The organism is Sphingomonas sp. S-NIH.Pt15_0812 (assembly GCF_003951315.1).
Lineage (GTDB): Bacteria > Pseudomonadota > Alphaproteobacteria > Sphingomonadales > Sphingomonadaceae > Sphingomonas.
Genome location: NZ_QLJH01000018.1, coordinates 1 through 57671, shown reverse-complemented (window position 1 = coordinate 57671; position 57671 = coordinate 1). Strand labels below are relative to the sequence as shown.

Sequence of the window (57671 nt, the reverse complement as noted above, 5' to 3'; positions counted from 1 at the left end):
AAGGCGCACGGCGGCTGCTCGCGGCTATAGCCGATGGGCGATTGCCGTTTCGACTCGCGAACTACGTCGCAGATTGTATCATCATGAGCGACGACTTTGACTTCGCGGACGATGCCGTTCGGGACGCAGTTCACTTCGTAGAAGATGACAGCAGACCACCCACGCACGATGAAACGATCGAGGCGTTGACGAAGCTCGGCTAAAAGTCGGCTTTCGAAGCTTTGTGCCGGAAAGCCGACCTTCCGCTCCCCTCCCAATCTCAGACATTCGCGGCGGAGAGATCGTCCGCCGCGTATGACATTTCCCCTCCTATGGAGGGGCCGTCGCGATCAGATGTACCCCAGCCGTACCCCAGTCCGGTTACGGTCAAACCGCAACCAAGCTCCGCTCGACGATGATCTCGTCCTGATGCTCGCGCGCCTGCCGGATGTCCCACGACAACTGCATACGCAGCGTCGTCTCGGCATCTATGCCAAACACCTTCTCGAAACGGATCGCCATGGTCGGCGACAAGTCCGCCTTGCCGTTCAGCAGGGCGCTGAGGGCCTGTCGTGTGACATGCAGTCGCGAAGCCGCATCACTGACCGAAAGGCCATGAGCCTCGACGATCTCGGTGGCGAGCCAGCGACCCGGATGGATGCGGTGGCTGGCATGGAGACGGATAGCCATCAGTGATAATCCTCCAGATCGAGATCAACGATCGCGCCATCGGCATTTACCTGGAATGTCATGCGCCAATTGCGAGTGACGGTAAGCGACCAGGTGCCAGCGCGATCTCCGGTCAACTGGTGAGCGCCATAATTGGGTGGTGCTCGGAGAGCCTCGACAGACGACGCGCTGTCCAGAAAGAGGAGCATGCGGCTGAGGCGATCGACCGATTTGCTGTCGAGACCGCGAGCGTTGCCCGTTTCAGCGAAGCGCCGCCGCGCCGCGTGTCAATGCTCTCGATTTCCATGGTCAGCCAAATAGCTTCTGACCCGTCGCCTGTCAAGTGACGGGCGACAGAACTGCACGATGTCAAGCTTAACGATTGAACGGTGGCCACATCCTCCGCAGCGTCCTCCATTTCCCTTCCAATGGAGGTGCGGTCACGGTCGGATGTACCCCAACCACCCGCTTCACGGCTTAGATCAAGGGCCCGAAGGATCGCGGAGCCACTGTAAAGGTCGCTACCCGTATTGTGCGAGGGTTGCGCCCCGCAGGGTGGTGTAGCTGAGGGGTGGCCATCGGCGATCTTCGGATAGGTTTGGGTTACGACACTCAACCCACGGAGACCCCGATGACCGACGATAGGATGAACCTGCAGGCGCTGGTGGGAAAGAGCGCGGATGCGGATTTCCTGCGCGAGATGATCGGCTTTGCCGCGCAGCGGCTGATGGACCTGGAGGTGGGTAACCTGACCGGCGCCGGCTACGGCGAGAAGAGCAGCGACCGGCTCGCCCAACGCAACGGCTATCGCGAGCGGGATTGGGAGACGCGGGCCGGAACGGTGGAACTGCGCATCCCGCGTTTGCGGACCGGCAGCTATTTTCCGGCCTTCCTCGAACCGCGCCGCCTCGCCGAGAAGGCGCTGACTGCCGTTGTGCAGGAGGCGTATATCCAGGGCATCTCGACCCGCTCGGTCGACGATCTGGTCAAGGCGATGGGGATGAGCGGTATCTCGAAGAGCCAGGTGAGCCGGTTGTGCGAGGAGATCGACGTGCGCGTGAAGGCATTCCTCGACCGGCCCATCGAAGGCGACTGGCCCTGTGTCTGGGTCGACGCGACGTACCTGAAGGTGCGCCAGGCCGGCCGCATCGTCTCGGTCGCGGTGACCATCGCGGTCGGCGTGAACGGCGACGGCCGGCGCGAGGTCCTGGGGATGGCGATCGGCGCGTCGGAGGCCGAGACGTTCTGGACGGACTTCCTGCGGAGCCTCGCGCGGCGCGGCTTGCGCGGCGTGAAGCTCGTCATCTCGGACGCGCACGAGGGCATCAAGGCGGCCGTCTCGCGCGTGTTCAGCGCCACATGGCAGCGGTGCCGCGTTCATTTCGCGCGCAACGCCATGGCCCATGCCGGCAAGAGCGGGCGCCGCGTCGTCTCGGCCTATATGTCGTTCCCGCCGCAGCATCGCACCAAGCTGCATTCGACCAATCCGCTCGAACGCCTGAACGGCGAGATCAAGCGCCGCACCGGCGTCGTCGGCATCTTTCCCAACGAGGACGCCATCACCCGCCTCGTCGGTGCGCTGCTGCTCGAGCAGAACGGTGAATGGGCCGTCCAGCGAGGACGCTACATGACGCTGGAAAGCGTCGCGCAATTGAGCGATGATCCCGCCGTCGCGCTGCCAGCCATGGCAGCCTGACCAGCCCGGCCTGACCGGAGATCGGCGCGGCTACGCCGCCTCAGCTACACCACCCTGCGGGGCGCAACCGCGGCCAGCGCGGCACCGTCGCGCGCGGCCGCGTACCGGGTGGCCTCGCCTATGGCTATCAGGTCGTCCACCAGCTCGACGCGCGAGGAGAGCCGGAGCGGGGCCTTCGGCGAATTGATCCGGATCAGGCGGCCGTCGTCCGACGAATCTATGCCGAGTACATCGCCGGCATATCACCCAAGAAAATCGCGCATGGGCTGAATGCCGACAAGATCCCCTCCCCCCCGCGGCGGGGAATGGCGCGCCTCGACGATCACGGGATCGCCAGCCCGTGGCCTCGGCGTCCTGCGCAATCCGATCTACGTCGGACGCTACCTCTACAATCGCGTGACCATGAAGCGCGATCCCGAGACGCGCCGTCGCATATCCCGCCCCAGTGCGGACGGCGAGCGTGTCTGGATGGAGGTGCCGGACCTGCGAATCGTCGACGAAGAGTCCTGGCGGAGGGCGTGGGAGATAGCCGAGTCGCACGCCATGGTGCCGCTGAACGCGCGCCCCCGCCCGCGCTACCTCCTGACCGGCCTCATCACCTGCCGGCGAATGCGGCGGATCGATGATCGTCACCACCAACAGCCGAATTGGCTGTTCGCGCGCCCGTGAGGCCGGGACCTGCACGCTTCGCCGCACGATCCCCCGCGCGGAGCTGGAGAAGCGCGTGGTGGCTGGCCTCGCTGACCGCCTTTTGGCACCAGAGGCGGTGTCGCGTCTGGTCAAGAGCTATCATAACGCGATGGCGGAACACTCGCGCGATCTGAAGCGCAATGCCGCCGCCCTGGACCGGCAGATCGCCAAGCTGGACAAGGTCATCGAACGCTTGGTGGCGGCGATCGCCAGCGGCGCGACGGAATTTGTGGAGATTCGGGAAGCGCTCCTCGCCAGAAAGGCAGAGCGGGAGGCGCTGAAGCGTCAGCGCGAGGAGGAGGCTGCGGACGGCGTCATCGCGCTCAATCCGGAGATCGTCGAGACTTATCGGAAGCGCATTCGCACGCTTGCCAGCCACCTCGGCAGCGACACCGCCGAATCAGCCAAGGTCGTCGCCAGTATCCGCGACATCATCGCGGGTGTGACCCTGCGCCCGCTCAATGCGGACGAATGGTCGATTGAAGTCATATCGTCGCTGGGATCTGTCGTCGCCTTGGCGACTGGAGGTTCCAGCTCGGCCCCCCGGAGGGGACCGAGCAAGTCGGTGGAGATGGTAGCGAAGGAGGGACTTGAACCCCCGACCCCAGGATTATGATTCCCGTGCTCTAACCAGCTGAGCTACTTCGCCATAAGGCGTTGGCTCCACCGTGGAGGCGCGCGTTTAGCAGGCTTGTCGGTGACGTCAAGCGAACAAATGACGCGACAGCAATTCCCAAGGGCCGCCGCGATACCACCAGGCCGCCAGCCCCGCGACCTCGACCCGGCGCGGCTGGAACTCCGCCTGCAACCGGCCGAGCAGCAGCTTCGCGACCTTGGGGTCGACCTTGTTCTGGATGGTGACGTGCGGTCGCCAGCCGCCGGCATCCTGCGGCGTCAGCATCCCGGCAAAGGCATCGACCAGATCGGCGCGGATGCCGGTCAGCATCGGGCAGTCGATCCGATAGGCGACCCCCCGGCCCAGCGACATCAGGCCGCCGACCTTCGCATCGGGCGCCCGCACACCCCGCGTCGCCTGGATCAGGCGATGCTTCAGCTCGGCGGCGCTGGACGGCGGCAAATGGTGGAAGAGCGTGCAATGCGCCGCCAGCACATTGCGTTCGGGCGGGAAATAGGCGGCGCGCTGCGCGTCGAACCAGCCCTGGTCGGCACGGCCGAACAGCGCGGTGACGATGATGGGGGCTGGGACGAACGCCCCCTCCCCGCTCAAATCTCCACCTGGCTGCCGAGCTCGACCACCCGGTTGGTCGGCAGGCGGAAGAATTCCATCGCGCCTTCCGCGTTGCGCAGCATCCAGGCGAACAGCTTCTCGCGCCACAGCGCCATGCCCGGCCGGTCGGAAGGCAGCAGCGTCTGCCGCGACAGGAAGAAGCTGGTGTCCATCATCCGGAACGCCTTTTCCGAGCCCGCCGCCTGTTTCAGCGCGGCCGGCACGTCCGGCTCCTCCATGAAGCCGAAGCGCAGCACGATCCGGTGGAAGCCCTCGCCCAGCGTCTCCTTCTTCACCCGGTCGGCATCGGGCCAATAGGGCTGGTCGGCGATCTTCACGGTCAACAGCACGATCCGCTCGTGCAGCACCTTGTTGTGCTTCAGATTGTGGAGCAGCGCGTGCGGCACGCCGTCGGGCGTCGAGGTCATGAACACGGCGGTGCCCGGCACGCGGGTGGCGGAGGCGGCAGCCGAATCGATGAAGACCTTCATCGGCATCGCATCCTCGCGCAGCCGCTCCATCATCAGCTTGCGTCCCTTGGACCAGGTGGTCAGCACGGTGAAGACGATCACGCCGATCAGCAGCGGGAACCAGCCGCCGTCCGGCACCTTGGTCAGGTTGGACGCGAAATACAGGCCGTCGATCGCCAGGAAGATCGTGGTGCCGACGATCACCAGCCAGGTCGGCCATTGCCACACGCGCTTGATCAGCACGGCGACCATGCAGGTGCTGATGAACATCGTGCCGGTGACGGCGATGCCATAGGCCGCCGCGAGGTTGGACGATTCGCGGAAGCCGAAGATCAGCAGCACGACCATGATCATCAGCGTCCAGTTGGCGACCGGGATGTAGATCTGCCCCGCCTCCGACGCGCTGGTATGTTCGATGCGCAGGCGCGGCATCAGGCCGAGCTGCACCGCCTGCTGCACCACCGAGAAGGCGCCGGTGATGACCGCCTGGCTGGCGATGACGGTCGCCATGGTCGCCAGGATCACCAACGGCAGCCGCCAGCTTTCCGGGGCCATCAGGAAGAAGGGATTCTCCGCCGCGCTGGGCGAGGCGAGCAGCAGCGCGCCCTGACCCAGATAGTTGATCATCAGCGCCGGGAAGACGAGATAGAGCCACGCCACCTCGATCGGGCGGCGGCCGAAATGACCCATATCGGCATAGAGCGCCTCCGCCCCCGTCACCGCCAGCACCACCGAGCCGAGCGCGAGGAAGGCGAGGCCGCCATCCTCGGCGGCGAAGCGGAACGCCCAGCGCGGGTCGAGCGCCAGCAGCACCTCGGGCCGGGCGAAGATCTGCATCAGGCCGAGCAGCGTCAGCACGACGAAATAGACCAGCATCACCGGGCCGAACAGCTTGCCGACCCGCGCCGTACCGCTCGACTGGATGTAGAACAGGCCGACCAGGATCGCGACCGAGACCGGGATGACGAAGGCGTCGAAGCCCTGCTCGACCGTCGCCAGCCCCTCCACCGCCGACATGACCGAGATGGCGGGCGTGATCATGCAGTCGCCGAAGAACAAGGCGGTCGCCAGCACGCCCAGGATCACCAGGCTGGTGCCCCATTTCCGCCCCGCGCCGCTGCGCCGCTGAATCAGCGCGAGCAGCGCCAGGCTGCCGCCCTCGCCATTATTGTCGGCACGCAGGATGGTCAGGACATATTTGACCGTGACGATCAGGAACAGCGACCAGAAGATCAGGCTGACCACGCCGAAGATATGGAGCTGGTCGACCGTCAGCGGATGATGGCCGACGAACACCTCCTTCATCGCGTAGAGCGGGCTGGTGCCGATATCGCCATAGACGACACCGATCGCGCCCAGCGCCAGCTTGGCGAGGCCCTGTTTGGGATGATGATGGTGGCCGTGGGTCGGCGACACGACGGCGGCGGGGTCGGACGCGATCGCGCTCGGGGTGGCGGTGCTCACCGGCGGTACGATCGATCCGGGAAACGTATCAGGAATTTCATGGCGAAAAACGCACTTTCCAGCGCTGACATCAGACGGCGCGATTAGCATGGCTCCTCCGCACCCGCAACGGGACATGCCCGGCCCGGGCCCGTCCCTCCCTGCGACGGCAATCCATGTCACCATTCAGCACGGAAGATTTTATGACGCTGCCACCATGACTTGCGACCGGAACATCGCACGAACGCAGAGGTTGATGCCGGCGAAAGGACCCAGCATGACCGACACCGCCAATCCCAAGAGCGAACCCTTCTCCAACGCCGAGAAGGACCCCAATGACTGGACCACCGGCGACGAGCCGATGACCGGCGCGCAGGCCAGCTATCTGAAGACGCTGAGCGAGGAAGCCGGCGAGGAATTCGACGACTCGCTGACCAAGGCAGATGCCTCCAAGCGGATCGATGCGCTGCAGGAGAAGACCGGACGCGGCAAGTAAGCCGCGGACGCTCCTATCGTCCGCCGGTCGCGGCGATGAGCTGGCGCACCATCGCCAGCCGTTCCGCGACCGCCGGGCGATAATTCGCCTGGGGGTGCGTCCGCTCCAGCGCCCGCGTCCAGCAGCGCTCCGCGCCGGCAAGGTCGCCGCTCCGCACCAGCGCGATGCCCAGGAAGAAATAGGGACCGGGATGGCGCGGATCGAGCCGGTTTGCCTGGTCGAAGGCCAAGCGCGCGGCGGGTGACACCCGACCCCCATCATGGCGGACCAGCGCATCGCCCAGGGCCGTCCAGAGCTGCACGCTCTTCGGCGCGCCGCGCAGGGCCCCCAGGATCGTCTCCACCTCGTATCGCGACGATCCCACGCGCGCCATCGCATCGGCGGCGGTCAGATACGCCCCCTCCGCCCCGTAGCGGCCGAACATGTCGGTGCGCAGGTCGATGATCGCGGCATCGCTGACCAGCGCCTCGCGATCGGCCTGTACCGGATGGCCGGGCAGCGTCGGCGCGCCTTGCCACGCATAGCCCGCCGCGCCCAGCATCAGCGCGGCGCCGACCAGCGACCAGAGCCGCCGCGGCACATGGAGCAGCGCCAGCGCCACCGCGCTCGCCACCATCAGTATCAGGAGCATGACCCAGCCCATCAGCGCCCCCGGCTGCGGCGGAAGCTGCCGCGCGCGATCCAGCTGCCCAGCGCCAGCAACAGGATCGGCGCGAGCCACAGGGGCCAGGTCGCGGCCTCCAGCGGCGGGTCATAGCTGATATAGCTGCCGTAGCGGTCGATCAGCCACTGCCGGATCGCCGCCGGCCGTTCCCCGGCGCGGATGCGGGTGCGGACCAGCGCGCGCATGTCGCCCGCCATGGTCGCGTCGCTATCGGCGATCGACTGGCCCTGACAGACGACGCAGCGCAGCGTCTCCATCAGCGCCTTGGCCCGGGCCTCCTGCGAAGGATCGGGCAGTTGCGTGTCGGCGAGCGGCGCGGGCGTCGCGGTCTGCGCCTGGACCGGGGCAGCGAGCAGCAGCGACAGCGTGATGGTCAAAGACCGGGTCATCGCGCGGCCTCCGCCGCCGCGACGATCTCGGCAACCTGGTCGGCCCGGATGTCACCGATATATTGGCGGCGGATCACGCCTTTGGCATCGACCAGGAACGTCTCCGGCACGCCCGAGGACCCCAAAGCGAGCTGCGTGGCGCTGGCCGGATCGTCGCCGATCCGCTCATAGGGATCGCCATGGCGGCGCAGAAAGGCTTGCACCTCCGCGCCCGTGTCGCGGATCGCGATCGCCTCGATCGGCACGCCCGCGCGCTTCAACGCCAGCAACTGCGGTGCCTCGGCGATGCAAGGAATGCACCAGCTGGCGAAGACGTTGAGCAGGCGCGGTCGCCCCGTGAAATCGGCTTTGGCCAGGCCCGGCTTGCCCGGCACGATCGGGCGGACCGCGAATTCGGGCAGGGGCCGGTCGATCAGCGTCGAATGGACGGCCCGGTCGGCCGGCCGGAACAGCCCGATCGCAACGATCAGCAGCAGCAGCAGGAAGCCGGCGAACGGCACCCAAAGCAGCGGCCGCCTCACCAGCCCGGCTCCGCCACGGCGCGACGGCGCGGCAGCACGCGGCCGACCAGAGACACGAGCCCGCCCAGCGCCACCAGCACGCCGCCGAACCAGATCAGCGTCACGAACGGCTTCCACCACAGCCGGACCTGCCAGCGGCCGGTGCCATCGGGCTGGCCGAGCACCGTATAGAGCTGGCCATCAGCCATGGTCGCGATGGCGCTCTCGCTGGTCGTGGTCGGCGGCGTGGTGAAGGTCCGCGACTGGGGGAAGAGTTCGCGCCGCGCATCGTCGCGGGTGGCGGTCAGTCGCGCCTGCACCGCCGACCAGTTGTCCGCCACCACCGGCGACAGGCCGTCGAGCGTCACCCGCCACGGGCCGACCCGCGTCGAGTCGCCCGGCCGCAGCGCGATCAATCGCTCGGCGGTGAAGGCCGCGTCGCAGGCCATGCCGGCCATGCTCACCGCGATGCCGAGATGCGCGATCACCATGCCCCAGGTGAACAGCGGCGTGCGGCGCAGGTTGCGGCCCCAGAGCGGCGCGACGCTCGCCACCGCCAGCCCCGCGGCGAGACTGAGGCCCAGCAGCGGGAACATACCGATCGGCATGGCGAAGACGATCAGGCCGGCAAAGGCGAAGACGGTGGCGGCGATCGGCCAGGTGGCGCGCACCAACAACGCCTGCACTGAGTCGCGCCGCCAGCGGAGCAGCGGCCCCAACCCCATCAGCGCGACCAGCAGCAGCGCCACCGGCCCCGCCGCCTTGTTGAAGAAGGGCGGCCCGACCGACAGCTGCACGCCGAACCCGGCCGCGACCAGGGGATAGAGCGTGCCGATCAGCACGATCCCCAGGATCACCGACAACAGCAGGTTGTTGGCGACCAGCCCGCCCTCGCGACTGACCGGTTCGAACAGCCGCCCCTGCCGCACCGTCCCGACCCGCAGGCCGAACAACAGCAGCGCGCCGCCGATATAAAGCGCCAGCAGCACCAGGATGAAGGCGCCGCGCGTCGGATCGACCGCAAAGGCATGGACGCTGGTGAGGATGCCGGAGCGGACCAGGAAGGTGCCGATCATCGACATGGAGAAGGCGACCACCGCCAGCATCACCGTCCAGGCGCGCAGGCCGTCGCGCGTCGCCAGCACCGTCACCGAATGGAGCAGCGCGGTCGCCGCCAGCCACGGCATCAGCGAGGCATTCTCCACCGGGTCCCAGAACCACCAGCCGCCCCAGCCCAGCTCATAATAGGCCCAGTAGCTGCCGGCGGTGATGCCGAGCGTCAGGAAGATCCACGCGCCCAGCACCCAGGGCCGCATCGCGCGGGCGAAGTCGCGCCCGACCTGCCCGGTCAGCAGCGCGCCCACCGCGAAGGAGAAGGCGACCGACAGGCCGACATAACCGGCATAGAGGGTCGGCGGATGGAAGGCGAGGCCGGGATCCTGGAGCAGCGGGTTGAGCCCCGCCCCGTCCGCCGGCGCCGGCTCGGCCCGCGCGAAGGGATTGGAGGCGAAGAGCAGGAAGGCATAGAAGCCGAGCGCGATCACCGCCTGCGCGCCCAGCGTCGCGGTCAGCGTGCGCATGTCGAGCCGGCGCTCGACCAGCGCCACCGCACCGCCCGCCAGCCCCAGGATCGTGACCCAGAGCAGCATCGATCCTTCGTGATTGCCCCAGGCCCCGGCGAATTTATACAGCCACGGCTTGGCCGAATGGCTGTTCTCCACGACCAGCTTCACCGACATGTCGGATTGCAGGAAGAGCAGGATCAGCAGCAGCATCGCGACCAGGGCCAAGGCGCCCTGCACGATCGCGACCGGCCGCACCGCCGCCATCAGTTCCTCCGCATCGTCCCGCGGACGCAGACCGAGCGCCGCCAGCGCCAGTTGCAGGGCGGCGAGCGCGGCGGCGAGCCACAGGGCGGCGAAACCGGCTTCCGCGATCACTGCGCCAGCGTCCTCGTCTCGTGCATCGCGCCGGCGACCTGGGGCGGCATATAGCGTTCGTCATGCTTGGCGAGCAGGTTGGTCGCGACGAAGCCGCCCCCCGGCAGGAACCGTCCCTCCGCCACCACGCCCGATTTCTCGCGGAACAGGTCGGGGACGATGCCGGCATAGGTGACCGGCGTGGTCGCGCGGCCATCGGTGACGGTGAAATGCACGGTCACGCCATCGGCGGCGCGGCGCACCGATCCGGCCGCGACCATGCCGCCCAGCCGCACCGCCCGGTCGAGCGGCGGGGCCCGCCGCGCCACGTCGGACGGCGCGTAGAAGAACGCGGCCTGATCCTTCAGCGCCGACAGGGCGAGCAGCGCCGCGAGCGCCACCGCCCCCAGCGCCAGCGCGACCAGCAGCATCCGTTGGTTCTTGGCGGTCATCGCTTCTCCGCGTCGCGCATCGCGCGCCAGGCGGCGAAGGCGATGGCGGCCGTGCCACCCAGGGTCACCGCATAGGCGGCGACGACGAAGGGCCAGGGGTTCATGCGCGCGCCATCCGGCGCATCCGCGCCTCCGCCTTGGCGCGGGCGAGCAGCGTCCGCATCCGCATCAGCACGATGGCGGCGAAGATCGCGGTGAAGCCGATCAGCATGAAGGGTAGCGGCCACAGGATCGCGCCGTCGATGCTGGAGCCAGTCAGGCCGATGCTCGGCCCCTGGTGCAGGGTGTTCCACCACACCACCGAATAGCGGATGATCGGCAGCAGCACGGTGCCGGCGATCCCGAACAGCGCCGGGATGCGTCCGTCGCCCCCCCGCTCCGCATCGGCCCGAGCGAGCGCGACATAGCCGCAATAGACGAAGAACAGCAGCAGCATCGAGGTCAGCCGCCCGTCCCATTGCCACCAGGTGCCCCAGGTCGGTCGGCCCCAGATCGATCCGGTGACCAGGCACAGGGCGGCAAAGGCCGCGCCCACCGGTGCGATGGCGCGCGCGGCGATGCCAGCCAGCGGGTGCCGCCACACCAGCAGCGCGATCGACGACAGCGCGATGCCGCTCCACCCGCCCATGCCCAGCCAGGCGGCGGGGACATGGATGTAGAGGATCCGCACCGTCTCGCCCTGAAGATAGTCGGGCGGCGTCCGCGTCAGCCCCGCCCAGCAGCCGATCGCGACCAGCAGCACGCCGGCCCAGAACAGGATCGGCGTCAACGGCCTCGCCACCTTCAGGAAGCGCGCGGGGTTGGCGAAGGCGTGGAGCGTGGTCACGACAAAGCCTTCCCTACGCGAGCTTTACCGGTCCGTCACGCCCCGGCATCACCGCTTCCGATAGCGGTCGAACCACGCCAGGATCGCGGCGTTCTTCGCGACCAGTTGCGATGGCCGGTCGGCCAGGCCGCCATGGCTGGCGCTCGGCACGCGGATCAGCACGGTCGGCACCGAGCGGATCTGGAGCGCGGCGTAATATTGCTCCGATTCGCCCGGCGGGGTGCGATGGTCCTCCTCGCCCACCACCACGGCGGTCGGCGTCTTGACGTTGCCGACCAGGCTGAGCGGCGAGCGTCGCCAATATTGCTCCGGGTCCTCCCAGGGCATCTTGCCGAACCAATAGCGCGCCATGCTGGTATAGCCGTCGGTGGTCAGCACCTCGCTGGTCCAGTTGATGACCGGCTTCTGCGTGACGGCGGCGTTGAACCGGTCGGTCTTGCCGACGATCCAGGCGGTCAGCAGGCCGCCGCCCGACCCGCCGGTGACGAACAGGTTCTTCGCATCGACCGGCCCCGTGGCGATCGCTGCGTCGACGACGCTCATCAGGTCGTCGTAGTCGCTGCTCGGATAATTGTGATGGATCAGATTGGCGAAGCCCTCGCCATAGGAAGTCGAGCCGCGCGGATTGGCATAGACGACGACATAGCCCGCCGCCGCATAGAGCTGGTCGTCGGTCGACCAGACCGGCGCATAGCTGGCGAAGGGGCCGCCATGAATTTCCAGGATCAGCGGATATCGCCGGGCCGGGTCGTAATCGGGCGGCGTCATCATCCAGGCGTCGATCGGCAGGCCGCCCGCCGAGGAGGTGACCGCCAGGGGTCGCACCTGCGCCAAGGCCTTGCCCGCGAACAACTCGCGATTGAGATCGGTCAGCCGCTTCGCCGAGCCGCCGCCGCGCGTCACCGCGACATCGGCCGGATGCGTCGTGTCGCCCTGGGTGAAGGCGATGGCGCCGTCCCGCGCGACGCTGAAGTCGCCGCCCGAATAGGGCCGGTCCAGCTCGCCCCCGGCCAGGCCGTCCGCCACCGTCGTCACCCGGCCGTCCAGCCCGACCCGCGCCACTTTGGTGACGCCGTGATCGGCATATTGGACATAGATGGAGCGGCCGTCCGCCGCCCATTGCGGGTTGTCGACGCTGCGGTCGAGCCCGGCGGTCAGCACCCGCGCGCCCGATCCGTCCGCGTTCATCACCGACAGCTGGCGGTTCTGATAGCCGAGCAGCTTGTCCGCGAAGCCGACATAGGCGATCAGCCGGCCATCGGGCGACGCGACCGGCGCCTCGTCCGGCCCCTGCCGGTCGGTCAGCCGACGCAGGGCGCCGGTCGCGGCATCGACCGCGAAGACGTCGCTGTTCATCGGATCGCGATCCGGGTCCTTGCCGTGATTCCCCGCGATCAGCAGGCTGCGTCCGTCCGCCGTCCAGGCGACGCTGCCGCCGTCATCCTCCGGCCCGAAGGTCAGCTGGCGTGCCGCGCCGCCGTCCGCCGAGACGACGAAGACATGGTTGTAGCCGGGGCGCAGATAGCCGCCGCCGTCCTCGCGGTAATGGACTTGGTCGATGATCTTGATCGGCTCGGCCCAATGCGCCCCCTCTGGCTTGGCGAGCGGGGTGCCGAGTTGGCTTCCGTCCCCCGGCACGAACATGGTGAAGCCGATCATCCGCCCGTCCGGCGACCAGGCGATGTCGGACGGCGATTCGGGCAGTGCGGTGATCGCCGCGCCGGTGCCGCTCGCCAGCCAGCGGACGAAGATCTGCGGCCGGTCGCCCTCCCCCCTGGCGGCATAGGCCAGCCGCTGCCCATCCGGCGACCAACGCGGTCGCGCGCTGCCCGGCACGCCCAGCGGCGTCTGCCGCCCGGTGGCGACATCGACCAGCCAGACCTGGCGGCGGTCGCCATCGGTCATGATGTCGCCGGTCGCGCGGGTATAGGCGATGCGCTTGCCGTCCGGGCTGATCCGCACATCGCTCGCCTGCGACAGGGCGAAGGCGTCGCGCGGTCCGAAATGTCGGTCGGGCCGGGTCGCCTCGGGCGTGGCGGTCTGGGTCTGTTGCGGGGCCGCCAGCACCCCGCTCGACAAGAGGGTGGCGGACAGGAGCAGCAGGAGCGATCGCGGCATCGGGGGCTTTCGGCAGGAATGTACCGCCGCAGCTTACAAACAATCGCCGGCCGCTCAATGGGGGGGGGTGGCGTCCCCTTCCCGTTCGATGGCGGAGGCCAGGGCACGGGGGGTGGAAAGCGAGCGGCTACCCGCTCAGTCCGCCTTGGGCGCATCCTTCTGCGCGACCTGCGCGGTGGTGATCGGCGGGCCCTTGGCGATCTCGGCGGCGAGCGCCTGCACCTCGGGACAGCCGCCCTTGCACAACGTCTTCAGCTTGGCGAGGTTGACCCGCGCCTGCGCGATCGCGCCCTTGGCGACCAGCGCGTCGCCCTGCCCCTTCAGCGCCTGGCGGTCGCCCGGCTCCAGCAACAGCGCCTCGCGGTACAGGCGGATCGCCTTGCCGGGCAGGCCGCGCGCCTGCGCCACCTGCGCCAGCACGACGAACGCCTGGCGGTTGCGTGGATCGACCGCCACCGCCGTCTCCAGCGTGTCGGTCGCGGCGTCATATTTACCGGCGGCGCGTTCCGCCTTGCCCTGTTCGAGCAGTTGCAGCGAGCGCGCGTCGATCCGGTCGTCGGGCCGCTGCGCGCCGAGCGACGCGGAGAGGCTGACGGTCGCCAGCGCAGCGGCCAGAGCGACGGACGAGAAGCGCATGATCGTCTCCAGGCGGAACATCAGCCTCGCCCTAGCATGGGGCCACCAGCCGCGCGACGAAAAAGCCGTCGGTGCCGTCGCGCGCGGGATCGAGCCGCACGCCCTGCCCCTGCGGGCGGCCGGCAGGCAGGTCGAGCGGTTCGACACGCCAGCCGGGATGGTCGGCCAGGAAGGATTCCACCTGCCCCGCCCCCTCGGCATCGAGCAGCGAACAGACGATATAGACCAGCGACCCGCCCGGCCGGACCAGGGCCGCGCCGGTCGCCAGCACCTGCGCCTGGGTGGCGACGAAACGGGCCAGTCGGGTCGGATCGAGCCGCCAGCGCGCCTCCGGATTGCGCCGCCAGGTGCCCGTGCCCGAACAGGGCGCGTCGACCAGCACCCCGTCGGCCGCGCCGATCGCATCGGCCAGCATCTCGCGCTCGCGCCCCGGATTGAGCAGCCGCGCCTCGACGATCGTCACGCCGGCCCGCTCGGCCCGCGGCGGCAATTGCTGGAGCCGGGCACGATCGGTGTCGCAGGCGAGCAGCAATCCCTGGTTCGCCATGCGTGCGCCCAGCGCCAGCGTTTTGCCGCCCGCGCCCGCGCACAGGTCGATGATCCGATCGCCCGGTGCGACCGGCAGCGCGAGGCCGACGATCTGGCTGCCGGCATCCTGCACCTCGATCGCACCGTCGCGATAGGCGTCCAGCGTCTCGACGCGGGTTCCGCTCGGCAGGCGCAGGCCGTGGAGACCGTGCGGCAGCGGCTCGCCCTCGGGCAGTGCCTCGGTCATGCGGAGCGGATTGATCCGCACGTCGAGCGGCGCGCGGTCGACCAGCGCCGGCAGGGCGTCCTGCGGCAGGCCGGACTCGATCAGCGCCGCCTCCAGCCAGGTCGGGGCCAGGCCCGGCGTGGCACGTGGCTCGTCCGCGCCGATCGGAGCGGGACCATGGGTCGAACCGTCGAAAGCGGCGGCGACCCCGGCATCCCGGTCGGCGAGCAGCAGCATCGCGGCGCGCCCGCTCGGCGGCACCGGCCCACAGAGCCGGATCGCCGCATAGACATGCTCGCGCACCGCCCGCCGGTCCTTGGACCCGGCATAGCGACGGGTCGCGAAGTAACGCTGGACCAGGGTATCGGCGGCCGCGCCGCCGGTGGTGGCGGCGTCGATCACCTGGTCGACGATCTCGATCGCGGCTTGAACGCGGGCGGCGGGCGTCACCTCAGCGGGTCGGGTAGTTGGGCGCTTCGCGGGTGATCGTCACGTCATGGACGTGGCTTTCCTGCAACCCGGCGCCGGTGATCTGGATGAAGCGCGCCCGCTCGCGCAGGGCGGCGAGCGTCGCCGAGCCGGTATAGCCCATCGACGCCTTGATGCCGCCGACCAGCTGGTGGATCACGTCGCGCGCCGGCCCCTTATAGGCGACCTGCCCTTCGATCCCCTCGGGCACCAGCTTCATCTGGTCCTTGATATCGCCCTGGAAATAGCGGTCCGCCGAGCCGCGCCCCATCGCGCCGACCGACCCCATGCCGCGATACGACTTATAGGCGCGGCCCTGATAGAGGAACGTCTCGCCCGGCGCCTCTTCGGTGCCCGCCAGCAGCGAGCCGACCATGCAGGTCGACGCGCCCGCCGCCAGCGCCTTGGCCAGGTCGCCCGAGGTGCGCAGGCCGCCATCGGCGATCACCGGCACGCCCGCCTTGTGGCCCGCCTCGGCGCAATCCATCACCGCCGTGAGCTGCGGCACGCCGACGCCCGCGACGACGCGGGTGGTGCAGATCGAGCCCGGGCCGATGCCGACCTTGATCCCGTCCGCGCCCGCATCGATCAGCGCGCGCGTTGCCTCGGCGGTGGCGACGTTGCCGGCGACGACCTGGACCGAGTTGGACAGCTTCTTCACCCGCTCGACCGCGGCCGCGACGTCGCGGTTATGGCCGTGCGCGGTATCGATGATGATGCAGTCGCACTCGGCATCGACCAACGCCTCGGTCCGCGCGAAGCCCTTGTCGCCCACCGTGGTCGCGGCGGCGACGCGCAGGCGGCCGGCGGCATCCTTGGTCGCGTCCGGATAGGTCACCGCCTTCTCGATGTCCTTGACGGTGATCAGGCCGACGCAGCGATAGGCGTCGTCGACCACCAGCAGCTTCTCGATCCGGCGGTGGTGGAGCAGGCGGCGCGCCTCCTCCTGCCCGACATCGGTCGAGACGGTGGCGAGATTCTCGTGCGTCATCAGCTCGGAGACGGGCTGGTGTGGATTGCCGGCGAAGCGCACGTCGCGGTTGGTCAGGATGCCGACCAGCCGGCCGTTCGCCTCGACCACGGGGATGCCGCTGATCCGGTGGCGCGCCATCAGCGCCTGCGCCTCGGCCAGCGTCGCGGTCGGCGCGATGGTGATCGGATTGACGACCATGCCGCTCTCGAACCGTTTGACCTGGCGGACGGCGGCGACTTGCTCCTCGACGGTCAGGTTGCGATGGAGCACGCCCATGCCGCCCAGCTGCGCCATGACGATCGCCATGTCCGCCTCCGTCACCGTGTCCATCGCCGCGGACAGGACCGGGATGTTGAGCGCGATGCCGCGCGTCACCTGGGTGCGGGTGTCGGCCATGCTGGGCAGGACGCTCGATTCCCCCGGCACCAGCAGCACGTCGTCGAAGGTGAGGCCGAGGCGGATGTCCATGGTAGCTGCCGATCCTAGCGGTGGGTGTCAGGTGGCGCGCCATGTAACCTCATGACGCGCGAACCGCTAGGCCCCCTGACGCGCCCCATGCTATGTGGAGCCGAACGAGGGGAAGAACCATGGGTTTGACGATCGCCGCGCTCGCACTGCTGCTGGTGCTGTTCTACCTGTTTTCCAGTATCAAGATCGTCCGCCAGGGCTATCAATACACGATCGAGCATTTCGGCCGCTACACCACCACGGCCGCGCCGGGTTTCAACTTCTATCCCGCCTTCTTCTACCGGGTCGGCCGGCGGGTGAACATGATGGAGCAGGTGATCGACATTCCCGGGCAGGAGATCATCACCAAGGACAATGCGATCGTCTCGACCGACGGCGTCGTCTTCTTCCAGGTGCTGGACGCCGCCAAGGCCGCCTATGAGGTGTCGGACCTCTATGTCGCGCTGCTCCAGCTCGCCACCACCAACCTGCGTACGGTGATGGGCGCGATGGACCTGGACGAGACCTTGTCGAAGCGCGACGAGATCAACGCGCGGCTGCTGTCGGTCGTCGACCACGCCACCGTGCCCTGGGGCGTCAAGATCACCCGCGTCGAGATCAAGGACATCCGCCCGCCCGCCGACATCGTCACCGCCATGGGCCGGCAGATGAAGGCGGAACGCGAGAAGCGCGCCAACATCCTGGAGGCCGAGGGCACCCGCGCCTCCGAGATCCTGCGCGCCGAGGGGCAGAAGCAGGCGCGCATCCTGGAGGCGGAGGGCCGGCGCGAATCGGCGTTCCGCGATTCCGAGGCCCGCGAGCGCGCGGCGGAGGCCGAGGCGAAGGCGACGCGCGTCGTGTCCGAGGCGATCGAGGCGGGCGGCGTCCAGGCGATCAACTATTTCGTCGCGCAGAAATATGTCGAGGCGGTCGGCAAGTTCGCGACCAGCCCCAATGCCAAGACCATCCTGTTCCCGGTCGAGGCGACTCAGCTGATCGGCACGCTGGGCGGCATCGGCGCGCTCGCCAAGGAGGCGCTGGCCGATACGCCGAAGGGCAATGTCACCACCCCCGCTCCCACCGCCCCACGGGCCGAGCCGCGCCGGGGACCGTTCGAGCTGCCGCAGGGCTGAGCGCGATGCGGCGCCCTGATGACCCGGGCCGGGACGCGGCATGACCGGGGGCGACTGGCTGGGCGGGCCGGCCTGGCTGGCGGCGGCGCTGGTGCTGGGGATCGCGGAGCTGCTGGTCCCCGGTGTCTTCCTGATCTTCCTGGCGATCGCGGCGGCGATCACCGGGTTGGCCAGCTATGTGCTGCCGGACCTGCCGCCGGTCGCGCAGGTCGTGGCCTTCGCGCTGTGGAGCGTGGTGACCGTGTTAATCGGCCGACGCTGGTATCGCGATTATCCGGTCGAGGGCGATGCGCGCCTCAACGACCCGGCGGGCCGGATGATCGGCGCGATCGTGGTCGTGGACACCGAATTGCGCCAGGGTCGTGGCCGGGTGCGGATCGGCGACGGCAGCTGGCCGGCGACCGGTCCGGACCTGCCACAGGGCGCGACGGCGCGTATCGTCGCGGTCGAGGGCGGCCTGGTGACGGTGGAGTCGATCGCGGACCCGGCCGCCGCCCGCCCCTGACAGCGCGACCCTACCGGCGAACGGTCGCGAAAACGCGATGCCGCCGAGCACGCGGTCCCCCGCCATCGTCAGCCATACGGGTCGCTCGAACAGCCAGGCCAGCTTCGCCTGCCTTGCGGCTCGGTGCAGCAGCAGCGATCCCGCGATCAGCACGACCGTGCAGGCGACGGGCGTGAGCGGCCCGGCCATGCGCGCGACGGGATCGCGCACGATCATCATCAGCGGCAGATGCAGGCCATAGACGGGCAGCGTGTTCCGCCCCAGCCAGGCCAGCCTCGCCAGACCGGGCAGGCGATCGACCATGACCCGAATGGCGTAGAGCGCCGCAAGGCAGATGGCGAGGCGTTGCGCCCCGCCCAGCCCGTCATGGCCGGATGCCAGCCGCAGCATCTGCGCCGCCACAGTGGCGACCACCGCCGCCGCCGCCAGCTTGGCGAGCAACGACCAGGACAGATCCGCCGTCAGCGCCCGCTCGATCTCCGGCCGCCAGGACAGTCCCGCATAGAACATCAGCGCATAGATGGCGGCGTTCTGGAAGCTGTAGGTATTGAGCGGCAACAGGCCGACAAAGCTGACGACCCCCAGGCTGGCGGCCGCAGCCAGCACGATCCAGCGGGGGACCAGGGCGGTGAACGGCACCGACAGGGTGAACAGGCCCAGCACCCAGAGGAACCACAGGCTGGTCATCGGCCGCGACAGATTATCTACATAATTGGGCAGCGACAGGTCGTTGCCGAAGGGCGACACTAGCAGGAGCGGCACCAGCCAGATCATGTAGATCCAGGCGAAATGGACGCAGCGGTCCAGCGTCCTCGCCATGGATCGGGACAGCAGCGCATGCGCCAGATAACCGCTGACCAGCATCAGCACCGGCATCCGGAAGAAATTGAACAGCCGCGACACCGCATCGAACGCGCCATGATGACCGTTCGCATGGCCCCAGAGCAGCACATGGTCGAAGACCATCGCGACCACCGCCAGTCCCCGCGTCGCATCCAGGGCGGTCAGTCGCTGCTTCATCTCTTCGTTCCCGGAACTGTCGCCTCTATCATTTTGATTATAGGCGACGCCCGGGATGCTGGTCGGCGCGAGACCAGATCCTTGCGCGCGTCTCGTGCCGGGCACGATCCATGCCGGGACCGGCCTCAGCGTGATTTACCGCGTGAAAACGGTCGGACGATCGGTATAGACGGTCGCAGGAGAGGATGTCCGTACCCCGACGGAGTTCCAGCCTTGCCCCCTGCCCCCGACCTGCCCCTCGGCCGCCCGCACAGCGTCGCGGAGGACGGCTATGCGCTGGCGATCGGCTGCATCCTGATCGGACTGGGCCTGGTGCTGCTCAAGGGCGCCGGGCTGGTGACCGGCGGCATCGCGGGGGTCGCGCTGCTCCTGTCCTATATCCTGCCGCTGCCGGCGGGACTGTTGTTCACCTTGGTCAACCTGCCCTTCTTCGCGCTGGCGCAGCGGGTGCTGGGGACGCGGTTCGCGATCAAGACGGTGCTCGCCAATCTGGGGATCAGTGCGGTGACGATGCTGGCGCGCGGTTCGGTGACGATCAGCCATGTCCATCCCGCCTTCGCCGCGCTGGTCGGCGGCACGGTGATCGGCATGGGCATCCTCTGCCTGGCCCGTCACCAGGCCGGGGTCGGCGGCACCGGGGTGGTGACGCTGTGGCTGCAACGCAGCCGGGGCTGGAATGCGGGGCGGACGCAGATGGCGCTGGACGTGGTGATCCTGGCCGCCGCCATCCCCGTGGTGCGCGTCCCCCAACTGGCCTGGTCGGCGCTGAGCGCGGTGGCGATCAGCCTGATGCTGATCGCCTGGCACCGGCCCGGCCGCTATATCGGCCACTGAGCCGAGCCGACCCGGAAGCGATCAGACGGCGGGCGTGTCCGCCACCACCTGCCAATGCCCTGCTTCCTTGGCGAGCCACAGCTTGCGATCGCCACCGTCGCGGCTGACGCGCAGCATCGCCCGGTCGCCCAGGATCAACGGTCCGCGCACCGGCCGGCAATGGCTGCGCGCGGCGATGCGGATGCCGGCGGGCGCGGTCTTGATGCCGCCGCCGCCGCGGAACACGCCCGGCCGGAACAGCCGCTCGAACCCCGGCGGCGCATCCGATTCGTGTCGGCGCAGCGAACGGCTGGGCGTCCAGGGCGCGATCACCCGCTCGATGCAGGTCGGGCCGGACCGCGCGACATAGGTCAATGCCGCGCCGACCACCGCCGGCATTTCGCGTCGGGGATTGGGCTCGCATCCGCCAAGCGCCATCGCCGCCAGGGCGAGCGCGGCGACGGAAGCTCCGCGCCGCGCGCGCATCGTCACGCCCCCTTCTGCAGGTGCCGGCGGCCGAGCAGCTCGGCGATCTGCACCGCGTTGAGCGCCGCGCCCTTGCGGAGATTGTCGCTGACGCACCACAGGTTCAGCCCATTCTCGATCGTGGGGTCCTCGCGCACCCGGCTGACATAGGTGGCGTCGTCGCCCGCCGCCTCGATCGGCGTGACGTAGCCGCCATCTTCCTGCTTATCGATCAGCATGATGCCCGGGGACTCGCGCAGGATGGTGCGCGCCTCCTCGGCCGAAATCTCGCGCGCGAACTCGATGTTCAGCGCTTCGGAATGGCCGACGAACACCGGCACGCGGACGCAGGTGGCGGTCACCTTGATCTTGGGGTCCAGGATCTTCTTGGTCTCGACCACCATCTTCCACTCTTCCTTGGTCGATCCGTCGTCCAGGAAGCTGTCGATATGCGGGATGACGTTGAAGGCGATCTGCTTGGTGAACTTCTTCGGCTCGGCGGGATCGCCGACGAAGATGTTGCGGCTCTGCTCGAACAGCTCGTCCATCCCGACCTTGCCCGCGCCCGACACCGATTGATAGGTCGAGACCACGACGCGCGTGATCGTCGCGGCGTCGTGCAGCGGCTTCAGCGCCACGACCATCTGCGCGGTCGAGCAATTGGGATTGGCGATGATGTTCTTGGCGCGATAGCCGTCGATCGCCTCCGGATTCACCTCGGGCACGATCAGCGGCACGTCCGGATCCATGCGGTAGAGCGACGAATTGTCGATCACGGTACAGCCGGCCGCAGCGAATTTCGGCGCGTAGACCGCGGTCGCCTCGCTGCCGATCGCGAAGAGGGCGATGTCCCAGCCCTCGGGATCGAAATGCTCGATATTCTGGATCTTGAGCATCTTGCCGGTGTCGCCATATTCGATCTGGTCGCCCTGGCTGCGGCTGGAGGCAAGCACCGCGATCTCGTCGAGCGGGAATTCGCGCTCGGCGAGGATGTTGACCATCTCGCGCCCGACATTGCCCGTCGCCCCCGCGACCACGACCCGATAACCCATATGACCCTCCGTATGCAGGCGCGGCCCATAACGGTATTGCGTCGCACCGTACAACGGGTTTCGGGATATTGCGCGATAAAGCGTGGCTTCAGTCGTGCGTGCGGCCCTGCCAGGTGACGTGGCGGACGCCGGGCAGCGCCTGGAGCGCATCGGCGACCTGATCCAGTTCGGCATCGTCGACGATCGTGCTGGTCAGCGTCGCCACCACATCGGCCGCGCCGCCGGCACGCGGCTCGATCCGCACCTCGCCGACCGGGAGCTGCGCCGCTTCCAGCCGGGCGACCAGTTCGTCGCCCAGTCCCTGGGCCTGCTGCTCGGTGGTGGTCAGCGTCACCAGATAGGTCGCCTCGACGCTGCGCCCCGCGACGGGGATGCGGTTGATCGCATCGACCAGCGGACGGAGCGCGGTGTTGGCGAGCAGGACGATGCCGGTCAGCAGCACCGCCTCGGCCAGCATGTCGCTGCCGGCGATCGCGCCGACCGCCGCCGAGCACCAGAGCGTCGCAGCGGTGTTGAGGCCGCGGACGTTCAGCCCCTCCTTCATGATGACGCCCGCGCCCAGGAAGCCGATGCCGGAGACGACATAGGCGATGATCCGGATCGACTCGACATCGCCGCCCAGCCGCTGGCCCAGGTCGACGAACGCCGCCGCGCCGATCGCGACCAGCGCGTTGGTGCGAAGCCCCGCATTGCGCTGGCGATATTGCCGCTCCGCCCCGATCAGCGTGCCGAGCACGAAGGCGGCGAGATAGCTGACCAGCGTGTCGAGAAAGGGCCAGAGGTGGAAGGTGGTGACGAATCGCATCGCCGTGCCTCTTAGCGCAGCCGTGCGACGAGTGTCTTACGAGACGGTGGTCGAGCCTCCGTCATGCTCCTGCCAAGGCAGGCGCCCGGGGCCATGCGGGGCATCGGCCGTTGCCCCGCCTGACCCCGGGTTCAGGCAGGGCAACGGTCCACGGACGGTTACTGCGCCGTCGCCGGTGCCGGTGCCGGTGCCGCTGGGGTCTCGCCCTCCTCCGGCGCCGGCACCGCCGCAGGCCTGTTCTTCACCTCGCGGTCGAGGAAGTTGAGGATCGTCTTCCACAGATGCTCGCTGATCCCCGGTCCGGCGACGCGGTGGGTATAGCCGGGATAGAACATCATCTCGAACGGCGTCGCGGTGCGCTGCATCTCGGCGGCGAAGGCGGTCGAATTGTCCAGGAAGACATTGTCGTCGGCCATGCCGTGGATCAGCAGCAGCGGATCGCGGATCTTGGACGCATCGGCGATCGCCGCCGAGCCGCTATAGCTTGCCGGGTCCTTGGCCGGATCGCCCAGATAGCGCTCGGTATAATGGGTGTCGTAGAGCTGCCAGTCGGTCACCGGCGCGCCCGACACCGCCGCCGCATAGACGCCCGGCGTCTTCTCCAGCATCTTGATCGACATATAGCCGCCATAGGACCAGCCATAGGTGGCGATCTTGGCCGGATCGACGAAGGGCAAGGTCTTCAGATAGTTCGCGCCGGCCAACTGGTCCTCGACCTCCACCGTGCCCATGGCATGGTAGATGTGGTCCTCGAACGCCTTGCCCCGGTTGTACGAGCCGCGATTGTCGATCTGGAAGAAGATCCAGCCCTGGTCGACCAGATATTGCGGCAACGCGCCCTGCCAGCCGCGCGTCACCTGCTGGCCCGTGCCCGGACCGCCATAATGCTGGAAGAAGACGGGGTAGGTCTTGCCCGGCTCCAGCTTGGGCGTGATCATTTCATAATAGAGCGTGGTGCCGTCCGCCGCCTTGATCGTGCCGAACTGGGTCTCGCGGTGGTGCGCCAGATAGGGATAATAGGGGTGGCCCGGCCGGATCGCATTCTCGTTGATCCAGGACAGGCGCTTGCCGGTCGCATCGGCCAGATAGACCTGGGTCGGCTGGCTGGGGCTGGAGCGCGAGACGATGAAGCGGCTGGCCGAGCCGTCCATCGTCGCGCCGTTCCAATAGCCGCGCTCGGTCAGCCGGGTGATCTGGTTGGGCTTGGCGATGTCGACCGCATAGAGCTGCTGCTCCAGCACATCGTCCTTGTTGCCTAGGAAATAGACGCGGCCCTTGTCCTGGTCGACGCCGACCAGGCTGGTCACGACCCAGTCGCCCTTGGTCAGCGGCGTCCACTTGCCGGCGGCGAAGCGGTAGAGCTGGCCATAGCCGGTCTTTTCCGAACGCCAGATCAGGCTGCCGTCCTTCAGCACCCGATACGCGTCGGACAGGTTGAGCCAGCTCTTCTCACCCGATTTCTCGGTGAACAGGATGGTCGAGCGGCCGGTGGCGGGGTCGACGCGCAGCACGTCCATCCGCTTCTGGTCGCGCGTCTGCCGCTGGACCAGCAGCGCCGATCCGTCGGGCAGCCAGTCGACCCGGGCCAGATAGATGTCCGGGTTGGGCCCCAGATCGACCTTCACCTGGCCGCTGCCATCGGGCTTCATCACGAACAGTTCGACCACGGCATTGGGCGTGCCCGCCGCCGGATAGCGCTGCTCATAGACCTTGGTGCCCGTCGCGCCGATCGCGGCGCGGGTGAAGACATGGACGGGCGCCTCGTCGAACCGCTCGACCGCGATGCGGCTCTCGTCCGGGCTCCACCAATAGCCGGTGTCGCGGTGCATCTCCTCCTGCGCGACGAACTCCGCCTCGCCGAAATGCACGGTGCCGCCGCCGCCCTTGGTCACCGGCTGGGCGGGACCGCCCGAAAGCGGCTGCGCCCAGAGATTCTGGTCGCGGACATAGGTGACATACTGCCCGCGCGGCGACACCACGGGGTTGAGCGCGCCGCCCGCCCCCTGCGTCAGCTTGCGCGTCTGCCCGTCGAGGGTGGCGAGATAGAGGTCGCCGTCCAGCGGCACCAGGATCGTCTTGCCGTCCGGCGACCAGTCATAATCGACGATCCCCTTCGATCCGGCGATACGCGCCCGCTCGCGCTGCATCTTCTCCGCCTCGGTCAGCTCCGCGCCGGTGCCGACGCGCTTCGAATCGACCAGCATCCGCTCCGCGCCGGTGCGCGTGTCGACCGCCCACAGGTCGAAGCGTTCCTTCTCGTCGGGGCGGTTGCGCAGGCTGGTGAGCAGCGTGCCGTCCGGCGACAGGCGGAGCGCGCGCGGCTGGGTGCCCGACAGGTCGGGATTGCCGAACACGCGCGCCAGCGTCAGCCGGCCGTCCGCCGGATCGACGGGAGCTGGCGGGGTGGCCGGTGCGGTGGACGCCGGCGACGTGGCGGGCGGCGTCGCCCCGGTCTGGTCAGCGGCCATGGCCGCCGTCGCGATCGAACATCCTGCCGTACCCAGCGCCAAACCCAACACCCATGCGCGCATCCCGCCCAATCTCCGTAGCCGCGCCCGACCCGGGCGACCGGGGCGTTATCGACAGGACGCAGGCCCGCGTCCAGCCGGAATCCCGCCATCCGCCGCCGCCCGGATCAGGGTTAATGACAGTTTCACCACGTATTTGAGCGGTTCGGTATCGCCTCCTGTCCGATAGCCTCCGGACCCGGCGGGCCAAATCCGCCGCAAGCATACGGGAAGAACAGCATTGGAAAGCGTAAAGCTGGCACCACATCACAGTGCCTGGGACCGGATCGGAGGGCTGGTATCCGAGGAGGGCAGCGCACCGCACCCGCATCTCCTGCATCTGCTGACGGCGGCGGCGCATCCGCGCGACCTGTCCGACGCGGTCCATGCCCTGTGCGCCGTCCATGGCAGCCATCCGGGCATGGTCGACGAGGCGCACCAGCGCTGCGTCCAGCCCGATGCCTGTGACTGGCTGGCGGCGGCGGCGGCCGGCTTCTCCGACGAGCGCGGGCTGATCGCGCAGCTGACCGCCGCGGCCGGTCCCCTGCCCTCCACCCCCGGCCAGGCGGAGAGCGAGGCGGCGCTGGCCGGCGTCCGTCATGCGATCGAGATGCTCGCCCGGTCCGACCGGGGCGGCACCGCGACCGGCGCGGCGGCGGCGCTGATCGCCGACTGGGTGGAGATCCGCCACCTGCTCGCCCGCTGCGCCACCGCCTTCGCCATCGAGGTCCAGCCGACGACACTGCCCAGTCTGGTCGCGACGCAGGGCGCGGTGACGCATCTGGCCGACTCGCCCTCGGTGGAACGGGCGATGACCTTCGGCGCGCGCCAGCTGCTCGCCCAGCATCGCGGTCTGTGGGACCTGCTGGAAGCGCGGCGCGCGGCGCGCGGCTGACCGCTTGCACGTGGAGGACTGATCCGCCAAGTCTCGGGCCATGCATCGTTTCCAAGGCACCGCCCGCTATGTCGCGACCGACGACCTCCGGGTCGCGGTCAACGCCGCCGTCACCCTGCGCCGGCCGCTGCTGGTCAAGGGAGAGCCCGGCACCGGCAAGACGGTGCTGGCGCAGGAGATCGCGGCGGCGATCGGCGCGCCGCTGATCGAATGGGCGGTGAAGTCCACCACCAAGGCGCAGCAGGGCCTGTACGAGTATGACGCGGTGGCGCGGCTGCGCGACGGCCAGCTCGGCGATCCGCGCGTCAACAACATCGGCAACTATATCCGGCGCGGCAAACTGTGGGAGGCTTTCACCCATCCCACGCCGCCGGTGCTGCTGATCGACGAGATCGACAAGGCGGATATCGAATTCCCCAACGACCTGCTTCAGGAACTCGATCGCATGGAGTTCCACGTCTACGAGACGAAGGAGACGGTGCGCGCGGTGGAGCGGCCGATCGTCGTCATCACCTCCAACAACGAGAAGGAGCTGCCCGACGCCTTCCTGCGGCGCTGCTTCTTCCATTACATCGCCTTTCCCGACCGCGAGACGATGGAGCGGATCGTCGAGGTGCATTTCCCCGGCATCCAGCGGATGCTGGTGGCCCGCGCGATGGAGATCTTCTACGCGGTGCGCGAGGTGCCGGGCCTGAAGAAGAAGCCGTCGACCAGCGAGTTGCTCGACTGGCTGAAGCTGCTGCTGCACGAGGACATGCCGCTGGAGGTGCTCCAGAACCGCGACCCGACCAAGGCGATCCCGCCGCTGCACGGCGCGCTGTTGAAGAACGAGCAGGACGTGATGCTGTTCGAACGCCTCGCCTTCCTGTCGCGGCGCAAGCCGGGTTAAGCCTGTGCCATTCTCCTCGACGGCTCCCCGGCGAAGGCTGCGGAACAATAGGGGAATGTTCAGGAACGCCCTCACCAATGCGATGAATTGCGCCGGAAAAGCCGGATTCTCATCTTCCATTAACCGCGAATCGGCATAATTTGCCGCATGCTTCGCGCCGCCACCTCCGCTCTTGCGCTGATGGTCACCGCCCTGTCGGTCGCCGCGCCCGCCCATGGCCGGTCGCTGCTCGATTATGTCGGGCAATGCGTGCCCTTCGCGCGGGCCGCCTCGGGCATCCAGATCTTCGGCGACGCCTGGACCTGGTGGAGCCAGGCCGAGGGTCGCTATGCCCGCGGCCATGTGCCCCGCCCCGGTGCGGTGATCGTCTTCGCGCGCACCAGCCGCCTGCCGCTCGGCCATGTCGCCGTGGTCAGCCGCGTGGTCGAGACGCGCGTGGTGATGCTGACCCACGCCAACTGGTCGCGCCAGAATGGCGAGCGGGGCCATGCCGAGCAGGACGTGACGCTCTACGATGTCAGCCCGGGCAACGACTGGAGCGACGTGAAGGTCTGGTTCCGCGACAATGAGGGGCTGGGCGGCAGCACCTATCCGGTCGACGGCTTCATCTATGGCGGCACCCCGGCGCGCGAGCTGACCGGCGTCGCCCCCGACTATGTGGGCGCGCTGATCGACGCCTATGTTCCCGACACGAAGAGACGCTGAACGATCGAGTGCTTCCTCGCCGATCGGATGACGGATCGGTCATGTAGGGGACACGGCATGAGAAGACATCCGCGTCTAGGGCCCCGACGATGAGCAAACCGATCTTCTACGACCCCAGCGGCAATCGACGCGCGTGGAGCCTGCGGGGCGTGCTGTTGCTGGTGGCGGTGATCCTGCTGGCGGGCGCGGCCTTTGCGGTGACGATCCTGAACGTGCCGGCGGGCGCCTCGCTGCCCCTGCCGTTCGAGCGGCCCCGCGCCGCGCCGCTGGCGCAGCGGATCGCCGCCTTCCGACACGGCGTCAGCCACGAGTTGCGCCACATCGGCTGGCTGCCCAAGCGGGCCAGGGCCGGCACCGGCGGGCGGCCGTTGACGGTCGGCTTCTACGTGCCCTGGGCCGATGCCAGCCGCGTGTCGCTGGAACGCCATATCGGCCAGCTCGACTGGGTGGTGCCGGCGCAATTCAGCGTCACCGGCCCGAACCACACCATCGTCCGCACCCCCGATCCGCGGTTCGACGCCATCCTGGCCGCCAGCCCGAAGCGGCCGGCGGTGCTGCCGATGGTGCAGAACACCGCCGATGGCGATTGGGACGGCGCGGGCGCGGCGGCGCTGCTCCACGATCCCAGGGCGCGGCGCACGCTGATCGACACGATCGGCCGGTCGATCGTGCAGAGCAAGGCGGCAGGCGTCGTGTTCGACTTCGAGAGCCTGCCGGCCGGGTCGCTGAACGACTATCGCACCCTGTTGCGCGAGGCGCGCACCGCCTGGACCCCGCTGGGCAAGCTGGTGACCGCGACCGTGCCGGTCGGCGACCCCGACTGGAACCTGAAGGCGTTCGCGGGCGCGACCGATCGGCTGTTCCTGATGGATTACGACCAGCATTGGCAGGGCGGCCAGCCCGGCCCGATCGCGGCGCAGGGCTGGTTCCTCCGCCAGTTGCGCGACGCGCTGACCCAGGTCGGCCATGACAAGCTGGTGCTGGCGGTCGGCAGCTATGCCTATGACTGGCATGGCGGCCATGCCGATGCGCTGAGCCTGGAAGAGGCCTGGCTGGCGGCGCATGACAATGGCGCGGCCATCGCCTTCGACCCCGCCAGCGGCAACAGCCACTTCGCCTATCAGGACGAGGCCGGCCGGCGTCACGACGTGTGGATGCTCGACGCCGCCAGCGTGTGGAACGAGCTGCTCGCCGCCAAGGCCTCGGGCGTCGGCGCGGTCGCCCTGTGGCGGCTGGGCAGTGAGGACCCGGGCGTGTGGAAGGACTTCGCCACCTGGCGCAAGGGCATGCGGCCGGACCTGTCGACCTTCCGCTCGGTCGGCAATGTCGATGTCGAGGGCGATGGCGAGATCCTGCGCATCACCAACACGCCGACCCTCGGCGCCCGCCAGGTTGCGTTCAAGCCCAACGGCCTGATCGTCGGCGAACAATATCAGACCCTGCCCACCCCCTATGTCGTCCGCCGCACCGGCGCGATCCCCAAGCTGGTCGCGCTGACCTTCGACGACGGCCCCGACCCGACCTGGACGCCGCAGATCCTGGACGTGCTGAAGCGCGAACATGCCCCCGGCACCTTCTTCGTCATCGGCGAGAATGCACTGGCGCATCCGCTGCTGCTCGACCGCCTGGTCGCCGAGGGGCATGAGATCGGCAACCACAGCTATACCCACCCCAACCTCGCCGAGGTCAGCACGCGCGGCACCGCGCTGGAACTGAACGCCACGCAGCGGCTGATCGAGGCCTATACCGGCCATGCCACCCGCCTGTTCCGCGCGCCCTATTTCGGCGACGCCGAGCCGACCACGCCCGACGAGCTGGACCCCGCGCTGATCGCGCAGGAGCGCGGCTATACGGTGGTCGGCCTGCACGACGATCCCGACGACTGGAAGCGGCCGGGCGTCGACGCGATCGTCCAGCGCGCGATCGATCAGGCGGTGAACCCCAGCGCCGATCGCGGCACCGCCAACGTCATCCTGCTCCATGACGGCGGCGGCGACCGCGCGCAGACGGTCGAGGCGCTGCCCCGGATCATTGACGGGCTGCGCGCACGCGGCTTCACCTTCGTGCCCGTGTCGCGACTGATGGGCCTCAGCCACGCGCAGGTGATGCCGCCGGTCAGCGGCAGCGACCTGGCCGCGGTGCGCGTCGATGTCGGCATCTTCGCGCTGCTCGGCGGGTTCGTCTGGCTGCTCAAATGGCTGTTCTTCGTCGCCATCTCGCTCGGCATCGCGCGCGCGGTGCTGATGGCGGGGCTGGCCGTGCACAATGCCCGCAAGACCGCCGGGATCGAGCCGCCGCCCTTCACCCCCGAGCGGCTGGTGTCGGTGATCATCCCCGCCTGGAACGAGGAGGCGGTTATCGTCCCCTCCGTCACCCGCGTGCTGGCCAGCGAGGGCGCGACCATCGAGGTGATCGTTGCCGATGACGGGTCCAAGGACCGCACCAGCGCGCTGGTCGCCGAGGCGTTCGGCGGCGATCCGCGCGTCCGCCTGCTGACCCTCACCAATGGCGGCAAGGCCTCGGCGCTCAACCGCGCGCTGCTCCAGGCGCGGGGCGAGATCATCGTCGCGCTCGACGCGGATACCCAGTTCGAGCCGGACACGATCGCGCGCCTCGTCCGCTGGTTCGCCGATCCCGCGATCGGCGCGGTGGCGGGCAATGCCAAGGTCGGCAACCGCGTGAACCTGGCGACCCGCTGGCAGGCGGTGGAATATGTCACCGCGCAGAATGTCGAGCGCCGGGCGCTCGCGCAGTTCGACGCGATGACGGTGGTGCCGGGCGCGGTCGGCGCATGGCGGCGGCAGGCGGTCGACCAGGTCGGCGGCTATCCGGAGGATACGCTGGCCGAGGACCAGGACCTGACCATCGCCATCCAGCGGGCCGGCTGGCGCATCGCCTATGATGTCGATGCGGTCGCCTGGACCGAGGCGCCGGAAAGCTTCAAGGCGCTGGCCAAGCAGCGGTTCCGCTGGGCGTTCGGCACGCTGCAATGCCTGTGGAAACATGCCGCCATCCTGAAGCAGCGCCGGCCCGCCGGCCTTGCGATGATCGGCCTGCCCCAGGCCTGGCTGTTCCAGATCGTGTTCGCGGCCATTTCGCCCGTGATCGATCTCGCGCTGCTCATCTCCGTCGTCTCGACGATCGTGCGCGTGCAGCAGCATGGCTGGGCGCAGACGCAGAGCGACGTGTTGCAGATGGGCGTCTACTGGCTGGCCTTCACCACGATCGACATCCTTTGCGGCTGGATCGCCTACCGGCTGGAGCCACGCGAGAGACATTATCCCGCGCATCTGCTGGTCGCGCAGCGCTTCGTCTATCGCCAGCTCATGTATTGGGTGGTGCTGAAGGCGATCGGATCGGCGGTCGGCGGCTTCGGCATCGGCTGGGGCAAGCTGGAGCGGACCGGCCGCGTCGAGGGTGCGGGCGGTTGAGGGGGGCCGGTTGACGGGGGCGGGCGGATTGGCGCAACCGGTGTCGCGATGATCGATGCCAGCCCCCTGCCCGCCGCGACGCTCGCCGCCCGTTGGACCGATGAAGCGGTCCGCCGGATCGAGGCGGACTTCAATCGCTCCGCCGACACGCATCTGATCCGGGTGGAACTGCCACGCTTCCCCGGCATCACCCTCTACCTAAAGGACGAGTCGGTCCATCCGACCGGCAGCCTGAAGCATCGCCTGGCCCGATCGCTGATCCTCTATGCGATCTGCAACGGCTGGGTCGGGCCGGACACGGTACTGATCGAGGCCTCGTCGGGCTCGACCGCCGTGTCGGAGGCCTATTTCGCGCATCTGCTCGGCCTGCGCTTCATCGCGGTGGTGCCGGCCTCCACCTCCTCGGCCAAGCTCGACGCGATCCGCTTCCATGGCGGCGAAATTCATATGGTGGACGATCCCCGCGACGCCTACGGCGCGGCGGCGCGGCTGGCCGAGGAGACCGGCGGCCATTATCTCGACCAGTTCACCTATGCGGAGCGGGCGACCGACTGGCGCGGCAACAACAACATCGCCGAGAGCATCTTCGCGCAGATGGCGCGTGAGGATCATCCGGTGCCGGCCTGGATCGTCTGCGGCGCGGGCACCGGGGGCACCTCCGCCACGATCGGGCGCTACATCCGCTATGGCCGCTATCCGACCCAACTGTGCGTCGCCGATCCGGAAGCCTCGGTCTTCCACCGCCATTATGCCGACCGTTCGATCCAGACGCTCGACCAGGGCTGCTGCTCGTGCATCGAGGGGATCGGCCGGCCGCGCGTCGAGGCATCGTTCATCCCCGGCGTGATCGACCGCATGGTCGCGGTGCCCGACGCCGCCAGCATCGGCGCGATGCGCGCGATCAGCCAGCGGCTTGGTCGGCCGGTCGGCGGGTCGACCGGCACCAACATCCATGCCTGCCTGATGCTGATCGAGGAGATGGCGGCGCGCGGCGAACAGGGCGCGGTCGTCACCATCCTGTGCGACAGCGGGCAGCGTTATGCCGACAGTTGCTATGACGACGACTGGCTGGGTGCCCGCGCCGTCCAGTGGCAGGCGGAGGAACGCCGCATCGCGGCGCTGCTGGGACGATGATGCGCCGGCTGCTCGCCCTCGCCGCGCTGCTCGGACTGGCCGCCGCGCCGGTCCGGGCGGAGACGATCCTGTTCGTCGGCAACAGCTTCACCTTCGGCGCGCATTCGCCGGTCCATCATATGGGCGCGCACCGCGTCACCGACCTGAACGGCACCGGTGTCGGCGGCGTGCCCGCGCTGTTCAAGCGGTTCACCGAACAGGCCGGCCTCGACTATGATGTGTCGCTGGAGACGGAGGGCGGGCGCAGCCTCGCCTGGCACCTCGCCAATCGCCGCGCGCAGATCGACCGGCGCTGGGACCGGGTGGTGCTTCAGGATTATTCGACGCTCAACCCCCAGCGCCCCGGCGACCCGGCCGAGACGATCGCCTCGGTCGATACGCTCGCCCGGCTGTTCACGGCCCGCAACCCACGCGTCCGCCTGCTGCTCGACAGCACCTGGTCGCGGCCCGACCTGACCTATCGGCCCGGCAGCCCCTGGTCGGGCCAGGGCATCGCGGCGATGGCGAACGGCGTCCGCGCGGGATACGACCGCGCCGCCCGATCGGCCGGGGCGGCGGTGCGCGGCGTCGCCCCGGTGGGCCAGGCCTTTACCTGCGCGATCCGCGCCGGCGTCGCCGATGCCGACCCCTATGACGGCATCGCCTATGGCCAATTGCCGCTCTGGGCCTGGGACCAGTATCATGCCAGCGCCTATGGCTATTATCTGGAAGCGCTGGTGCTGTTCGGCGAGATCACCGGCCGCGATCCGCGCTCGCTTGATCGGGACGAGACGGCGGCGATGGAGCTCGGCTTCTCCCCCGAACAGACCGCCGCGCTGCAAGGCATCGCGCACGAGGCGCTGGAGACCAGGGGCGGTTGCGGCCGCTGAACGGTCGATGCCGAGGCCATGCTTGCACGCCGGCGGCTTTGCCGCGAAGGGGTGGACCCATGTCCATCCTCTCCGACCGCTGGATTCGCGAGCACGCGACCAACCATCGCATGATCGAACCCTTTGTGGAGGCGCAGCGCCGCGACGGCTGCATCAGCTATGGCCTGTCCTCCTACGGCTATGACGCGCGCGTCGCCGACGAGTTCAAGATCTTCACCAATGTCGACAGCGCGGTGGTCGACCCCAAGGATTTCGCCGCCAACAGCTTCGTCGATCGCAAGACCGATGTCTGCGTCATCCCGCCGAACAGCTTCGCGCTCGCCCGCACGGTCGAATATTTCCGCGTGCCGCGCGACGTGCTGGTGATCTGCCTGGGCAAGTCGACCTATGCGCGCTGCGGCATCATCGTCAACGTCACGCCGCTGGAACCGGAATGGGAGGGGCATGTGACGCTGGAATTCTCCAACACCACGCCGCTGCCCGCCAAGATCTACGCCAATGAAGGCGCGTGCCAGTTCCTGTTCTTGAAGGGGAACGAGCCCTGCGAGACCAGCTATGCCGACCGCGCCGGCAAATATATGGGCCAGCGCGGCGTCACCCTGCCCCGGCTGTAACCGGGATCAGCGGACCGCCATGTTGGCCAGCCCGAGATAATCGGCGCTGATCGGCGTGATCCAACCGTAATGATAATTGAGCTGGAACAGCGCGAACAGGATCGTCGCGACGATCGTCACGCGCAGCGCGATACGACCGACGCGGAAGTCATGGGGGGCACTGTCGGCCTGACCCGGCACGCGCTCGCCCCCCGCCTCTTCCGTGGTGCGTACCCCGAAGGGCAGCACCAGGAAGACGCTGAAGGCCCAGAACAGGACGTAGATCGCAAGCGCCGACGTCCATTTCACGAGATCAGGCCTCGATCATCAGCACGTCGACGATCGGCTTCTTGCCGGTCCAGCGCGTCGCCACCCGGCGCACCGCCAGCCGCACATCTTCGCGCAGCCGGTCCTTCGCCCGACGCCCGCCCTTCATCGCCTGCGCGGCGGCATCGACCGCGTCGTCGATGAAGGCGGTGCGCTCGTCCTCGACCGGCACGCCCTGTAGGCGCACCTGCGGCGTACCGACCAGGCGACCGTCACGCGCCACGGCGACCGCGACCGAGATCTGGCCGTTCAGCGCCAGCTTGCGCCGCTCGTTGATCGTCGATCCGTCGGACGGCAGGATCACGTCGCCGTCCAGCACCAGCCGGCCGATCGGCGCCGTGCCGATCTTCTTCGCCGGGCCGGGCAGCAGCCGCATCACATCGCCATTGGTCTGGACGACGCTGTTCCGTACCCCCTCCGACAGACCGAAACGGGCATGCTCCATCAGGTGGCGCATCTCACCATGGACCGGCACCAGCAGGTCGGGCTTCAGCCAGCCATAGACCTTGGCGAGTTCGGGCCGCCCCGGATGGCCGGAGACATGGACATGCGCCTGGCGCTCCGTCACCATCTCGACGCCCTTGGCGGCAAGCAGGTTCTGGATGCGGCCGATCGCGACCTCGTTGCCGGGGATCTGCTTGGACGAGAAGACCACCGTATCGCCCATGTCGAGCTTGATCGTGTGGCTGCCCTCCGCGACGCGCGACAGCGCCGCGCGCGCCTCGCCCTGCCCGCCGGTGGCGACGATCAGCACCTTGTTCTTGGGCAGGCGCATCGCCGTCTCGGGATCGACGGTGTCCGGGAAGTCCTTGAAGTAGCCGCAGGCGCGGCCGACCTTCAGGATCCGGTCGAGCGAGCGGCCGGTTACGCACAGCTTGCGCCCCGTCTCGCGCGCCACCTGGCCCAGCGTCACCAGGCGCGCGGCGTTGGAGGCGAAGGTGGTGACCAGCACCCGCCCCTTGGCGTGCGCGATCGTCTCCGCCAATCCGCGCCGCACCGTCGATTCCGAGCCGGACGCATCCTTGTTGAACACGTTGGTCGAGTCGCACACCAGCACGTCGACGCCCTCCTCACCGATCGCGGCGAGCTGCTCGGCGGTGGCGGGATTGCCAATGATCGGCGCGGCGTCGAGCTTCCAGTCGCCCGAATGGAAGACGCGGCCGTCCGGCGTATCGATCAGCAGCGCCGAGGCTTCGGGGATCGAGTGCGACATGGGCACGAAGGTGAAGCCGAACGGCCCCACATCGACGCGCTTGCCATAGTCGATGATGCGCAGCTTGACGCGGTTCTCGATGCCCTCTTCCTCCAGCTTCCCGCGGATCAGTCCGGCGGTGAAGGCGGTGGCGTAGAGCGGCACGCCGAGATCCTCGGCGAGATAGGGCAAGGCGCCGATATGGTCCTCATGCCCATGGGTCAGCACGATGCCGACCAGATCCTCCTGGCGCTCCTCGATGAACTGGAGGTCGGGCAGGATCACGTCGATGCCGGGATAGGCCGGATCGGCGAAGGTGATGCCGCAGTCCACCATCACCCATTTGCCACGGGTGCCGTACAGATTGACGTTCATGCCGATCTCGCCCGAGCCGCCGAGCGCGCAGAAGAGAAGTTCGTTCTTGGGGGTCAAATGTTTGCTCTCATATGGAGGATGCGCCGGAAGGTCGCCCGGCGCGGGCGTGGTTCAACGGATATGGGCCTTATCCCACATCATCGCCAGACCTTGGATCGTCAGATCCGGTTCGATCGCGTCAAAGATATTGGTATGTTGCTCGAAGAGCGTGGCGAGGCCACCGGTGGCGATCACCTTGACCGGACGGCCGACCTCGGCCTTCAGCCGGGCGACCAGCCCCTCGATCATCGCGATATAGCCCCAATAGATGCCGATATGCATCTGGTCGACCGTGTTGCGGCCGATCACGGTGGCGCTGGCCGGTGCCTCGATGGCGATACGGGGAAGCTTGGCGGCGGCGGTGACGAGCGCGTCGAGCGACAGGTTGATGCCGGGCGCGATGATCCCGCCCTTGTACGCCCCGCGATAGTCGCTGACATCGAAGGTCGTGGCGGTGCCGAAGTCGATGACGATCAGGTCGCCGGGATGGAGCGCATGAGCGGCGATCGTGTTGACCGCGCGGTCCGCGCCCAGCGAGCGCGGCTCGTCGACATCGATCTCGATGCCCCATTCGACCGGCGCCTGACCGGCGATCAGCGGCTCGCCACCGAAATATTTGCGGGCCAGCACCTGGAGATTGTGGAGCGCGCGCGGAACGACCGTGGAGATGATGACATCGGTCACGTCGGTCCGCGCAAAGCCCTCCAGCGCCAGCAACTGGCTGAGCCACACGGCATATTCGTCCGCCGTCCGCCGGGGATCGGTGGCGAGCCGCCAACGGCCCCGGATGTGCCGCTCCTGCCCGTCGCTATCGACCAGCGCGAAGACGATATTGGTGTTTCCGGCATCGATGGCGAGCAGCATGACGGCCCCTCAGATCAGGAAGATATCGGCGGCGTGGATGACACGGCGCTCGCCGCCCGCCAAGCGCAACAGGAGCGCGCCCTGCGCGTCAAGGCCGTCGAACAGGCCGTCGACCATAGTCGCATCGGGCAGCCGCGCCGTGAGCGCCGTACCGACCGGGTGCGCCCGCTCCAGCCAGCGGCGACGGGCCGGCTCGATCCCGTCCACCCGCCACCGATCCCGCCAGCGCGCCATCGTCTCGCCCAGCACCTCCAGAAAGGCGGCCGGATCGACCGGTGCGCCGAGTGCCGCCAGGCTGGTGGTGGGACGATCCGGCAGGTCGGGGTGATGCGCCAGATTGACGCCGAACCCGATCACCACCGCATCGCCGGTGCGTTCGAGCAGGATGCCGGAGAGCTTCGCGGCCCCCGCCAGCAGGTCGTTGGGCCATTTGAGGGCGAGCGAGGTCGCGACGGCGGCCTCGACGAACACGCGCACCGCCTCGTCCAGCGCGACGGCCGCGACCAGCGCAAGGCTGGCGGCGGGCGGGTCGGCCGGACGCAGGTAGAGAATGGTGCTGGCGTAGAGATTGCCGGGCGGCGACTGCCAGGGCCGCCCCTGCCGCCCGCGTCCCCCCGTCTGGCGTTCGGCGCGGAGCCAGAGCCCCTCGACCGGCGACCCGGCCGATCCGCCCGCCGCCAGGGCGAGCAGATCGGCGTTGGTCGATCCCGTCTCCGCGACCGTGCGGACGTCGATCAGAACAGCGCTCGTGCGGCTGCCATCGACCAGGCACCCAGCGCCGGGATCGCCAGATAGCCGAGCGGCGACACGACGACCGCCGCCAGTGCGATCAGCCCGCCTTGCAGCGCGCCTTCCTCGCCCTTGACGAAGGCCGGGGCCGGATCGTCGAAATACATCGTCTTGACGATGCGCAGGTAATAATAGGCACCGATCGTCGACGCCGCGATACCGATCGCCGCCAGCGGGAACAGCCCGGCCTGCACCGCAGCCGAGAAGACCGCGAACTTGGCGTAGAAGCCGAACAGCGGCGGGATACCGGCGAGCGAGAACATGAAGATCGCCATCGCCGCCGCCAGCGCCGGCCGCGTGCGCGACATGCCCGACAGGCTGGCGATGCTCTCGACCGGCTGGCCATCGGCCCCCCGCATCTGGAGCACGACCAGGAACGAGCCCAAGGTCATCGCGACATAGATGGCCATATAGGTCATCACGCCCGCCACGCCCTCGGCTGTGCCGGCGGCGAGGCCGACCAACGCGAAGCCGACATTGTTGATCGACGAATAGGCGAGCAGACGCTTGATGTTGGTCTGGCCGATCGCGGCCACCGCGCCCAGGATGATCGAGGCGAGTGCGGCGAAGATCACGATCTGGCGCCATTCGCCGAGCGCCGGGCCCATCGCCTCGATGGCGACGCGGACCACCAGCCCGATCGCCGCGACCTTGGGCGCGGAGGCGAAGAAGGCGGTCACCGGCGTCGGTGCGCCCTCATAGACATCGGGCGTCCACATGTGGAACGGCACGGCCGAGATCTTGAAGGCCAGGCCAGCGAAGACGAAGACCAGGCCGAACACCATGCCGAGCGACTTGACCGGATTGGCCGCATCGATCGCATAGGCATCGGCGATGCCCCGGAACAGCGTGGTGCCGGTGAAGCCATAGACCAGGCTGACGCCGTAGAGCAGGATGCCGCTGGCCAGCGCGCCGAGCACGAAATATTTCAGGCCGGCTTCGGCGGACCGCTGGTCGCGCCGCATGAAGCTGGCGAGGACATAGGCCGCGAGGCTCTGCAACTCCAGCCCGACATAGAGGGTCAGCAGGTCGCCCGCCGACACCATCAGGCCCATGCCGGTCGCCGAAAGCAACATCAGCACCGGATATTCCGGCCGCAGATTGTCGCCCGCCGTCCGTTCGAAGAAGCCGGGCGCCATGATGATCGCGACCGCCGTGGCGATGTAGATCAGCACCTTGGCGAAGGCCGCAAAGGCATCGGCATGATAGAGGCCGAGATAGGCGTCGCCACCATGCCCGGCGGGACCGGTCAGCGCGATGCCCGCGCCGAACAATATCGCGACCGAGGCCCAGGACACCGCGCGCGTCGCACCCGGACCGCCCCAGGCGGAGAACATCATGAGGATGACCGCGCCGACGCCGAGGATCACCTCGGGCAGCGACAGCATCAGATTGGCGGCATAATCCATTAGTGCGCCTCCCCCGGGGCGGCTTCTTCATGCGCTTCGTGCGTCTTCAGGGCGGCGACGGCGGCCGGATTGCCCGGCGTGGGACGGCTGTCGCTCGGCGGTGCGGCGCGATCGACCCGCTGCATCAGGATCGCCACGTCGCTCCGCATCGGCGCGAGGAAGCTTTCCGGATAGACACCCATCCACAGCACCACGCCGGCGATCGGGGCCATCAGCCACATCTCGCGACCCGACAGGTCCGACATGCCGCGCACCTCGTCCGACTTGATCTCGCCATAGGCGATCCGGCGGTAGAGATAGAGCATGTAAGCCGCGCCCAGGATGATGCTGGTCGTGCACAACAGCGCGAACCAGGTCGATCGCTGGTAGGTGCCCATCAGCGCCAGGAACTCGGCGACGAAGCCGCTGGTCCCGGGCAGGCCGATCGATGCCATGGTGAAGAACAGGAACAGCACCGCATATTTCGGCATGTTGATGCTGAGCCCGCCATAGCGCGCGATCTCACGGGTGTGCAGCCGGTCGTAGATGACGCCGACGCACAGGAACAGCGCGCCAGACACCAGTCCGTGGCTGAGCATCATGATCATCGCGCCCTCGATGCCCTGCTGGTTGAAGGCGAACAGGCCGATGGTCACGATCGCCATGTGCGCGACCGACGAATAGGCGATCAGCTTCTTCATGTCGGACTGCACCAGCGCGACCAGCGAGGTATAGACCACCGCCACCGCCGACAGCGCGAAGATCAGCCAGGTCAGCTGACCCGACGCCTCCGGGAACATCGGCAGCGAGAAGCGCAGGAAGCCGTAACCGCCCAGCTTCAGCAGCACGCCCGCCAGGATGACCGAGCCCGCGGTCGGCGCCTGCACGTGCGCGTCGGGCAGCCAGGTATGAACCGGCCACATCGGCATCTTCACCGCGAACGAGGCAAAGAAGGCCAGCCACAGCCATGTCTGGACATGCGCCGGGAAGTCATAGGCCTGCAGATCGGGGATCGAGGAGCTGCCGGCGGTCTGCGCCATGTAGATCATCGCGATCAGCATCAGGAGCGAGCCAAGCAGCGTGTACAGGAAGAACTTGTACGACGCGTAGATGCGGTTCGCCCCGCCCCAGATGCCGATGATCAGGTACATCGGGATCAGGCCGGCTTCGAAGAACAGATAGAAGAGGAACAGGTCCTGCGCGGCGAAGGTGCCGATCATCAGCACCTCGGTCAGCAGGAACGCCGCCATATATTCCGGCACGCGGTTGGTGACCGACCGCCAGCTCGCGCCGATGCAGATCGGCATCAGGAACACGCTGAGCATGATCAGCATCAACGCGAAGCCGTCGATGCCCAGGCTCCAGCTGAAGAAGCCGAGCCGCGGCCCCGCCTCGACAAACTGCCACTGCGCACCGCCGATGTCGAAGTTGAGCCAGAGCAGGATGCCCAGCACGAAATCGACCAGCGTGGCGGCGAGCGCCAGCCGGCGCGCGCCCTCCGCGGACAGGAACAGACAGATGACGGCGGCAACCAGCGGCACCGCGAGCATCAGCGACAGAATGGGAAGGCCCTCCATCACCCGATCAACCCGCAATGACCCAGGTGACCGCGGCGGTGAGCCCGATCAGCATGACGAACGCATAGGAATAGACATATCCTGATTGCAGCTTGCCGGCAGCGCGGCTGCCCATCTGCACGACCCAGGCCGAGCCGTTCGGCCCGAACCGGTCGATCGTCTTCTCGTCGCCGCGATGCCACAGGAAGCGGCCGATCGCGAAGGCGGGGCGGACGAAGAGCAGATGGTACAGCTCGTCGAAATACCATTTGTTGAGCAGGAAGCGGTACAGCACGCCGAATTGGCCGCTGACCGCCGCCGGGAAGCGCGGATTGGCGATATAGGCGTACCAGGCGGTGCCCAGCCCGAGCAGCATCGCGATCGCGGTGGCCAGCTTCACCGGCTCCGGCACGGTGTGGATGGCGTGCATCAGATGCTCGTTGAAGAACAATGCGCCACGCCAGAAGGCCCCACCCGTTTCCGCTCCGATGAAGAAGGGCGCGAAGACGAAGCCCGCCGCGATCGCGCCGATCGACAGCACGATCAACGGCACGAGCATCGGGAACGGACTTTCATGGGGATGATAGCCCGCCGTGCCGACCTGCAGGTCCTGCTGGCGCGGGCCATGCTGCGACGGGGCATCGCCCGCATCCTCGGCCTGGGCCGGGTTGTGGTGCGCCTCATCGGCATGGTGCGCGTCATGGCCGTGCGCATGATCGTCATGACCATGGCCGTGCGCATCATGCACCGCGTGCTGGATATGCTCCGAATTGACCCAGCGCGGCTTGCCCCAGAAAGTCAGGAACATCAGGCGCCAGGAATAGAAGCTGGTCAGCAGCGCGACGAGCACGCCGACGAACCAGGTCCCCGGCTGCCCGGCCGCCCAGGCTGCTTCGATGATCGCGTCCTTCGAATAGAAGCCCGCAAAACCGATGTCGACGAACGGCAGACCCACGCCGGTGATGGCGAGCGTGCCCATCATCATGCCCCAGAAGGTCAGCGGGATCTCCTTCCGCAGGCCGCCATAATAGCGCATGTCCTGCTCATGGTGCATCGCATGGATCACCGAGCCCGCCCCCAGGAACAGCAGCGCCTTGAAGAAGGCGTGCGTGAACAGGTGGAACATCGCCGCGCCATAGGCACCGATGCCGGCCGCGAAGAACATGTAGCCGAGCTGCGAACAGGTCGAATAGGCGATGACGCGCTTGATGTCGGTCTGCACCAGGCCGCAGGTCGCGGCGAACAGGCAGGTCGCGGCACCGACCCAGCGCACGACCTCGAGCGCGGCGGGCGCGACCTCGAACATCGGCGAAAGACGACACACCATGAAGACGCCGGCCGTGACCATGGTCGCGGCGTGGATCAGCGCCGACACAGGGGTCGGGCCCTCCATCGCGTCCGGCAACCAGGTGTGAAGGCCGAGCTGCGCCGACTTGCCCATCGCGCCGACGAACAGTAGCAGGCAGAGTACCGTCATCGTGTCGGCGCGGAAGCCGAGGAAGCCGATGGTCGAACCCGCCATGCTCGGCGCGGCCGCCAGGATCGCCGGGATCGACACGGTGTTGAACACCAGGAAGGTCCCGAAGATGCCGAGCATGAAGCCGAGATCGCCGACGCGGTTGACTACGAAGGCCTTGATCGCGGCGGCGTTGGCGGTCGGCTTGCGGAACCAGAAGCCGATCAACAGGTAGGAGGCGAGGCCCACCCCTTCCCAGCCGAAGAACATCTGGATCAGGCTGTCCGCCGTCACCAGCATCAGCATGGCGAAGGTGAAGAGGCACAGATAGGCGAAGAAGCGCGGCTGGTCCGGGTCCTCGCTCATATAGCCCCAGCTATAGAGGTGGACCAAGGCCGACACGGTGGTGATGACCACCAGCATGACCGCGGTCATGGTGTCGACGCGCAGCGCCCAGTCGACGTTCATGCTGCCGGAATGGATCCAGTCGAGCACCGGCGTCACGGTGGCGGGCGTGTTGCCGCCCAGGAAGCCGATGAAGATCGGCCACGACAGCAGGCACGAGACGAACAACGCGCCGGTCGTGACCAGCTTCGCCGGCGTCGCGCCGATAGCCTTGTTTCCCAGCCCCGCGATCGCGGCGGCGAGGAGCGGCAGAAAGACGATTGCGAGGATCAACCGTTTACCCCTTCATCCGGTTGACGTCGTCGGTCGCGATGGTGCCGCGGCCACGATAGTAGATCACGAGAATGGCGAGACCGATCGCCGCCTCGCCGGCGGCGACGGTCAGCACGAACATCGAGAAGACCTGCCCGACCAGATCGCCCAGGAAGGACGAAAAGGCGACGAGATTGATGTTCACCGACAGCAGGATCAGCTCGATCGCCATCAGGATGACGATCAGGTTCTTCCGGTTGAGGAAGATGCCCGCGCAACCCATGGTGAACAGGATCGCCGAGACGACCAGATAATGGATCAGTCCGATCACAGCTCCACCCCCTGGCCCACGGCCGGCTTGACGTTGCGGGTCGCGTCCTGCGGGCGGCGCGCAACCTGGCGGCTGATATTCTGCGCCCGCGTGCCGCCCCGCTCGCGGTGGGTCAGCACGATCGCGCCGATCATCGCCACCAGCAGGACGAAGCCCGCCGCCTCGAACAGGAACAGGTAGCGCGTGTAGAGCAGCTGCCCCAGCGCCTCGATGTTCGGCAGCGCGCGGTCGACCGGCGCGACGCGGCGCGTCAGGTCGATCCGCCCGGCGTTCCAGGCGAAGGCCGCGATCATGATCTCGGCCGCCAGCGCCGCGCCGAGCGCGAGGCCGATCGCCGCATAGCGCGCGACGTCGGTCTTCAGCTGTGCGAAGTCGATGTCCATCATCATGACGACGAACAGGAACAGCACCGCGACCGCGCCGACATAGACGATGACGAGCAGCATCGCGATGAACTCGGCCCCGACCAGGACCATCAGCCCCGCCGCGTTGAAGAAGGCCAGGATGAGCCACATGACGGAGTGCACCGGATTGCGCGACGAGATCGTCAAGCCGGCGGACACGACCAGAATGGCGGCGAACAGGTAAAAGGCAATGGCCTGGATCACGCGACGGCCCCCTTACCCGCGCTGTATGGATGATGCGGGCGCATTAACGATACGGCGCATCGGCGGCAAGGTTCGCCGCGATCGTGCGCTCCCAACGGTCACCATTATCGAGCAGCTTCGCCTTGTCGTAGATCAGCTCCTCGCGCGTCTCGGTCGAGAACTCGTAGTTCGGCCCCTCGACGATCGCGTCCACGGGGCAGGCCTCCTGGCACAGACCGCAATAGATGCACTTGGTCATGTCGATGTCGTAGCGCGTCGTGCGGCGGCTGCCGTCGTCGCGCGGTTCGGCCTCGATCGTGATCGCCTGCGCCGGACACACCGCCTCGCAAAGCTTGCACGCGATGCACCGCTCTTCCCCATTGGGATAGCGACGCAGCGCATGTTCGCCCCGGAAGCGCGGGCTTACCGGATTGCGTTCATACGGATAGTTGATCGTCGCCTTGGCCTTGAAGAAATATTTCAGCGTGAGGGCATGGGCCTTCACGAACTCCCAAAGCGTAAACGCCTTGACGTATTGCGCGACACTCATCGTCAAATCCCAACCCGGTGGTACATGAGCACACCGGACACGAGGAACACCCAGAACAGCGACACCGGGAGGAAGACCTTCCAGCCCAGCCGCATCAGCTGGTCGTAGCGGTAACGGGGTACCGTCGCCTTGATCCAGCTGAACACGAAGAAGAAGAACAGGATCTTGGCGAACAGCCAGATGATCCCCGGCACCATATAGAGCGGCGCCCAGTCGATCGGCGGCAGCCAGCCTCCCCAGAACAACGTCGCGTTGAGCGCGCACATCAGGATGACATTGGCATATTCGCCGAGCCAGAAGAGCGCGAAGCTCATCGAGCTATATTCGGTCTGATACCCGGCGACGAGCTCGGACTCCGCTTCCGTCAGGTCGAACGGTGCGCGCTGGGTCTCGGCCAGCGCCGAGATCAGGAACATCACCGCCATCGGGAAGAGCAGCGGGTTGAAGCCGTTGCCGTTGACGAAGCCGTACAACCCCTTCTGCGCGGCGACGATGCCGGAGAGGTTGAAGGTGCCCGACCACAGGACGATGGAAATCAGGATGAAGCCGATCGCGACTTCGTAGCTGACCATCTGCGCGGCCGCGCGCAGCGCCGAGTAGAAGGGATATTTCGAGTTGGACGCCCAGCCCGACAGGATGATGCCGTAGACGCCGAGCGACGAGGCGGCGAGCACGTAGAGCAGGCCGACATTGATGTCGGCGAGCACCACGCCCGGCGCGAACGGCACCACCGCCCAGACGATCAACGCGACCGTGAAGGTGATGATCGGCGCGAGCAGGAACAGGCCCCGGTTCGCCGCCGTCGGGATGATCGTTTCCTGCAGGAAGACCTTGAGACCGTCGGCGAAGGACTGGAGCAGGCCGAGCGGACCGACGACATTGGGGCCGCGGCGCAACGCCATCGCCGCCCAGATCTTGCGATCGGCATAGATGATCATGGCGACGGCCAGCATCAGCGGCAGCGCGATGACCAGGATGCCGATGATGGTCGACACGAACCAGGCCCAGCCATAGGGCAGGCCCACGGTGGTTTCGAAGAACGAGGTCATTCCGCAGCCTCCGCGAAGGTCTCGCCATGGACGAGTTCGGCCGAGCAGCGCTGCATGGTCGGGCTCGCCCGGCAGATCGCGTTGGTCAGATAGAAATCCTTGATCGGATAGCCGTCGAGCACGCCACTGGCGCTGCCGTCGAGCGCCGGCACCCGCCAGTCGAACGACACCAGGCCCTCGTCACGCAGCGCCGGCACTTCGCCGAACATCTCTTCGCGCAGGCCCGCGAGGCTGTCGAACGGCAGACGGCGGCCGATCACGTCGGACAGGGCGCGGAAGATCGACCAATCCTCGCGCGCGTCGCCCGGTGCGAACACTGCACGCTCGCCGCGCTGGACCCGGCCTTCCAGATTGACCCAGGTGCCCGACTTCTCGGCATAGGTCGTGCCCGGCAGCACCACATCGGCCGCGGCCGCACCGCGATCGCCGTGATGGCCGACATAGACCTTGAACCCGCCGAACTTGGTGAAGTCGACTTCGTCCGCGCCCAGGAAGAAGGTCAGCTTGGCGTCGTGCAGGTCGGCGATGCCGCCCTTCTGCGCATAGCCGAGCATCAGCCCGCCCATCCGGCTCGCCGCCATGTGAACCACGTTGAAGCCGTTCCAGCCGTCCTTCACCAGGCCGAGCGTGTCGACCAGCTTCAGCGCCGCGCCATGCGCGCCCTTCAGCGCCGCACCGCCGACGATGACCATCGGCTTGCTGGCGTCGGTGAAGGTCTTGACCAGCGCCTCGGGCAAATCGCCGAGGATCGACAGGTCCGCGCCCAGCCACTCGACCTTGTAGGTCAGGTCGATCTCGGGACCGATCGCGAAGACCTTCGCGCCCTTCTTGATCGCCTTGCGGATGCGGGTGTTCACCAGCGGTGCTTCCCAGCGCAGGTTGGTGCCGACCAGCAGGATCGCGTCCGCCTCTTCGGCACCGGCGATCGTGCTGTTGAAATTGACCGCCGCCATCGACGAGGTGTCATAGGCCATGCCGGTCTGGCGGCCTTCCAGCCGGTCCGAGCCGAGCGTGCGGAGCAGCGCCTTGGCGGCGTACATCGTCTCGCAATCGACCAGGTCGCCGGCGACCGCCGCGACGCTGCCGCCATGCGCGACCGCCGCGATCGCAGCGAACGCCTCATCCCAGGTCGCCGCCACCAGCTTGCCGTCCCGCCGCACGAAGGGACGGTCGAGCCGGCGACGGACCAGACCATCGACCACATGGCGCGTCTTGTCCGACGCCCATTCCTCGTTCACGTCCTCGTTGATGCGCGGTACGCAGCGCAGCACCTGCCGGCCTCGGCTGTCGAGGCGGATGTTGGTGCCGACCGCGTCCATCACGTCGATGGTCAGCGTCCGCCGCAGCTCCCAGGGCCGCGCCTCATAGGCATAGGGCTTGGAGGTCAGCGCGCCGACCGGGCAGAGATCGACGACATTGCCGCTCAGCTCGCTCGTCACCGCCTCTTCGAGATAGGAGGTGATCTGCATATTCTCGCCGCGATAGATCGCGCCGATCTCCTCCACGCCCGCGACCTCTTCGGCGAAGCGGATGCAGCGGGTGCACTGGATGCAGCGGGTCATGATCGTCTTGACGATCGGGCCCATATATTTCTCGGTGACCGCGCGCTTGTTCTCCTGGAAGCGCGACTGGCCACGGCCATAGGCGACCGACTGGTCCTGCAGGTCGCACTCGCCGCCCTGATCGCAGATCGGGCAGTCGAGCGGATGGTTGATCAGCAGGAATTCCATGATGCCCTCACGGGCATTCTTCACCATCGGCGTGGTGGTGAAGACCTCCTGATTCTCGGCGGCGGGCAGCGCGCACGAGGCCTGGGGCTTGGGCGGCCCCGGCTTTACCTCGACCAGGCACATGCGGCAATTGCCGGCGATCGACAGCCGCTCGTGATAGCAGAAGCGGGGAATTTCCTTCCCTGCCGCTTCGCACGCCTGGAGCACCGTGGCGCCCTGCGGCACCTCGACCTCGATCCCGTCTACTTTCAGCTTGGGCATTATTCGGCAGCTTCCTGCATCGGCGCGAGCGAGCCGCCGCGCTCATGGATGCGGCGTTCCAGCTCGGGCCGGAAATGGCGGATGAGACCCTGGATCGGCCAGGCGGCAGCGTCGCCCAGCGCGCAGATCGAATGGCCCTCGACCTGTTTGGTCACCTGCTGGAGCATGTCGATGTCCGACACCTCGGCGTCGCCGGTGCGCAGCCGCTCCATCACGCGCCACATCCAGCCGGTGCCCTCGCGGCACGGGGTGCACTGGCCGCAGCTCTCATGCTTGTAGAAATAGGACAGCCGGCTGATCGCGCGGACCACGTCGGTCGACTTGTCCATGACGATGATCGCGGCGGTGCCCAGACCCGATCCGACCGCCTTCAGGCCATCGAAATCCATCGGACAGTCCATGATCTGCGCGGCCGGCACCAGCGGCACCGAGGAACCGCCCGGGATCACCGCGAGCAGATTGTCCCAGCCGCCGCGAATGCCGCCGCAATGCTTCTCGATCAGCTCGCGGAAGCTGATCGACATCGCCTCCTCGACCACGCAGGGCGTGTTCACATGGCCACTGATCTGGAACAGCTTGGTGCCGCGGTTATTCTCCGCGCCGAAGCTGGAAAACCATTCCGCGCCGCGTCGCAGGATCGTCGGCGCGACCGCGATCGACTCGACATTGTTCACCGTGGTCGGGCAGCCATAGAGGCCCGCCCCCGCCGGGAAGGGCGGCTTGAGGCGCGGCTGGCCCTTCTTGCCCTCCAGGCTTTCGAGCATCGCGGTCTCTTCGCCGCAGATATAGGCCCCGGCGCCGCGATGGACGAAGACGTCGAAGTCATAGCCCGAGCCGCAGGCGTTCTTGCCGACCAGCCCGGCCGCATAGGCCTCGGCCACCGCCGCGAACAGCGTCTCCGCCTCGCGGATATATTCGCCGCGAATGTAGATATAGGCCGCTCGCGCGCGCATCGCGAAGCCCGCGACCAGCGCGCCCTCGATCAGCTTGTGCGGATCGTGGCGGATGATCTCGCGGTCCTTGCACGAACCCGGCTCGGACTCGTCGGCATTGATGACCAGGAAGTTCGGCCGGTCGGGGCGCGGCTCCTTGGGCATGAACGACCATTTGGTGCCGGTGGGGAAGCCCGCGCCGCCTCGGCCGCGCAGGCCGCTGGCCTTGACCACGTCGATGATCTTGTCGTTGCCGAGATCCAGCAGCGCCTTGGTATTGTCCCAGTCGCCGCGCGCCCGCGCCGCATCCAGCCGCCACGACTGATAGCCGTAGAGATTGGTGAAGATGCGATCCTTGTCCTGAAGGCTCATGCCTCGACTCCCCGCGCTTCCCCCTGCCGGGCGACGTTCCATTCGCCGCGATAGTCGTGGTTCCCGGTCACCATCGCGGTCAGCGAGGTCGGACCGCCCACCGGCTCGACGGTGTGGCGACCGGGCTGTTGCGTGCCCGGCTTCGGCGTCTCGCCGCGTGCCAACGCCTCAAGGATCGCGGTGGTGCGATCGTAATCGAGATCCTCGTAATTGTCGTCGTTCACCTGGACCATCGGTGCGGAGGAGCAATTGCCCATGCACTCGACCTCGGTCAGCGTGAACAGGCCGTCGGGCGTGGTCTTGCCCTTGATCAGCCCCTTGTTCTTGCACGCGGCGAACACGTCGTCGCTGCCCGCCAGCATGCACGGCGTCGTGCCGCAGACCTGGACGTGATAGCGGCCGACGGGCGCCAGGTTGAACATGGTGTAGAAGGTCGCGACCTCGTACACGCGCATGTACGGCACGCCGATATAGCGCGCGACATATTCGATCACCGGGACCGGCAGCCAGCCCTGCGTCTGGGTCTCGGCCCCCACCTGGCGCTGCGCCAGGTCGAGCAGCGGGATCGAGCCCGATTGCTCGCGCCCGGCCGGATAGCGCGCCAGCACCTCCTGCGCCTTGCGGGCATTCTCCTCGGTCCAGGCGAACGCGCCCCAGCGCGCGCGGACCTCGGCTTCGTCGGGGATATGAACGGCGTCAGCCATTATCGGTCACACTCACCAAAAACGATGTCCATCGCGCCCAGGATCGCGGTCGTGTCCGCCAGCATGTGCCCCCGGCTCATGAAGTCGGCCGCCTGGAGGTGCGAGAAGGCGGTCGGCCGGATCTTGCAGCGATACGGTTTGTTGGTGCCGTCCGACACCAGGAACACGCCGAACTCGCCCTTCGGGCTCTCGGTCGCGACATAGACCTCGCCGGCCGGCACGTGATAGCCCTCGGTATAGAGCTTGAAGTGGTGGATCAGCGCCTCCATCGAGCGCTTCATCTCCGACCGCTTGGGCGGCACGACCTTGCGGTCGTCCGAGGCGATCGGCCCTTCCGGCATTTCGGCCAGGCACTGCTTCATGATCCGCGCCGACTGGCGGACCTCCTCCACGCGCACCATGAACCGGTCGTAGCAGTCGCCGCGCGTGCCCACCGGCACCTCGAAGTCCATGCGCGCATAGACGTCATAGGGCTGCTGCTTGCGCAGGTCCCAGGGGATGCCCGCGGCCCGGATCATCGGACCCGAGAAGCCCCAGGCGATCGCATCGTCGCGGCTGACCGTGGCGATGTCGACGTTCCGCTGCTTGAAGATGCGGTTGTCGGCGACCAGGCTGATCGCGTCCTCGAACAGGCGCGGCAGGCGCGTGTCGAGCCAGTCGGCGATGTCGGTCAGCAGCTTCAGCGGCACGTCCTGATGGACGCCGCCCGGACGCATGTAATTGTGATGCATCCGCGCGCCGCTCGCACGCTCGAAGAAGTTGAGGCAGTCCTCGCGGATCTCGAACAGCCACAGGTTCGGCGTCATCGCGCCCACGTCCATCACGTGCGAACCCAGGTTCAGCATGTGGTTGGAGATGCGGGTCAGCTCGGCGAAGAACACGCGCAGATATTGCGCGCGCAGCGGCACATCGATGTCGAGCAGCTTCTCGACCGCCAGGACGAAACTATGCTCCATGCACATGGGCGAGCAATAGTCGAGCCGATCGAAATAGGGCAGCGCCTGGGCGTAGGTCTTGTACTCGATCAGCTTCTCGGTGCCCCGGTGGAGCAAGCCGATATGCGGGTCGACCCGCTCGATGATCTCGCCGTCCAGCTCCAGCACCAGCCGCAGCACGCCGTGCGCCGCCGGGTGCTGGGGACCGAAGTTGATCGTGTAGTTCTGGATGGTGACATCGCCCTCGGTCGGGTGCGCGGGCGAATGCACGTCCAGCACTTCGTCGACATAGGGATCGATCGTGGTCGTCGCCGGGGCGACCTCCACTCCGGGGATATGGCTCACTGATTCTGTCCTTTGCCCGCGGTCGGGATCACGTCCGGATCCGCCGGCTTGGGGGTCGCATCGGGTTCCGCGCTGCCCTTGCCCGTCTCGGCGGTGCTCTCCGCCGTGGTCTTGGCATAGGGCTCGCTCGACGCCTTCGGCTCCTGCTTGGCGGAACCGTCCGCATCCGCCTTCTGCACCTGGTCCGCGGTCGCGGGCGTCTGCGCGCCCTTGTCCTGCGGCAGGGCGGCCGGCGGAGTGCTGGCCGCGCCCGGGGCCGGCTTCGCCTTCTCGTCGCCGGGCAGGATGTACTCGGCACCCTCCCACGGACTGAGGAAGTCGAAGGTGCGGAAGTCCTGCGCAAGCTGCACCGGTTGGTACACGACGCGCTTCTCCTCCTCGGAGTAGCGCAGCTCGGTATAGCCGGTCATCGGGAAGTCCTTGCGGAGCGGATGGCCGCGAAAGCCATAGTCCGTCAGGATTCGACGCAGGTCCTTGTTGCCCTCGAACAGCACGCCGTACAGGTCATAGACCTCACGCTCCAGCCAGCCGGCGACCGGCCAGATGCCGGTGACGGACGGGATCGGATGCTCCTCGTCGGTCGCGACATGGACCTGGACACGGTGGTTCCGGGTCATCGACAGCAGGTTGTACACCACGTCGAACCGTTCCGCGCGCTGCGGATAGTCGACGCCGGCGATCTCCATCAGCTGCTGATACTCCAGGCCCGGCGTGTCGCGCAGCGCGATCATCGCCGGGACCAGCGAGTCGCGATGGACGTGCAGCTGCACCTCGCCGACCAGTTCGACCGCATGGACCAGCCCGGCGCCGATCGCGCGGGTCGCCACCTCGATCGTGTCGCCCGCGGCGGCATAGGCAGGCGCAGGCGCCCTCATCGCTCGATGCTCCCGCTGCGGCGAATCTTCCGCTGCAACTGCATCACGCCATAGAGCAGCGCCTCGGCGGTCGGCGGGCAGCCGGGGACGTAGATGTCCACCGGCACGATGCGGTCGCATCCGCGCACCACCGAATAGCTGTAATGGTAATAGCCGCCGCCATTGGCGCAGCTGCCCATCGAGATGACGTATTTCGGCTCCGACATCTGGTCGTAGACCTTGCGGAGCGCGGGCGCCATCTTGTTGCACAGCGTGCCGGCGACGATCATCACGTCCGACTGGCGCGGCGATGCGCGCGGCGCGGCGCCGAACCGCTCCAGATCATAGCGCGGCATGTTGACGTGGATCATCTCCACGGCGCAGCACGCCAGGCCGAAGGTCATCCACCAGAGCGAGCCGGTGCGCGCCCATTGGAACAACTCCTCGGTCGAGGTGACGAGGAAGCCCTTGTCGGTCAGTTCACCGTTCAGGCTGTCGAAAAATCCGTGATCGGGCGGCACCACGGCCGCGCCGCCGTCCGGGCGAGCCTTGAGTTCGACCGGACCGGAGTGAAGCTCTACTCCCAATCCAATGCTCCCTTCTTCCAGGCATAGGCGAGGCCGAGGGCCAGTTCGCCGATAAAGATCATCATGCCGAACCACGCGGTCCAGCCGATGCTGAACACCGAGACCGCCCAGGGGTAGATGAACGCCGCCTCCAGATCGAAGACGATGAACAGGATCGCGACCAGGTAGAAGCGGACGTCATACTGGCTGCGCGGGTCCTCGAAGGCGGGGAAGCCGCATTCATATTCGGACAGCTTCTGCTCGTCGGGCTTGTGGGCGCCGGTGAGCCGGCCGACCGCCATCGGCAGGAAGACGAACGCGCTCGACAGCGCGAGGGCCACCCCGAGGAAGATGAGGATCGGCAGATATTGCGACAGATCGACCAAAACGGTTCTCGCAAGTGCGAACGGATGAACGAGGGCTTTAGGCGCGCCGGACAAGTCGGGCAAGGTTTCCAACCGCTTGCGAATCACTCTCAACGAGAGGCGATCACGCCGTCCTGGCGACGCGCCGAAGCGCGAAAGCTAAGTATAGGTACTTGTTGCAGAATTTCCCAGTGCCGGTGGGTTAACGCAGAGCACCGGCAACGAGCTTATGCAGCTTGCTGTGCAACGCATCGTTGCAGGCGAGGAACTCGTTGCGCTCCTGCGCGCGGTCCGCGCCGCGATAGTCGGTGACATAGCCGCCGGCTTCCTTGACCAGCAGCAGGCCGGCCGCCGTATCCCAGGGTTTCAGCCCCGATTCCCAATAGCCGTCGAACCGCCCCGCCGCGACCCAGGCCAGGTCGAGCGCGGCCGAGCCGAGTCGACGGATGCCGGCGACCTGCGGCGCGACCGCCCCGAAGATGCGCGTCCATTCGACGAAGTCGCCATGGCCCAGGAACGGGATGCCGGTCGCGATCAGCGCCTCCGACAGGTCGCGGCGGGAGGAGACGCGCAGCCGCTGGTCGGTCAGCCAGGCGCCCCGGCCCTTCTCGGCCCAGAAGCTCTCGTCGGTCAGCGGCTGGTAGACCAGGGCCGTGGTGATCTCGCGCTTGCCGTTCGGCATCGGCTCCTCGACCGCGATCGAGATGGCGAAGTGCGGGATGCCGTGGAGGAAGTTGGACGTGCCGTCGAGCGGATCGACGATGAAGCGCGGCTTGTCGGGATCACCCGCCACCTCGCCACGCTCCTCCATCAGGAAACCCCAGTCGGGCCGGGCGCGCGACAGTTCCTCGAACAGGGTCTGCTCGGCGCGCTGGTCGGCCATCGACACGAAGTCGGCGGGGCCCTTGCGGCTCACCTGGAGCTGCTGGACCTCGTTGAAGTCGCGCCGAAGACGCGGCGCAGCCTTGCGCGCGGCACGCTCGATCACCGTCATCAGGCCGGAATGCGAAGGCATGATATTCTCCATCCTCCCATGGGCGGGAGGAACTGGTCAGGGGGCGGCCGAAGCGACCGGTGTCGAGGCGGGGGGCGACGACGCGAACGACGCCGGCCCCTGCCCCATTATAGAGGACGATCAGTCCGCGCGGCGGACGTAGGTCTGCTCGTACACGTCGACGACGATGCGCGTGCCGGCGGCGATGTGCGGCGGCACCATCACGCGCACGCCATTGTCGAGCACGGCGGGCTTGTAGGAGGAGGAGGCGGTCTGCCCCTTCACCACCGCATCGGCCTCGACGATCGTCGCCTCGATCGTGTCGGGCAGCTGCACCGAGATCGGCTTTTCGTCGTACAGCTCCATCACCACGTCCATGCCGTCCTGCAGGAAGGCCGCGGCGTCGCCCAGGATGCCGGCGTCGAGCGTGATCTGCTCGTAATTGTCCTTGTCCATGAAGGTCAGCTGATCGCCGTCCTTGAACAGGAACTGGAAATCCTTTGTGTCGAGGCGGACGCGCTCGACCGTCTCCGCCGAGCGGAAGCGGACGTTGTTCTTGCGCCCGTCGATCAGGTTCTTCATCTCGACCTGCATATAGGCGCCACCCTTGCCGGGCTGCGTATGCTGGATCTTGACGGCGCGCCAGATGCCGCCGTCATACTCGATGATGTTGCCGGGACGGATGTCCACGCCGCTGATCTTCATGGATTGACCTGCTGAAAAGAGCCGGGGGCGTCGTCGCCCCGATGCCCGGCGATTTAGCGTCCTGCGGTCGATCCGGCAAGCAGGGGGTAGGGATTGACCGACTGCCCCTGCCACCAGCGCTCGCCCGGCGCCATGCGTTGCAGCCCGAAATGGAGATGCGTGTTGCCGGCGCCCGCATCGCCGGTGTCGCCGACGAAGCCGATCCGCTGCCCGCGCGCGACCGCCTGCCCCTCGGCCAGGCCGGGCGCATAGCCGGCGAGATGCGCGTAATAATAGATCCAGCGCCCGCCGGGCGAGCGGACATAGATGGTCAGGCCACCCGGGTCGCTGGCGAACAGCTTCTCCACCCGGCCGGGGGCGGCGGCGAGGACGGCCGTACCGCCCGGGGCCATGATGTCGGTGCCCTGGTGCGTCCGCCCCCCCTCCCCGCGCGGATCGCCCCAGCTATCCGCGATGCCGGTGCGCGCGACACCGGCCACCGGCACCGCCAGCACGGCGTCCTCGTCGACGACGCTGGCGGCCGGCTGGGCGGAAGGCCGCGTCGGCCTGCCCGATCCGCCGAACCGGGTCATCGAGGCGAACAGCGCCCCCACGATCACCACCAGCGCCAGGATGACCCAGCCGACCCGGCTCATGCGCTATTCCTGGAAGATGGCCGGCGTACCCGGCTTCACCATCAGGGCCAGGCGCGCCACGTTCCAATTGGCCAAGCGCACGCAGCCATGGCTCTCGGTGCGGCCGATCAGCTGCGGCTCGGGGGTGCCATGGATGCCGTAATGCGGCTTGCTGAGGTCCAGCCACACCACCCCGACCGGGCCATTGGGTCCGGGCGGCAGCATCGCCTTCTTGTCGTCCTTGTCCGCATCCCAGAACAGCGCCGGGTTGAAGTGGAATTTCGGGTTGTAGTCCGCGCCCTTGACCGTCCACTTGCCGATCGGCAGCGGGTCGTGGGTCGAGCCGGTCGTCACCTGGAACTGCGCGACCAGCTTGTCGGCCTTGTCATAGACGCGCAGCACCTTGTCCGACTTGTCGACCACCAGCTTCGCCGCCTGCGGCTGTACCGCATCGACATTGAGGCCGTTCAGCGTCGCGATCCAGTCGGGGCGCAGCTTGGCATCATAGGCGCGGCTCGACGGCAGCACATTGGGGAAGGTCACCCGGCTGCCCGGCCGCAGCCAAGTCTGCGGACTGTTGAGCGCCACCAGCACCTGCGGCGTGGTGTGGAACATCTCCGCCAGCTTTTCGAGCGGGCTGCGATAATAGAGGCCGGGCAGCTTGGCCTGCTGATCCTCGCCATGCGGGATCGGATCGATGTACGGGCCGGCGAGCACCCGCGCATCGAGCGTCAGCACCTTGGTCGCTTCCGTGCCCCAATAGGGGCGGAGCGCCGCCATGGTCGCCGCATCGGGCTCGCCGCTGGTCTTCAGGCCCCGGCTTTCCTGGAACCCCTTGATCGCGGCGGTCAGCGACATGCCCGGCCGGCCGTCGATCACCCCCGGCGAGAAGCCCAACCGATCGAGCACCACCTGCATCTTCATCAGGCCGGGATCGATCGGCACGGGGGCCGCAGCAGGCGGGGTCTGGGCGATGGCGGCGGGCGCGGCCAGCGCAGCGACCAGACTCAGGGTGATGCGGCCCATGGCTCTCCAATCCGAACGGTTACCTATCCGGATCAAACGAGCGAGGCCCGGCTTGGCTCCGCCCTAGCCTTGCCCGCCAAGCACTTGCGCGAAGGCCCGGACCGCCGCCGCTTCGTCGCCCGACCAGACCGCGCCCGACACCGCCAGGAAATCCGCGCCCGCCGCGACCAGCGGCGCGGCGTTATCCGGCGTGATCCCGCCGATCGCGACGCAGGGAAGTTCGAACAAAGCCGACCACCAGGACAGGATTACCGGCTCGGCCCGATGCTTCACCACCTTGGTGGTGGTCGGATGGAAGCTGCCGAACGCGACATAGTCCGCGCCGGCATCGCCCGCCTCCATCGCCAGATGGCGGCTGTCGTGACAGGTGACGCCGATCTGCACCGACGGTCCGAGCGCGTCGCGCGCCTCGCGCGGATCGCCATCCTCCTGGCCCAGATGCACGCCGTCCGCCCCCAGCCGCTTGGCGAGGCTGATCGAATCGTTGACGATGAAGGCGACCTCGCGATCCTCGCAGATGCGCTGGAGCGGCTCGGCGAGACGCGCCGCCTCATGCTGGTCGACATCCTTGACGCGGAACTGGAAGGCCGCGACCGGCCCGGCATCCAGGGCGCGCGCCAGCCGGTCGGCAAAGCCGCCGGCCACGTCGAGCGGCGAGATCAGATAGAGTTGGCAGGGTGGCCGCCGCACGTCGCGTTGGAAGGCGGCGGCGAAATTCGGGTCGAGAGGGCCCAGGGGATCGTCTTCGGTCATCCCCCCGCCCTAGCCGCTTGCAGCCGCCTGCTCCAGAGCGGTGATCGGCCGTCACCCATGGGACGACGGCCGTGCGGATTTCATTCCTCGCCCTTGTAGATGCGGACGATGCGCGCCAGCATCGCCAGCGCTTCCTCGCGCGGGCGCTGGAAGGTGTTGCGGCCGATGATCGAACCCTGGCCGCCGCCGTCGCGAATGTCGCGCGCGTCCTGGAACACCGCATCCTCGCCCTTGGCCGCGCCGCCCGAGAAGACATTGATCCGCCGGCCCGCGAAGCTCGCCTGCACCATATGGCGCACGCGCGCCGCCTGGGACGTGAAGTCGCCGTCCTTGTACAGCGGCTTGGCTTCCTTCTGCTCGATATGGTCGGTCGGCAGCTTGGTCTTGATGATATGCGCGCCGAGCAGCGCCGCCATGTGCGCGGCATAGGCGCCGACGTCGAGCGCCAGCTCGCCTTCCTTGGACAGGTCGCCGCCGCGCGGATAGCTCCAGATCACCGTCGCCAGCCCGACCGCCTCGGCCTCCTCGCGCAGCGCCCGGATCTCCTCCATCTGCTCGAAGATCTGGTCGGAGCCCGGATAGATGGTGAAGCCGATGGCGGCGCAGCCCAGCCGCAGCGCGTCGCCCACGCTGGCGGTCACCGCCTGGTCGATGCTGGTCGCCCAGCTGTTCGAGCTGTTGACCTTCAGGATCGTCGGAATCTGCCCGGCGAAGGTGTCGGCCCCCGCCTCCAGCATCCCAAGCGGCGCGGCATAGGCCGACAGGCCGGCATCGATCGCAAGCTGATAGTGGTAATGCGGGTCATAGGCCGCCGGATTGATCGCGAAGGAGCGCGCCGGGCCATGTTCGAAGCCCTGGTCGACCGGCAGGATCACTAGCTTGCCGGTGCCGCCCAGATGGCCCTGCATCAGGATGCGGGCCAGGTTCGCCTTCACGGCCGGGCTGGTGCCTTCATATTTGTCGAGAATGGCCTTCACGGTCGGGGTCATGTGCGTCTCCTGGAAGTGTCAGATTGAAACAAGGTCAAAGGGCGAGCCAGCGACGCAGCGCCTGGTCCACCTGCTCCATGCGAGTCGCCGAAGCATGGCCGAGCAGCTTGACGCAGCGATGACGCGGCACCGAGATGATGCGATCGACCTGCACCTCGCATTCGACCGGCAGGCCGGTATGCTCCTGGGGCGAGATGGCGACGCGGAACAGCGCCTCGCCGCCGACGCTACGGGTCAGCGGGCAGAGCGTGATGGTGGCATGGGTCTCGTTGAACAGTTCCGCCTGGACGACCACCGCCGGTCGCGGCTCGCCGCCGTCATGACCGTCGACCAGCAGGATCGCGCCCCGCGCCAGGTCGCTCGCCGCGACAGTCATGCGCCGCTTGCCTCGGCCAGGACGGTCCAGAAGCCGTCATCCTCCGCCTTGTCGCGCTTGGAGGCGCGTAGCGACTGGCGCCGCGCCTCGCGCCGATATGCCTCGTCGTGCAGGTCGACATAGCGGCGCACCGCCTCGCGCGCGATGTCGCTCTTGCTGCGGCCCTGGGTCCGCGCGACCGCCGCCAGCCGCGCTTCCAGATCCGAGTCGAGCCTGACACCGAGCATGGGGTTCTCCGTTTAACGTGTTAAACGTAGCAACGCGCGACCGGTGTTTCAACCGGCGATCGACATGGCTTGATCGGCCGTGCCGGGACGGCCAATCTGGGGCTTGGCCCGGGGGGCGGGCCATGAGGGG

57 protein-coding genes, 1 tRNA gene and 2 pseudogenes (1 of these 60 running past the window's edge) are annotated in these 57671 nt (G+C 67.8%); 14 read left to right on the top strand and 46 right to left on the bottom strand.

The genetic code is table 11. The annotated features are described in order from the left end of the window. Positions 1–203, top strand: the 3' portion of a protein-coding gene (locus BRX43_RS20885) for a hypothetical protein (protein WP_241214939.1). Its footprint begins 289 nt before the window's first position; the window shows 203 of its 492 coding nt (coding positions 290–492); the start codon falls outside the window, past its left edge; it ends in the stop codon at positions 201–203. Between the two features lie 163 nt (positions 204–366). On the opposite strand, the gene BRX43_RS12955 is transcribed toward BRX43_RS20885, so the two are convergent. Together BRX43_RS12955 and BRX43_RS12950 are read right to left on the bottom strand one after the other, a co-directional pair. After that, complete coding sequence (locus BRX43_RS12955) at positions 367–669, bottom strand: HigA family addiction module antitoxin (protein ID WP_125995510.1); 303 nt, start codon at positions 667–669, stop codon at positions 367–369. Further along, positions 669–863 (bottom strand): annotated as a pseudogene (locus BRX43_RS12950) (type II toxin-antitoxin system RelE/ParE family toxin); the annotation flags it as partial. The pseudogene BRX43_RS12950 and the gene BRX43_RS12955, both read right to left, overlap by 1 nt. A gap of 416 nt (positions 864–1279) precedes the next feature. Between BRX43_RS12950 and BRX43_RS12945 the strand changes: the two are divergent. Next, the gene (locus BRX43_RS12945; protein ID WP_125995536.1) at positions 1280–2344 is read left to right on the top strand and encodes an IS256 family transposase; all 1065 of its coding nucleotides are present in this window, start codon (positions 1280–1282) and stop codon (positions 2342–2344) included. Positions 2345–2614: 270 nt separating this feature from the next. After that, a complete protein-coding gene (locus tag BRX43_RS12935; RefSeq protein WP_125995508.1) occupies positions 2615–3013 on the top strand; it encodes a recombinase family protein in 399 nt (132 codons plus the stop codon). Between the two features lie 593 nt (positions 3014–3606). Here the strand turns inward: BRX43_RS12935 and BRX43_RS12930 are convergent. The 3 genes from BRX43_RS12930 to BRX43_RS12920 form a co-directional block, all read right to left on the bottom strand. After that, positions 3607–3683, bottom strand: a tRNA-Met gene (locus BRX43_RS12930). 54 nt (positions 3684–3737) lie between these two features. After that, complete coding sequence (locus tag BRX43_RS12925; RefSeq protein WP_125995506.1) at positions 3738–4262, bottom strand: 2'-5' RNA ligase family protein; 525 nt, start codon at positions 4260–4262, stop codon at positions 3738–3740. Further along, positions 4259–6148 (bottom strand): potassium transporter Kup, encoded by a 1890-nt coding sequence (locus tag BRX43_RS12920; RefSeq protein ID WP_241214945.1) that lies wholly within the window; start codon positions 6146–6148, stop codon positions 4259–4261. The genes BRX43_RS12925 and BRX43_RS12920 overlap by 4 nt, the downstream gene beginning before the upstream one ends. Before the next feature lie 304 nt (positions 6149–6452). Between BRX43_RS12920 and BRX43_RS12915 the strand changes: the two genes are divergently transcribed. After that, the gene (locus BRX43_RS12915) at positions 6453–6671 is read left to right on the top strand and encodes a DUF3072 domain-containing protein (protein ID WP_125995502.1); all 219 of its coding nucleotides are present in this window, start codon (positions 6453–6455) and stop codon (positions 6669–6671) included. Between the two features lie 13 nt (positions 6672–6684). Here the strand turns inward: BRX43_RS12915 and BRX43_RS12910 are convergent, their stop codons facing one another. The 10 genes from BRX43_RS12910 to guaB form a co-directional block, all read right to left on the bottom strand. After that, on the bottom strand, positions 6685–7302 hold the full coding sequence (locus BRX43_RS12910; protein ID WP_241214938.1) for a hypothetical protein: 618 nt from the start codon (positions 7300–7302) through the stop codon (positions 6685–6687). 11 nt (positions 7303–7313) lie between these two features. Continuing rightward, positions 7314–7724 (bottom strand): cytochrome c-type biogenesis protein, encoded by a 411-nt coding sequence (locus tag BRX43_RS12905; protein ID WP_125995498.1) that lies wholly within the window; start codon positions 7722–7724, stop codon positions 7314–7316. Continuing rightward, positions 7721–8245: a redoxin family protein gene (locus BRX43_RS12900; RefSeq protein WP_125995496.1), complete on the bottom strand. Its 525-nt coding sequence runs from the start codon at positions 8243–8245 to the stop codon at positions 7721–7723. The genes BRX43_RS12905 and BRX43_RS12900 overlap by 4 nt, the downstream gene beginning before the upstream one ends. Next, positions 8242–10164, bottom strand: coding sequence for a heme lyase CcmF/NrfE family subunit (locus tag BRX43_RS12895; protein ID WP_125995494.1), 1923 nt, complete (start codon positions 10162–10164; stop codon positions 8242–8244). The genes BRX43_RS12900 and BRX43_RS12895 overlap by 4 nt, the downstream gene beginning before the upstream one ends. After that, positions 10161–10595: a cytochrome c maturation protein CcmE gene (gene ccmE, locus BRX43_RS12890; protein WP_125995492.1), complete on the bottom strand. Its 435-nt coding sequence runs from the start codon at positions 10593–10595 to the stop codon at positions 10161–10163. The genes BRX43_RS12895 and ccmE overlap by 4 nt, the downstream gene beginning before the upstream one ends. Positions 10596–10695: 100 nt before the next feature. After that, positions 10696–11421, bottom strand: coding sequence for a heme ABC transporter permease CcmC (gene ccmC / locus BRX43_RS12885; protein ID WP_125995490.1), 726 nt, complete (start codon positions 11419–11421; stop codon positions 10696–10698). 48 nt (positions 11422–11469) lie between these two features. Beyond that, complete coding sequence (locus BRX43_RS12880) at positions 11470–13539, bottom strand: S9 family peptidase (RefSeq protein WP_125995488.1); 2070 nt, start codon at positions 13537–13539, stop codon at positions 11470–11472. A gap of 135 nt (positions 13540–13674) precedes the next feature. Then, complete coding sequence (locus BRX43_RS12875) at positions 13675–14196, bottom strand: tetratricopeptide repeat protein (protein ID WP_125995486.1); 522 nt, start codon at positions 14194–14196, stop codon at positions 13675–13677. A 10-nt stretch (positions 14197–14206) separates the two neighbouring features. Continuing rightward, on the bottom strand, positions 14207–15379 hold the full coding sequence (locus BRX43_RS12870) for an RsmB/NOP family class I SAM-dependent RNA methyltransferase (protein WP_125995484.1): 1173 nt from the start codon (positions 15377–15379) through the stop codon (positions 14207–14209). 1 nt (position 15380) lies between these two features. After that, on the bottom strand, positions 15381–16838 hold the full coding sequence (gene guaB, locus BRX43_RS12865; protein WP_125995482.1) for an IMP dehydrogenase: 1458 nt from the start codon (positions 16836–16838) through the stop codon (positions 15381–15383). Between the two features lie 119 nt (positions 16839–16957). On the opposite strand from guaB, the gene BRX43_RS12860 reads away from it, so the two are divergent. Beyond that, entirely contained in the window at positions 16958–17950 is a 993-nt protein-coding gene (locus BRX43_RS12860; RefSeq protein WP_125995480.1) for an SPFH domain-containing protein, read from the top strand. 40 nt (positions 17951–17990) lie between these two features. Then, a complete protein-coding gene (locus BRX43_RS12855; protein WP_125995478.1) occupies positions 17991–18455 on the top strand; it encodes an NfeD family protein in 465 nt (154 codons plus the stop codon). Between the two features lie 135 nt (positions 18456–18590). Here BRX43_RS12855 and BRX43_RS20880 read toward each other — a convergent pair. Further along, positions 18591–19475 (bottom strand): annotated as a pseudogene (locus tag BRX43_RS20880) (acyltransferase); the annotation flags it as partial. Between the two features lie 213 nt (positions 19476–19688). On the opposite strand from BRX43_RS20880, the gene BRX43_RS12845 reads away from it, so the two are divergent. Continuing rightward, a complete protein-coding gene (locus BRX43_RS12845) occupies positions 19689–20309 on the top strand; it encodes a YitT family protein (RefSeq protein ID WP_241214937.1) in 621 nt (206 codons plus the stop codon). 21 nt (positions 20310–20330) lie between these two features. Here BRX43_RS12845 and BRX43_RS12840 read toward each other — a convergent pair whose 3' ends face one another. The 4 genes from BRX43_RS12840 to BRX43_RS12825 form a co-directional block, all read right to left on the bottom strand. Then, the gene (locus tag BRX43_RS12840) at positions 20331–20774 is read right to left on the bottom strand and encodes a hypothetical protein (protein WP_125995472.1); all 444 of its coding nucleotides are present in this window, start codon (positions 20772–20774) and stop codon (positions 20331–20333) included. Between the two features lie 2 nt (positions 20775–20776). Next, positions 20777–21805 carry an aspartate-semialdehyde dehydrogenase gene (locus BRX43_RS12835; RefSeq protein WP_125995470.1) on the bottom strand — a complete coding sequence of 343 codons (1029 nt, stop codon included), beginning with the start codon at positions 21803–21805 and terminating at the stop codon, positions 20777–20779. A gap of 88 nt (positions 21806–21893) precedes the next feature. Then, complete coding sequence (locus tag BRX43_RS12830) at positions 21894–22610, bottom strand: MgtC/SapB family protein (RefSeq protein ID WP_125995468.1); 717 nt, start codon at positions 22608–22610, stop codon at positions 21894–21896. A 158-nt stretch (positions 22611–22768) separates the two neighbouring features. Then, the gene (locus tag BRX43_RS12825) at positions 22769–25141 is read right to left on the bottom strand and encodes a S9 family peptidase (RefSeq protein ID WP_125995466.1); all 2373 of its coding nucleotides are present in this window, start codon (positions 25139–25141) and stop codon (positions 22769–22771) included. 217 nt (positions 25142–25358) lie between these two features. Here BRX43_RS12825 and BRX43_RS12820 point away from each other — a divergent pair, with 217 nt between their 5' ends. The 7 genes from BRX43_RS12820 to dcd all read left to right on the top strand — a co-directional run bounded on the left by BRX43_RS12820 (position 25359) and on the right by dcd (position 33654). Beyond that, positions 25359–26012: a hypothetical protein gene (locus BRX43_RS12820; RefSeq protein WP_241214936.1), complete on the top strand. Its 654-nt coding sequence runs from the start codon at positions 25359–25361 to the stop codon at positions 26010–26012. Positions 26013–26052: 40 nt separating this feature from the next. After that, positions 26053–26901, top strand: coding sequence for a MoxR family ATPase (locus BRX43_RS12815; protein ID WP_125995464.1), 849 nt, complete (start codon positions 26053–26055; stop codon positions 26899–26901). A 147-nt stretch (positions 26902–27048) separates the two neighbouring features. Next, entirely contained in the window at positions 27049–27606 is a 558-nt protein-coding gene (locus BRX43_RS12810; RefSeq protein ID WP_125995462.1) for a CHAP domain-containing protein, read from the top strand. 89 nt (positions 27607–27695) lie between these two features. Then, complete coding sequence (locus BRX43_RS12805) at positions 27696–31037, top strand: glycosyltransferase (RefSeq protein WP_125995460.1); 3342 nt, start codon at positions 27696–27698, stop codon at positions 31035–31037. Between the two features lie 48 nt (positions 31038–31085). Then, the gene (locus tag BRX43_RS12800) at positions 31086–32171 is read left to right on the top strand and encodes a PLP-dependent cysteine synthase family protein (protein ID WP_125995458.1); all 1086 of its coding nucleotides are present in this window, start codon (positions 31086–31088) and stop codon (positions 32169–32171) included. Then, positions 32168–33040, top strand: a complete 873-nt coding sequence (locus tag BRX43_RS12795; RefSeq protein WP_241214935.1) for a PEP-CTERM sorting domain-containing protein — start codon at positions 32168–32170, stop codon at positions 33038–33040. Before BRX43_RS12800 ends, BRX43_RS12795 begins: the two co-directional genes overlap by 4 nt. A gap of 59 nt (positions 33041–33099) precedes the next feature. Next, entirely contained in the window at positions 33100–33654 is a 555-nt protein-coding gene (gene dcd, locus BRX43_RS12790; protein ID WP_125995456.1) for a dCTP deaminase, read from the top strand. A gap of 6 nt (positions 33655–33660) precedes the next feature. Here dcd and BRX43_RS12785 read toward each other — a convergent pair whose 3' ends face one another. From BRX43_RS12785 to BRX43_RS12660, 26 genes are all read right to left on the bottom strand, one after another. After that, entirely contained in the window at positions 33661–33942 is a 282-nt protein-coding gene (locus tag BRX43_RS12785; protein WP_125995454.1) for a DUF1467 family protein, read from the bottom strand. 4 nt (positions 33943–33946) lie between these two features. Continuing rightward, entirely contained in the window at positions 33947–35584 is a 1638-nt protein-coding gene (locus BRX43_RS12780) for a ribonuclease J (RefSeq protein ID WP_125995452.1), read from the bottom strand. A gap of 54 nt (positions 35585–35638) precedes the next feature. Continuing rightward, entirely contained in the window at positions 35639–36430 is a 792-nt protein-coding gene (locus tag BRX43_RS12775) for a type III pantothenate kinase (RefSeq protein ID WP_125995450.1), read from the bottom strand. A 9-nt stretch (positions 36431–36439) separates the two neighbouring features. Beyond that, positions 36440–37165, bottom strand: coding sequence for a biotin--[acetyl-CoA-carboxylase] ligase (locus BRX43_RS12770; RefSeq protein ID WP_125995533.1), 726 nt, complete (start codon positions 37163–37165; stop codon positions 36440–36442). Then, entirely contained in the window at positions 37165–38628 is a 1464-nt protein-coding gene (nuoN, locus tag BRX43_RS12765) for an NADH-quinone oxidoreductase subunit NuoN (RefSeq protein ID WP_125995448.1), read from the bottom strand. Before nuoN ends, BRX43_RS12770 begins: the two co-directional genes overlap by 1 nt. After that, complete coding sequence (locus tag BRX43_RS12760; protein ID WP_125995446.1) at positions 38628–40184, bottom strand: NADH-quinone oxidoreductase subunit M; 1557 nt, start codon at positions 40182–40184, stop codon at positions 38628–38630. The genes nuoN and BRX43_RS12760 overlap by 1 nt, the downstream gene beginning before the upstream one ends. Before the next feature lie 7 nt (positions 40185–40191). Continuing rightward, on the bottom strand, positions 40192–42297 hold the full coding sequence (nuoL, locus tag BRX43_RS12755; RefSeq protein WP_125995444.1) for an NADH-quinone oxidoreductase subunit L: 2106 nt from the start codon (positions 42295–42297) through the stop codon (positions 40192–40194). A gap of 4 nt (positions 42298–42301) precedes the next feature. Further along, positions 42302–42607, bottom strand: a complete 306-nt coding sequence (gene nuoK / locus BRX43_RS12750; protein ID WP_125995442.1) for an NADH-quinone oxidoreductase subunit NuoK — start codon at positions 42605–42607, stop codon at positions 42302–42304. After that, entirely contained in the window at positions 42604–43215 is a 612-nt protein-coding gene (locus tag BRX43_RS12745; protein WP_125995440.1) for an NADH-quinone oxidoreductase subunit J, read from the bottom strand. Before BRX43_RS12745 ends, nuoK begins: the two co-directional genes overlap by 4 nt. Positions 43216–43258: 43 nt before the next feature. Beyond that, positions 43259–43744: an NADH-quinone oxidoreductase subunit NuoI gene (gene nuoI, locus BRX43_RS12740; protein WP_125995438.1), complete on the bottom strand. Its 486-nt coding sequence runs from the start codon at positions 43742–43744 to the stop codon at positions 43259–43261. Positions 43745–43746: 2 nt separating this feature from the next. Further along, a complete protein-coding gene (nuoH, locus tag BRX43_RS12735) occupies positions 43747–44793 on the bottom strand; it encodes an NADH-quinone oxidoreductase subunit NuoH (protein ID WP_125995436.1) in 1047 nt (348 codons plus the stop codon). Further along, positions 44790–46784, bottom strand: coding sequence for an NADH-quinone oxidoreductase subunit NuoG (nuoG, locus tag BRX43_RS12730; RefSeq protein WP_125995434.1), 1995 nt, complete (start codon positions 46782–46784; stop codon positions 44790–44792). The genes nuoH and nuoG overlap by 4 nt, the downstream gene beginning before the upstream one ends. After that, entirely contained in the window at positions 46784–48088 is a 1305-nt protein-coding gene (gene nuoF, locus BRX43_RS12725) for an NADH-quinone oxidoreductase subunit NuoF (protein WP_125995432.1), read from the bottom strand. Before nuoF ends, nuoG begins: the two co-directional genes overlap by 1 nt. Next, positions 48085–48792, bottom strand: coding sequence for an NAD(P)H-dependent oxidoreductase subunit E (locus BRX43_RS12720; protein WP_125995430.1), 708 nt, complete (start codon positions 48790–48792; stop codon positions 48085–48087). Before BRX43_RS12720 ends, nuoF begins: the two co-directional genes overlap by 4 nt. Then, positions 48792–50006 (bottom strand): NADH-quinone oxidoreductase subunit D, encoded by a 1215-nt coding sequence (locus BRX43_RS12715; protein WP_206433206.1) that lies wholly within the window; start codon positions 50004–50006, stop codon positions 48792–48794. The genes BRX43_RS12720 and BRX43_RS12715 overlap by 1 nt, the downstream gene beginning before the upstream one ends. 62 nt (positions 50007–50068) lie before the next feature. Further along, entirely contained in the window at positions 50069–50947 is an 879-nt protein-coding gene (locus tag BRX43_RS12710) for an NADH-quinone oxidoreductase subunit C (RefSeq protein ID WP_125995429.1), read from the bottom strand. Further along, complete coding sequence (locus BRX43_RS12705) at positions 50944–51450, bottom strand: NADH-quinone oxidoreductase subunit B (RefSeq protein ID WP_206433205.1); 507 nt, start codon at positions 51448–51450, stop codon at positions 50944–50946. The genes BRX43_RS12710 and BRX43_RS12705 overlap by 4 nt, the downstream gene beginning before the upstream one ends. A gap of 53 nt (positions 51451–51503) precedes the next feature. Further along, on the bottom strand, positions 51504–51878 hold the full coding sequence (gene ndhC, locus BRX43_RS12700) for an NADH-quinone oxidoreductase subunit A (RefSeq protein WP_125995425.1): 375 nt from the start codon (positions 51876–51878) through the stop codon (positions 51504–51506). A gap of 181 nt (positions 51879–52059) precedes the next feature. Next, positions 52060–52872: an inositol monophosphatase family protein gene (locus BRX43_RS12695; protein ID WP_125995423.1), complete on the bottom strand. Its 813-nt coding sequence runs from the start codon at positions 52870–52872 to the stop codon at positions 52060–52062. A gap of 120 nt (positions 52873–52992) precedes the next feature. Continuing rightward, positions 52993–53556, bottom strand: a complete 564-nt coding sequence (efp, locus tag BRX43_RS12690; protein WP_125995421.1) for an elongation factor P — start codon at positions 53554–53556, stop codon at positions 52993–52995. A 53-nt stretch (positions 53557–53609) separates the two neighbouring features. Continuing rightward, positions 53610–54191 (bottom strand): M23 family metallopeptidase, encoded by a 582-nt coding sequence (locus BRX43_RS12685; protein WP_125995419.1) that lies wholly within the window; start codon positions 54189–54191, stop codon positions 53610–53612. Between the two features lie 3 nt (positions 54192–54194). Beyond that, positions 54195–55196 carry a L,D-transpeptidase family protein gene (locus BRX43_RS12680; protein WP_125995417.1) on the bottom strand — a complete coding sequence of 334 codons (1002 nt, stop codon included), beginning with the start codon at positions 55194–55196 and terminating at the stop codon, positions 54195–54197. 63 nt (positions 55197–55259) lie between these two features. Further along, positions 55260–55949: a thiamine phosphate synthase gene (gene thiE / locus BRX43_RS12675; protein ID WP_125995415.1), complete on the bottom strand. Its 690-nt coding sequence runs from the start codon at positions 55947–55949 to the stop codon at positions 55260–55262. 80 nt (positions 55950–56029) lie between these two features. Continuing rightward, positions 56030–56938: a class I fructose-bisphosphate aldolase gene (locus BRX43_RS12670; protein WP_125995413.1), complete on the bottom strand. Its 909-nt coding sequence runs from the start codon at positions 56936–56938 to the stop codon at positions 56030–56032. 34 nt (positions 56939–56972) lie between these two features. Next, entirely contained in the window at positions 56973–57314 is a 342-nt protein-coding gene (locus BRX43_RS12665; protein WP_206433203.1) for a type II toxin-antitoxin system PemK/MazF family toxin, read from the bottom strand. Next, on the bottom strand, positions 57311–57541 hold the full coding sequence (locus tag BRX43_RS12660; RefSeq protein WP_125995410.1) for a ribbon-helix-helix protein, CopG family: 231 nt from the start codon (positions 57539–57541) through the stop codon (positions 57311–57313). The genes BRX43_RS12665 and BRX43_RS12660 overlap by 4 nt, the downstream gene beginning before the upstream one ends. Between the last annotated feature and the right edge of the window lie 130 nt (positions 57542–57671).

Coding starts and splice junctions, on each gene's coding strand:
- BRX43_RS12955 (WP_125995510.1), bottom strand. CDS start 669: ATGGCTATCCGTCTCCATGCCAGCCACCGCATCCATCCGGGTCGCTGG.
- BRX43_RS12945 (WP_125995536.1), top strand. CDS start 1,280: ATGACCGACGATAGGATGAACCTGCAGGCGCTGGTGGGAAAGAGCGCG.
- BRX43_RS12935 (WP_125995508.1), top strand. CDS start 2,615: ATGCCGACAAGATCCCCTCCCCCCCGCGGCGGGGAATGGCGCGCCTCG.
- BRX43_RS12915 (WP_125995502.1), top strand. CDS start 6,453: ATGACCGACACCGCCAATCCCAAGAGCGAACCCTTCTCCAACGCCGAG.
- BRX43_RS12910 (WP_241214938.1), bottom strand. CDS start 7,302: ATGCTCCTGATACTGATGGTGGCGAGCGCGGTGGCGCTGGCGCTGCTC.
- BRX43_RS12905 (WP_125995498.1), bottom strand. CDS start 7,724: ATGACCCGGTCTTTGACCATCACGCTGTCGCTGCTGCTCGCTGCCCCG.
- ccmE (WP_125995492.1), bottom strand. CDS start 10,595: ATGACCGCCAAGAACCAACGGATGCTGCTGGTCGCGCTGGCGCTGGGG.
- BRX43_RS12880 (WP_125995488.1), bottom strand. CDS start 13,539: ATGCCGCGATCGCTCCTGCTGCTCCTGTCCGCCACCCTCTTGTCGAGC.
- BRX43_RS12875 (WP_125995486.1), bottom strand. CDS start 14,196: ATGTTCCGCCTGGAGACGATCATGCGCTTCTCGTCCGTCGCTCTGGCC.
- guaB (WP_125995482.1), bottom strand. CDS start 16,838: ATGGACATCCGCCTCGGCCTCACCTTCGACGACGTGCTGCTGGTGCCG.
- BRX43_RS12860 (WP_125995480.1), top strand. CDS start 16,958: ATGGGTTTGACGATCGCCGCGCTCGCACTGCTGCTGGTGCTGTTCTAC.
- BRX43_RS12855 (WP_125995478.1), top strand. CDS start 17,991: ATGACCGGGGGCGACTGGCTGGGCGGGCCGGCCTGGCTGGCGGCGGCG.
- BRX43_RS12840 (WP_125995472.1), bottom strand. CDS start 20,774: ATGCGCGCGCGGCGCGGAGCTTCCGTCGCCGCGCTCGCCCTGGCGGCG.
- BRX43_RS12835 (WP_125995470.1), bottom strand. CDS start 21,805: ATGGGTTATCGGGTCGTGGTCGCGGGGGCGACGGGCAATGTCGGGCGC.
- BRX43_RS12830 (WP_125995468.1), bottom strand. CDS start 22,610: ATGCGATTCGTCACCACCTTCCACCTCTGGCCCTTTCTCGACACGCTG.
- BRX43_RS12825 (WP_125995466.1), bottom strand. CDS start 25,141: ATGCGCGCATGGGTGTTGGGTTTGGCGCTGGGTACGGCAGGATGTTCG.
- BRX43_RS12815 (WP_125995464.1), top strand. CDS start 26,053: ATGCATCGTTTCCAAGGCACCGCCCGCTATGTCGCGACCGACGACCTC.
- BRX43_RS12810 (WP_125995462.1), top strand. CDS start 27,049: ATGCTTCGCGCCGCCACCTCCGCTCTTGCGCTGATGGTCACCGCCCTG.
- BRX43_RS12805 (WP_125995460.1), top strand. CDS start 27,696: ATGAGCAAACCGATCTTCTACGACCCCAGCGGCAATCGACGCGCGTGG.
- BRX43_RS12800 (WP_125995458.1), top strand. CDS start 31,086: ATGATCGATGCCAGCCCCCTGCCCGCCGCGACGCTCGCCGCCCGTTGG.
- BRX43_RS12795 (WP_241214935.1), top strand. CDS start 32,168: ATGATGCGCCGGCTGCTCGCCCTCGCCGCGCTGCTCGGACTGGCCGCC.
- dcd (WP_125995456.1), top strand. CDS start 33,100: ATGTCCATCCTCTCCGACCGCTGGATTCGCGAGCACGCGACCAACCAT.
- BRX43_RS12775 (WP_125995450.1), bottom strand. CDS start 36,430: ATGCTGCTCGCCATCGATGCCGGAAACACCAATATCGTCTTCGCGCTG.
- nuoN (WP_125995448.1), bottom strand. CDS start 38,628: ATGGATTATGCCGCCAATCTGATGCTGTCGCTGCCCGAGGTGATCCTC.
- BRX43_RS12760 (WP_125995446.1), bottom strand. CDS start 40,184: ATGGAGGGCCTTCCCATTCTGTCGCTGATGCTCGCGGTGCCGCTGGTT.
- nuoI (WP_125995438.1), bottom strand. CDS start 43,744: ATGAGTGTCGCGCAATACGTCAAGGCGTTTACGCTTTGGGAGTTCGTG.
- nuoH (WP_125995436.1), bottom strand. CDS start 44,793: ATGACCTCGTTCTTCGAAACCACCGTGGGCCTGCCCTATGGCTGGGCC.
- nuoG (WP_125995434.1), bottom strand. CDS start 46,784: ATGCCCAAGCTGAAAGTAGACGGGATCGAGGTCGAGGTGCCGCAGGGC.
- nuoF (WP_125995432.1), bottom strand. CDS start 48,088: ATGAGCCTTCAGGACAAGGATCGCATCTTCACCAATCTCTACGGCTAT.
- BRX43_RS12720 (WP_125995430.1), bottom strand. CDS start 48,792: ATGGCTGACGCCGTTCATATCCCCGACGAAGCCGAGGTCCGCGCGCGC.
- BRX43_RS12710 (WP_125995429.1), bottom strand. CDS start 50,947: ATGAGGGCGCCTGCGCCTGCCTATGCCGCCGCGGGCGACACGATCGAG.
- BRX43_RS12695 (WP_125995423.1), bottom strand. CDS start 52,872: ATGCCTTCGCATTCCGGCCTGATGACGGTGATCGAGCGTGCCGCGCGC.
- efp (WP_125995421.1), bottom strand. CDS start 53,556: ATGAAGATCAGCGGCGTGGACATCCGTCCCGGCAACATCATCGAGTAT.
- BRX43_RS12685 (WP_125995419.1), bottom strand. CDS start 54,191: ATGAGCCGGGTCGGCTGGGTCATCCTGGCGCTGGTGGTGATCGTGGGG.
- BRX43_RS12680 (WP_125995417.1), bottom strand. CDS start 55,196: ATGGGCCGCATCACCCTGAGTCTGGTCGCTGCGCTGGCCGCGCCCGCC.
- thiE (WP_125995415.1), bottom strand. CDS start 55,949: ATGACCGAAGACGATCCCCTGGGCCCTCTCGACCCGAATTTCGCCGCC.
- BRX43_RS12670 (WP_125995413.1), bottom strand. CDS start 56,938: ATGACCCCGACCGTGAAGGCCATTCTCGACAAATATGAAGGCACCAGC.
- BRX43_RS12665 (WP_206433203.1), bottom strand. CDS start 57,314: ATGACTGTCGCGGCGAGCGACCTGGCGCGGGGCGCGATCCTGCTGGTC.
- BRX43_RS12660 (WP_125995410.1), bottom strand. CDS start 57,541: ATGCTCGGTGTCAGGCTCGACTCGGATCTGGAAGCGCGGCTGGCGGCG.